This is a genomic window from Streptomyces montanisoli, from assembly GCF_017813245.1.
Lineage (GTDB): Bacteria > Actinomycetota > Actinomycetes > Streptomycetales > Streptomycetaceae > Streptomyces > Streptomyces montanisoli.
This window is the reverse complement of record NZ_JAGIQL010000026.1, coordinates 1-56,089: the sequence shown is the minus strand read 5'-3', so window position 1 is coordinate 56,089 and position 56,089 is coordinate 1. Positions and strand designations below refer to the sequence as shown.

The 56,089-nt window shown below is 71.9% G+C and carries 53 protein-coding genes and 1 pseudogene (1 of these 54 cut by a window edge); 15 read left to right on the top strand and 39 right to left on the bottom strand.

Annotation, left to right across the window (positions count from 1 at the left end; genetic code table 11):
- Both meaB and JFN87_RS09360 read right to left on the bottom strand, forming a co-directional pair.
- Positions 1-100 carry part of the coding region annotated (gene meaB / locus JFN87_RS09365) for a methylmalonyl Co-A mutase-associated GTPase MeaB (protein WP_209339472.1) on the bottom strand (this coding region is incomplete at its 3' end). Its footprint begins 816 nt before the window's first position, so 100 of the 916 annotated nt are shown.
- A 72-nt stretch (positions 101-172) separates the two neighbouring features.
- The gene (locus JFN87_RS09360) at positions 173-1,372 is read right to left on the bottom strand and encodes an acetyl-CoA C-acetyltransferase (protein ID WP_209339471.1); all 1,200 of its coding nucleotides are present in this window, start codon (positions 1,370-1,372) and stop codon (positions 173-175) included.
- 187 nt (positions 1,373-1,559) lie between these two features.
- On the opposite strand from JFN87_RS09360, the gene mce reads away from it, so the two are divergent.
- The 7 genes from mce (at position 1,560) to JFN87_RS09325 (ending at position 10,854) form a co-directional block, all read left to right on the top strand.
- Entirely contained in the window at positions 1,560-1,988 is a 429-nt protein-coding gene (gene mce, locus JFN87_RS09355) for a methylmalonyl-CoA epimerase (protein WP_209339470.1), read from the top strand.
- Between the two features lie 156 nt (positions 1,989-2,144).
- On the top strand, positions 2,145-5,861 hold the full coding sequence (scy, locus tag JFN87_RS09350; RefSeq protein ID WP_209339469.1) for a polarized growth protein Scy: 3,717 nt from the start codon (positions 2,145-2,147) through the stop codon (positions 5,859-5,861).
- Between the two features lie 125 nt (positions 5,862-5,986).
- Complete coding sequence (locus tag JFN87_RS09345; RefSeq protein WP_209339468.1) at positions 5,987-6,925, top strand: coiled-coil domain-containing protein; 939 nt, start codon at positions 5,987-5,989, stop codon at positions 6,923-6,925.
- Between the two features lie 94 nt (positions 6,926-7,019).
- A complete protein-coding gene (locus JFN87_RS09340; RefSeq protein ID WP_209339467.1) occupies positions 7,020-8,063 on the top strand; it encodes an ABC transporter ATP-binding protein in 1,044 nt (347 codons plus the stop codon).
- A 3-nt stretch (positions 8,064-8,066) separates the two neighbouring features.
- A complete protein-coding gene (locus tag JFN87_RS09335) occupies positions 8,067-8,846 on the top strand; it encodes an ABC transporter permease (RefSeq protein ID WP_209339466.1) in 780 nt (259 codons plus the stop codon).
- A 122-nt stretch (positions 8,847-8,968) separates the two neighbouring features.
- Positions 8,969-10,039: an ABC transporter ATP-binding protein gene (locus JFN87_RS09330; protein ID WP_209339476.1), complete on the top strand. Its 1,071-nt coding sequence runs from the start codon at positions 8,969-8,971 to the stop codon at positions 10,037-10,039.
- On the top strand, positions 10,036-10,854 hold the full coding sequence (locus JFN87_RS09325) for an ABC-2 transporter permease (RefSeq protein ID WP_209339465.1): 819 nt from the start codon (positions 10,036-10,038) through the stop codon (positions 10,852-10,854). Before JFN87_RS09330 ends, JFN87_RS09325 begins: the two co-directional genes overlap by 4 nt.
- A 91-nt stretch (positions 10,855-10,945) precedes the next feature.
- Here the strand turns inward: JFN87_RS09325 and JFN87_RS09320 are convergent, their stop codons facing one another.
- Positions 10,946-11,278, bottom strand: a complete 333-nt coding sequence (locus JFN87_RS09320; RefSeq protein WP_209339464.1) for an Rv1322 family protein — start codon at positions 11,276-11,278, stop codon at positions 10,946-10,948.
- A gap of 241 nt (positions 11,279-11,519) precedes the next feature.
- Here JFN87_RS09320 and JFN87_RS09315 point away from each other — a divergent pair, with 241 nt between their 5' ends.
- Positions 11,520-12,563, top strand: a complete 1,044-nt coding sequence (locus JFN87_RS09315) for an LLM class flavin-dependent oxidoreductase (RefSeq protein WP_209339463.1) — start codon at positions 11,520-11,522, stop codon at positions 12,561-12,563.
- 206 nt (positions 12,564-12,769) lie between these two features.
- Here the strand turns inward: JFN87_RS09315 and JFN87_RS09310 are convergent, their stop codons facing one another.
- Entirely contained in the window at positions 12,770-13,162 is a 393-nt protein-coding gene (locus tag JFN87_RS09310; protein ID WP_030899949.1) for an SCO5389 family protein, read from the bottom strand.
- A 213-nt stretch (positions 13,163-13,375) separates the two neighbouring features.
- On the opposite strand from JFN87_RS09310, the gene nucS reads away from it, so the two are divergent.
- Positions 13,376-14,035 carry an endonuclease NucS gene (gene nucS, locus JFN87_RS09305; RefSeq protein WP_209339462.1) on the top strand — a complete coding sequence of 220 codons (660 nt, stop codon included), beginning with the start codon at positions 13,376-13,378 and terminating at the stop codon, positions 14,033-14,035.
- Between the two features lie 43 nt (positions 14,036-14,078).
- Here the strand turns inward: nucS and JFN87_RS09300 are convergent, their stop codons facing one another.
- The 3 genes from JFN87_RS09300 to JFN87_RS09290 all read right to left on the bottom strand — a co-directional run bounded on the left by JFN87_RS09300 (position 14,079) and on the right by JFN87_RS09290 (position 18,291).
- Positions 14,079-16,661 (bottom strand): ATP-binding protein, encoded by a 2,583-nt coding sequence (locus tag JFN87_RS09300; protein ID WP_372449208.1) that lies wholly within the window; start codon positions 16,659-16,661, stop codon positions 14,079-14,081.
- Positions 16,662-16,910: 249 nt separating this feature from the next.
- On the bottom strand, positions 16,911-17,234 hold the full coding sequence (locus JFN87_RS09295; RefSeq protein WP_209339460.1) for an STAS domain-containing protein: 324 nt from the start codon (positions 17,232-17,234) through the stop codon (positions 16,911-16,913).
- Between the two features lie 208 nt (positions 17,235-17,442).
- Positions 17,443-18,291 carry a 3-hydroxyacyl-CoA dehydrogenase family protein gene (locus JFN87_RS09290; protein WP_209339459.1) on the bottom strand — a complete coding sequence of 283 codons (849 nt, stop codon included), beginning with the start codon at positions 18,289-18,291 and terminating at the stop codon, positions 17,443-17,445.
- A gap of 428 nt (positions 18,292-18,719) precedes the next feature.
- Between JFN87_RS09290 and JFN87_RS09285 the strand changes: the two genes are divergently transcribed.
- Entirely contained in the window at positions 18,720-19,292 is a 573-nt protein-coding gene (locus JFN87_RS09285) for a cob(I)yrinic acid a,c-diamide adenosyltransferase (RefSeq protein WP_209339458.1), read from the top strand.
- 68 nt (positions 19,293-19,360) lie between these two features.
- Here JFN87_RS09285 and JFN87_RS09280 read toward each other — a convergent pair whose 3' ends face one another.
- Complete coding sequence (locus JFN87_RS09280; protein ID WP_209339457.1) at positions 19,361-19,921, bottom strand: hypothetical protein; 561 nt, start codon at positions 19,919-19,921, stop codon at positions 19,361-19,363.
- Positions 19,922-20,079: 158 nt separating this feature from the next.
- Here JFN87_RS09280 and JFN87_RS09275 point away from each other — a divergent pair, with 158 nt between their 5' ends.
- Both JFN87_RS09275 and JFN87_RS09270 read left to right on the top strand, forming a co-directional pair.
- Positions 20,080-21,363, top strand: coding sequence for a sensor histidine kinase (locus JFN87_RS09275; protein ID WP_209339456.1), 1,284 nt, complete (start codon positions 20,080-20,082; stop codon positions 21,361-21,363).
- Entirely contained in the window at positions 21,360-22,070 is a 711-nt protein-coding gene (locus tag JFN87_RS09270) for a response regulator (RefSeq protein ID WP_209339455.1), read from the top strand. The genes JFN87_RS09275 and JFN87_RS09270 overlap by 4 nt, the downstream gene beginning before the upstream one ends.
- On the opposite strand, the pseudogene JFN87_RS09265 reads toward JFN87_RS09270, so the two are convergent.
- The 3 genes and pseudogenes from JFN87_RS09265 to JFN87_RS09260 all read right to left on the bottom strand — a co-directional run.
- Positions 22,031-22,684: pseudogene (locus JFN87_RS09265) on the bottom strand (ABC transporter permease); the annotation flags it as partial. The gene JFN87_RS09270 and the pseudogene JFN87_RS09265 sit on opposite strands and share 40 nt — an antisense overlap.
- Before the next feature lie 38 nt (positions 22,685-22,722).
- Positions 22,723-23,007: a zinc ribbon domain-containing protein gene (locus JFN87_RS34665; RefSeq protein ID WP_504739776.1), complete on the bottom strand. Its 285-nt coding sequence runs from the start codon at positions 23,005-23,007 to the stop codon at positions 22,723-22,725.
- Positions 23,008-23,022: 15 nt separating this feature from the next.
- Positions 23,023-24,003: an RNA-guided endonuclease InsQ/TnpB family protein gene (locus tag JFN87_RS09260; protein WP_504739775.1), complete on the bottom strand. Its 981-nt coding sequence runs from the start codon at positions 24,001-24,003 to the stop codon at positions 23,023-23,025.
- A gap of 23 nt (positions 24,004-24,026) precedes the next feature.
- Between JFN87_RS09260 and tnpA the strand changes: the two genes are divergently transcribed.
- The 3 genes from tnpA (at position 24,027) to JFN87_RS09245 (ending at position 26,931) form a co-directional block, all read left to right on the top strand.
- Positions 24,027-24,455: an IS200/IS605 family transposase gene (gene tnpA, locus JFN87_RS09255; protein ID WP_209339475.1), complete on the top strand. Its 429-nt coding sequence runs from the start codon at positions 24,027-24,029 to the stop codon at positions 24,453-24,455.
- A 126-nt stretch (positions 24,456-24,581) separates the two neighbouring features.
- Positions 24,582-24,800: a DUF397 domain-containing protein gene (locus JFN87_RS09250; RefSeq protein ID WP_209339453.1), complete on the top strand. Its 219-nt coding sequence runs from the start codon at positions 24,582-24,584 to the stop codon at positions 24,798-24,800.
- Between the two features lie 256 nt (positions 24,801-25,056).
- Positions 25,057-26,931, top strand: a complete 1,875-nt coding sequence (locus tag JFN87_RS09245) for a glycoside hydrolase family 18 chitinase (protein WP_209339452.1) — start codon at positions 25,057-25,059, stop codon at positions 26,929-26,931.
- 57 nt (positions 26,932-26,988) lie between these two features.
- On the opposite strand, the gene JFN87_RS09240 is transcribed toward JFN87_RS09245, so the two are convergent.
- The 28 genes from JFN87_RS09240 to JFN87_RS09105 form a co-directional block, all read right to left on the bottom strand.
- The gene (locus JFN87_RS09240) at positions 26,989-27,435 is read right to left on the bottom strand and encodes a DUF2550 domain-containing protein (RefSeq protein ID WP_209339451.1); all 447 of its coding nucleotides are present in this window, start codon (positions 27,433-27,435) and stop codon (positions 26,989-26,991) included.
- A gap of 141 nt (positions 27,436-27,576) precedes the next feature.
- Positions 27,577-27,948, bottom strand: a complete 372-nt coding sequence (locus JFN87_RS09235) for a F0F1 ATP synthase subunit epsilon (RefSeq protein WP_209339450.1) — start codon at positions 27,946-27,948, stop codon at positions 27,577-27,579.
- 140 nt (positions 27,949-28,088) lie between these two features.
- Complete coding sequence (gene atpD, locus JFN87_RS09230) at positions 28,089-29,531, bottom strand: F0F1 ATP synthase subunit beta (RefSeq protein ID WP_209339449.1); 1,443 nt, start codon at positions 29,529-29,531, stop codon at positions 28,089-28,091.
- Positions 29,531-30,451, bottom strand: coding sequence for a F0F1 ATP synthase subunit gamma (locus JFN87_RS09225; protein WP_209339448.1), 921 nt, complete (start codon positions 30,449-30,451; stop codon positions 29,531-29,533). The genes atpD and JFN87_RS09225 overlap by 1 nt, the downstream gene beginning before the upstream one ends.
- A gap of 20 nt (positions 30,452-30,471) precedes the next feature.
- Positions 30,472-32,064 carry a F0F1 ATP synthase subunit alpha gene (gene atpA, locus JFN87_RS09220; RefSeq protein ID WP_209339447.1) on the bottom strand — a complete coding sequence of 531 codons (1,593 nt, stop codon included), beginning with the start codon at positions 32,062-32,064 and terminating at the stop codon, positions 30,472-30,474.
- Between the two features lie 148 nt (positions 32,065-32,212).
- A complete protein-coding gene (locus JFN87_RS09215; protein ID WP_209339446.1) occupies positions 32,213-33,031 on the bottom strand; it encodes a F0F1 ATP synthase subunit delta in 819 nt (272 codons plus the stop codon).
- On the bottom strand, positions 33,028-33,573 hold the full coding sequence (locus JFN87_RS09210; RefSeq protein WP_209339474.1) for a F0F1 ATP synthase subunit B: 546 nt from the start codon (positions 33,571-33,573) through the stop codon (positions 33,028-33,030). The genes JFN87_RS09215 and JFN87_RS09210 overlap by 4 nt, the downstream gene beginning before the upstream one ends.
- A 32-nt stretch (positions 33,574-33,605) precedes the next feature.
- A complete protein-coding gene (gene atpE / locus JFN87_RS09205; protein WP_209339445.1) occupies positions 33,606-33,860 on the bottom strand; it encodes an ATP synthase F0 subunit C in 255 nt (84 codons plus the stop codon).
- Positions 33,861-33,942: 82 nt separating this feature from the next.
- Positions 33,943-34,749 (bottom strand): F0F1 ATP synthase subunit A, encoded by an 807-nt coding sequence (atpB, locus tag JFN87_RS09200; RefSeq protein WP_209339444.1) that lies wholly within the window; start codon positions 34,747-34,749, stop codon positions 33,943-33,945.
- Between the two features lie 303 nt (positions 34,750-35,052).
- A complete protein-coding gene (locus JFN87_RS09195; protein ID WP_209339443.1) occupies positions 35,053-35,523 on the bottom strand; it encodes a Cg1360 family ATP-synthase-associated protein in 471 nt (156 codons plus the stop codon).
- 328 nt (positions 35,524-35,851) lie between these two features.
- Positions 35,852-37,204, bottom strand: coding sequence for an MraY family glycosyltransferase (locus JFN87_RS09190; RefSeq protein WP_209339442.1), 1,353 nt, complete (start codon positions 37,202-37,204; stop codon positions 35,852-35,854).
- 144 nt (positions 37,205-37,348) lie between these two features.
- A complete protein-coding gene (glyA, locus tag JFN87_RS09185) occupies positions 37,349-38,620 on the bottom strand; it encodes a serine hydroxymethyltransferase (RefSeq protein WP_209339441.1) in 1,272 nt (423 codons plus the stop codon).
- 85 nt (positions 38,621-38,705) lie between these two features.
- The gene (locus tag JFN87_RS09180) at positions 38,706-39,359 is read right to left on the bottom strand and encodes an arsenate reductase/protein-tyrosine-phosphatase family protein (protein WP_209339440.1); all 654 of its coding nucleotides are present in this window, start codon (positions 39,357-39,359) and stop codon (positions 38,706-38,708) included.
- Positions 39,356-40,003 (bottom strand): L-threonylcarbamoyladenylate synthase, encoded by a 648-nt coding sequence (locus tag JFN87_RS09175; protein ID WP_209339439.1) that lies wholly within the window; start codon positions 40,001-40,003, stop codon positions 39,356-39,358. Before JFN87_RS09175 ends, JFN87_RS09180 begins: the two co-directional genes overlap by 4 nt.
- An 88-nt stretch (positions 40,004-40,091) precedes the next feature.
- Positions 40,092-40,931, bottom strand: a complete 840-nt coding sequence (gene prmC / locus JFN87_RS09170) for a peptide chain release factor N(5)-glutamine methyltransferase (protein WP_209339473.1) — start codon at positions 40,929-40,931, stop codon at positions 40,092-40,094.
- An 89-nt stretch (positions 40,932-41,020) separates the two neighbouring features.
- The gene (gene prfA / locus JFN87_RS09165; RefSeq protein WP_209339438.1) at positions 41,021-42,100 is read right to left on the bottom strand and encodes a peptide chain release factor 1; all 1,080 of its coding nucleotides are present in this window, start codon (positions 42,098-42,100) and stop codon (positions 41,021-41,023) included.
- Between the two features lie 135 nt (positions 42,101-42,235).
- Positions 42,236-42,475 (bottom strand): 50S ribosomal protein L31, encoded by a 240-nt coding sequence (gene rpmE / locus JFN87_RS09160; protein ID WP_209339437.1) that lies wholly within the window; start codon positions 42,473-42,475, stop codon positions 42,236-42,238.
- A 161-nt stretch (positions 42,476-42,636) separates the two neighbouring features.
- Positions 42,637-43,695, bottom strand: a complete 1,059-nt coding sequence (locus JFN87_RS09155; protein ID WP_209339436.1) for an LCP family protein — start codon at positions 43,693-43,695, stop codon at positions 42,637-42,639.
- 190 nt (positions 43,696-43,885) lie between these two features.
- A complete protein-coding gene (gene rho / locus JFN87_RS09150; RefSeq protein ID WP_209339435.1) occupies positions 43,886-46,015 on the bottom strand; it encodes a transcription termination factor Rho in 2,130 nt (709 codons plus the stop codon).
- A 403-nt stretch (positions 46,016-46,418) separates the two neighbouring features.
- Complete coding sequence (gene thrB / locus JFN87_RS09145; RefSeq protein WP_209339434.1) at positions 46,419-47,336, bottom strand: homoserine kinase; 918 nt, start codon at positions 47,334-47,336, stop codon at positions 46,419-46,421.
- Between the two features lie 279 nt (positions 47,337-47,615).
- The gene (gene thrC, locus JFN87_RS09140; protein WP_209339433.1) at positions 47,616-48,707 is read right to left on the bottom strand and encodes a threonine synthase; all 1,092 of its coding nucleotides are present in this window, start codon (positions 48,705-48,707) and stop codon (positions 47,616-47,618) included.
- 6 nt (positions 48,708-48,713) lie between these two features.
- A complete protein-coding gene (locus JFN87_RS09135; protein WP_209339432.1) occupies positions 48,714-50,006 on the bottom strand; it encodes a homoserine dehydrogenase in 1,293 nt (430 codons plus the stop codon).
- 111 nt (positions 50,007-50,117) lie between these two features.
- Entirely contained in the window at positions 50,118-51,488 is a 1,371-nt protein-coding gene (gene lysA / locus JFN87_RS09130; protein WP_209339431.1) for a diaminopimelate decarboxylase, read from the bottom strand.
- Between the two features lie 14 nt (positions 51,489-51,502).
- Entirely contained in the window at positions 51,503-52,534 is a 1,032-nt protein-coding gene (gene nrtL, locus JFN87_RS09125) for an ArgS-related anticodon-binding protein NrtL (protein WP_209339430.1), read from the bottom strand.
- A 151-nt stretch (positions 52,535-52,685) separates the two neighbouring features.
- Positions 52,686-53,117: a response regulator gene (locus JFN87_RS09120; protein ID WP_209339429.1), complete on the bottom strand. Its 432-nt coding sequence runs from the start codon at positions 53,115-53,117 to the stop codon at positions 52,686-52,688.
- Between the two features lie 66 nt (positions 53,118-53,183).
- Entirely contained in the window at positions 53,184-54,509 is a 1,326-nt protein-coding gene (locus JFN87_RS09115; protein WP_209339428.1) for an LLM class flavin-dependent oxidoreductase, read from the bottom strand.
- Positions 54,509-55,309: an ABC transporter ATP-binding protein gene (locus JFN87_RS09110; RefSeq protein ID WP_209339427.1), complete on the bottom strand. Its 801-nt coding sequence runs from the start codon at positions 55,307-55,309 to the stop codon at positions 54,509-54,511. The genes JFN87_RS09115 and JFN87_RS09110 overlap by 1 nt, the downstream gene beginning before the upstream one ends.
- Positions 55,285-56,089 (bottom strand): ABC transporter permease (locus JFN87_RS09105; protein ID WP_209339426.1); only part of this gene is annotated, 805 nt, incomplete at its 5' end. The genes JFN87_RS09105 and JFN87_RS09110, both read right to left, overlap by 25 nt.

The window sequence follows — 56,089 nt, the reverse complement described above, 5'->3', positions numbered from 1 at the left end:
GCAGCTGCGGCGACGCCCCCTCGACCAGGGAGATCAGCCGGGCCACCGCACGGGGCCTGCCCGCCCTGGCCTGCGTCACGAGCTCGGAGACGTCCACCACTGCCCGGGTCCTCCCGTGTTTCGAGTTACTTCGCCGCGCGCGCTACGTCGCCACGCGTTACTTCGCCGCGCGTTACTTGGCCACGCGCACGATCAGCGCGTCGCCCTGGCCGCCGCCGCCGCAGAGCGCGGCCGCGCCGACCCCGCCGCCGCGCCGCTTGAGCTCCAGCGCGAGGTGGAGCACGAGGCGGGCGCCCGACATGCCGATCGGGTGCCCGAGGGCGATCGCGCCGCCGTTGACGTTCACCAGGTCGGGCGACACCCCCAGGTCCTTCACGGACTGTACGGCGACCGCCGCGAACGCCTCGTTGATCTCGATGAGGTCGAGATCGCCCACGCCGATGCCCTCCTTGCCGAGCGCGTGCTCGATCGCGTGGGACGGCTGGGACTGGAGGGAGTTGTCGGGGCCCGCGACATTGCCGTGCGCGCCGATCTCGGCCAGCCAGGAGAGCCCGAGCTCCTCGGCCTTGGCCTTGCTCATGACGACGACGGCCGCGGCGCCGTCCGAGATCTGCGAGGAGCTGCCCGCGGTGATCGTGCCGTCCGCGGAGAACGCGGGGCGCAGCCTGGCCAGGCCCTCGGCCGTGGTGTCGGGGCGGATGCCCTCGTCGGCCGAGACGAGGACCGGCTCGCCCTTGCGCTGCGGGACCTCCACCGGCACGATCTCGGCGTCGAACACGCCGTTCTTGCGCGCGGCCGCCGCGCGCTGGTGGGACCTGGCGGCGAACTCGTCCTGCGGGGCGCGCTCGATGCCGAGGCGGGTGTTGTGCTTCTCCGTCGAGGCGCCCATGGCGATGTCCTCGTACGCGTCCGTCAGGCCGTCGTGCGCCATGGCGTCCAGCACTTCGAGCGAGCCGTACTTGTACCCCTCGCGGGACTTCGGCAGCAGGTGCGGCGCGTTGGTCATGGACTCCTGGCCGCCGGCGACCACGACGTCGAACTCGCCGGCGCGGATCATCTGGTCGGCCATGGCGATCGCGTCGAGCCCGGACAGGCAGACCTTGTTGATCGTCAGCGCGGGCACGGTCATGGGAATGCCGGCCTTGACGGCGGCCTGGCGGGCGGGCAGCTGCCCGGCGCCCGCCTGCAGCACCTGCCCCATGATCACGTAGTCGACCTGCTCGGGCCCGACGCCGGCGCGCTCCAGCGCGGCCTTGATCGCGAAGCCGCCGAGATCCGCCCCGGAGAAGGACTTGAGCGAGCCGAGCAGCCGCCCCATGGGCGTGCGCGCGCCCGCGACGATCACTGACGTGGTGGTGTTCGATCCGGACATGAGCACGATCCCCTTTGCGTGCGGCCCGGCGCCGGCCGGCCCTGACGTGACTTGCGGCTAGGTGGGCGTTCCCGCGTGAACGACGGTTAACTTCCAATGTAGCCGGGGGCACGGACATCGGTCACCGGCCGGTCCGTGTGACGGCGCGCACGTTGCGTCACCGGCCGTACCGCGCTGGACTTGGCGCATGCTGACGCGCATCGACCACATCGGAATCGCCTGCCACGACCTGGACACGACCGTCGAGTTCTACCGCTCGACGTACGGCTTCGAGGTCCTCCACACCGAGGTCAACGAGGAGCAGGGCGTGCGGGAGGCCATGCTCCGCATCAACGGCACCTCGGACGGCGGCTCCTCCTACCTCCAGCTGCTCGAACCCGTGCGGGAGGACTCGGCCGTGGGCAAGTGGCTGGCCCGGCACGGGGAGGGCGTCCATCACATCGCGTTCGGCACCGGGGACGTCGACGGCGACTCCGAGGCCATCAGGGACAAGGGCGTCCGCGTCCTGTACGACGAGCCCAGGACGGGCACGATGGGCTCACGTATCACCTTTCTTCACCCGAAGGACTGCCACGGAGTCCTCACGGAACTGGTCACCTCCGCCACGGAGCACTGACTCCGCGTGTCCCGGGCCCGGTACAGTGGGCCGGGCCGGGGCCGGGCCGGGGCGGCGCTCCCACCGATGATCTGACACCATTCCCCCGGGGGGCCGTTCACCTAGGACGGCGCTCGCTCAGCAGAGTTGCGACCAGGGGACGGATGGGACCGCGCAGTGCGGGGCTACGAACGCCAGGAGAGCCACCGGGCTGACGACCAGCTCTCGCGGATCGAAGCCGAGATGGACCGGCTGCGGACCGCGCGGGAGAAGGCCGTCCAGCACGCCGAGGACCTCGGTTACCAGGTCGAGGTCTTGCGCGCCAAGCTCCACGAGGCGCGCCGCAACCTCGCGATGAGGCCCTCCTCCTACGACGGTGCCGATCTGGGCTACCAGGCGGAACAGATGCTCCGCAACGCCCAGATGCAGGCCGACCAGCTGCGCTCGGACGCCGAGCGCGAGCTGCGGGACGCGCGCGCCCAGACGCAGCGCATCCTCCAGGAGCACGCCGAGCACCAGGCGCGGCTCCAGGCCGAGCTGCACGAGGAGGCCGTGCAGCGGCGCCAGCGCCTCGACCAGGAGCTCGCCGAGCGCAGGCAGACCGTCGAGTCGCACGTCAACGAGAACGTGGCCTGGGCCGAGCAACTGCGCGCCCGTACCGAGTCGCAGGCGCGCAGGCTCATGGAGGAGTCGCGCGCCGAGGCCGAGCAGTCCCTGTCGGCGGCGCGCGCCGAGGCCGCGCGCGTGGCCGACGAGGCCAGGCAGCGCCTCACCGCCGAGGCGGAGACCGCGCGCGGCGAGGCCGAGGCGCTGCTGCTGCGCGCCCGCAGGGACGCGGAGCGGCTGCTGAACGCCGCCTCCACCCAGGCGCAGGAGGCCACGAGCCACGCCGAGCAGCTGCGTACGACGACGGCCGCCGAGTCCGACCAGGCCCGCCGGCAGGCCGCCGATCTTGCCAAGGCGGCGGAGCAACGCGTCCAGTCGGCCGAGGAGCGGCTGCGCGAGGCACGCGCGGAGGCCGACAAGGTCGTCGCAGAGGCCAAGGAGGACGCGGCCAAGCGCCTCGCGGGCGCCGAGTCGCAGAACGAGCAGCGCACCCGCACGGCGAAGGCGGAGATCGCGCGTCTCGTCGGCGAGGCGACCGAGGAGGCCGAGGCCGCCAAGGCTGAGGCGGAGCAGGTACTCGCGGACGCGCGCGCGGAGGCCGACAAGCTCGTCTCCGAGGCCGGGGAGAAGGCGCGCTCGGCGGCCGCCGAGGACACCGCCGCGCAGCTCGCCAAGGCGGCGCGTACCGCGGACGAGGTCCTCACCAAGGCGTCCGACGACGCCAAGGACACCCGGCGCAAGGCGGGCGAGGAGGCCGAGCGGATCCGCCGCGAGGCCGCCGCCGAGGCGGACCGGCTGCGCGCGGAGGCCGCGGAGGCAGCCGACCAGCTCAAGGGCGCCGCCAAGGACGACACCAAGGAGTACCGCGCCAAGACGGTCGAGCTCCAGGAGGAGGCGCGCCGGCTGCGCGGCGAGGCCGAGCAGCTGCGCTCCGAGGCGGTCGCCGAGGGCGAGCAGATCAGGAGCGAGGCCCGCAGGGAGGCCGTCCAGCAGATCGAGGAGGCCGCCGGGTCGGCCGAGGAGCTGCTGACGAAGTCCAGGGCCGACGCCGACGAGCTGCGCTCGGCGGCGAGCACCGAGAGCGAGCGGGTGCGCACGGAGGCCATCGAGCGCGCCACGACGCTGCGCAGGCAGGCCGAGGAGACCCTGGAGCGCACGCGCGCGGAGGCCGACCGGCTGCGCGCCGAGGGCGAGGAGCAGGCCGAGGCGGCGAAGACGGCCGCCGAGGAGGCCGCGGCCCGGCTGCGCGAGGAGACCGAGCGCGGCGTCGAGGCGCGCAAGTCCGAGGCCGCGGGTGAGCTGACGCGGCTCCACTCGGAGGCCGAACAGCGCGTGGAGGCGGCCGAGTCCGCGCTCGCCGAGGCGCGCGAGGAGGGCGAGCGGATCCGCCGCGAGGCCGCCGAGGAGGCGGAGCGCCTGCGGTCCGAGACCGCGGAGCGGTCCAGGTCGCTGAGCGACCAGGCCGAGCAGGAGGCGGAGCGGCTGCGCACGGAGGCCGCGTCCGACGCGTCCGCGTCCCGCGCGGAGGCGGAGAACGTGGCGGTGCGGCTGCGCTCCGACGCGGCGACCGAGGCGGAGCGGCTCAAGACGGAGGCGCAGGAGAGCGCCGACCGGATCAGGAGCGAGGCGGCTGCGGCCGCGGAGCGGGTGGGCACCGAGGCGGCCGAGGCACTGTCGGCCGCGCAGGAGGAGGCGGCGCGGCGCCGCCGCGAGGCCGAGGAGCTGCTGGACTCGGCGCGCACCGAGGCGGGGCGCGAGCGGGAGCACGCACGCGAGCAGAGCGAGGAGCTGCTCGCCGCCGCACGCAAGCGCGTGGAGGAGGCGCAGGCCGAGGCGCGGCGGCTGGCCGAGGAGGCCGACCGCGGCGCGACGGAGACGGTCGCGGCGGCCGAGCAGACGGCGCAGCAGGTGCGGGACTCCGTCGCGGGCCTGCACGACCAGGCCGAGCAGGAGATCGCCGGGCTGCGCTCGGCCGCCGAGCACGCGGCGGAGCGCATGCGCACGGAGGCGCAGGAGGAGGCCGAGCGGCTGCGGGCCGACGCCCACGCGGAGCGCGAGCGCGCCACCGAGGACGCGAACCGGATCCGTACGCGCGCCCAGGAGGAGTCGGACGCGGCGCAGGCCCTCGTCGAACAGACCGTCAACGAGGCCGCGGCCGAGGCGGACCGGCTGCGCACGGAGGCCACGGCGCACGCGCAGCGGCTGCGGACCGAGGCGTCGGACGCGCGCGCGTCGGCGGAGTCGGACGCCTCCCGTACACGCGCCGAGGCGCGCGACGACGCGAACCGCATGCGTTCCGAGGCAGCCGCGCAGGCCGATCGGCTCGTCACGGAGGCGACCGCCGAGACGGAGCGCATGCGCGCGGAGGCGGCCGGTACGGTCGGCTCGGCCAGGCAGGCCGCGGAGCGCATGCGCGCCGAGGCCGAGCAGATCAGGGCCGACGGCGAGGCGGAGGCTGAGCGGCTGCGCGCCGAGGCCCAGGCCGAGGCGGACCGGGTGCTCGACGAGGCGCGCAAGGACGGCGCCAAGCGCCGCTCGGACGCGGCCGAACAGGCCGACCAGCTCATGAAGGCGGCCCAGGAGGAGGCGCTGCGCGTCGCCACCGAGGCGGAGTCCAACGCGGACGCCATGGTCGGCGCGGCGCGCAAGGAGGCCGAGCGCATCACCGCGGAGGCCACCGTCGAGGGCAACACGGCCGTGGAGCGCGCGCGTACGGACGCCGACGAACTGCTGGTGGGCGCGCGGGGGGACGCCGCCGCGCTGCGGGAGCGCGCCGAGGAGGCGCGTGCCCGGGTGGACGCCGAGATCGAGGAGCTGCACGAGCGGGCGAGGAGGGAAACCTCGGAGCAGCTGAAGACGGTCGGCGAGCGGGTGGATACTCTGATGAAGGCGGCGAACGAGCAGCGCGCCGAGGCCGAGCAGAAGGCCAAGGAGGTGCTCGCCGCTGCCGATTCGGAGGCGAGCAAGGTCAGGATCGCCGCGGTGAAGAAGGCCGAGGGCCTGCTCAAGGAGGCCGAGCAGAAGAAGGCCGGACTCGTCAGGGAGGCCGAGCAGTTGCGTGCGGACGCCGGCCGGGACGCCGAACGGATGGTCTCGGAGGGCAAGCACGAGCTCGACATCCTGGCGCGCAGACGCGCGGACATCCAGACCGAGATCTCGCGGGTCCAGGACGTGCTCGAGGCTCTCGAGTCGTTCGAGGGCCCGGGCGGCTCCGGCAAGGACGGCACCGTCAAGGCGGGTGCCTCGGCCGGGTCGACGCGTTCGAATGGTAAGCCTTCGGACGGGTAGTCAGGAGCGAACCACTCAAAAGGCTGGACATTCTGCATACCAAAGCCGCATCGACGCGTTGACACGCCGTACAGGCCCCTAGGATTCCCCCTATCACCTCACCGGTCTCATTCGACAGGAACCCCATGAGCGACACTTCCTCACCATTCGGCTTCGAGCTCGTGCGGCGTGGTTACGACCGCGGTCAGGTGGACGACCGCATTACCAAGCTCGTCGCCGACCGGGACAGCGCGCTGTCCCGTATCACCTCTCTGGAAAAGCGCATCGAGGAGCTCCACCTCGAGACGCAGAACGCCCAGGCCCAGGTCAACGACGCCGAGCCGTCGTACGCCGGGCTCGGCGCCCGCGTCGAGAAGATCCTCCGCCTCGCCGAGGAGGAGGCGAAGGACCTGCGTGAAGAGGCGCGCAGGGCCGCCGAGCAGCACCGTGAGCTCGCCGAGTCGGCGGCCCAGCAGGTGCGCAACGACGCGGAGGCGTTCGCCGCCGAGCGCAAGTCGAAGGCGGAGGACGAGGGCGTCCGCATCGTCGACAAGGCGAAGGGCGACGCGTCCACGCTGCGCTCCGACGCGCAGAAGGACGCGCAGTCCAAGCGCGACGAGGCCGAGGCCCTGTTCGAGGAGACGCGCGCCAAGGCCGCCCAGGCCGCCGCGGACTTCGAGACGAACCTGGCCAAGCGCCGCGAGCAGTCCGAGCGCGACCTGGCGTCGCGTCAGGCGAAGGCGGAGAAGCGCCTGGCGGAGATCGAGCACCGCGCCGAGCAGCTGCGCCTCGAGGCCGAGAAGCTGCGTACGGACGCGGAGCGCAGGGCACGCCAGACGGTGGAGACCGCGCAGCGCCAGTCCGAGGACATCGTCGCGGACGCGAACGCCAAGGCGGACCGCATCCGCAGCGACTCGGAGCGCGAGCTCGCGGCCCTGACCAACCGTCGCGACTCGATCAACGCGCAGCTGACGAACGTCCGCGAGATGCTCGCGTCGCTGACGGGTGCCGCGGTGGCCGCGGCCGGTACGCCCGCCGACGACGAGCCGGTCTCCCGCGGCGTGCCGGCGCAGCAGTCCCGCTGATCCGGGCACGGTACGCGGACCGTTCGGTAACAGTTCTGTCAGCCCCTCGCCACCCCGGTGGCGAGGGGCTTTGCGCGCCTCTAGGTTGGCCAGCATGATCGAGGTCGAGGGGCTCACGAAACGCTACGGCCGCAAACTGGCGGTCGATCACCTGTCTTTCCAAGTGCGACCAGGTGTGGTGACGGGCTTTCTGGGGCCGAACGGCGCCGGGAAGTCCACCACGATGCGCATGATGCTCGACCTGGACAACCCGACGAGCGGCTCTGTCCGCATCAACGGCCAGGGCTACCACGACCTGCCCGACCCGCTGAAGCACATCGGCGCGCTGCTCGAGGCGAAGGCGATGCACGGCGGGCGCACCGCCTACAACAACCTGCTGTGCCTGGCGCAGAGCAACCGCATCCCGCGGCGCCGGGTCGACGAGGTGCTCGACATGGTCGGGCTCACGGCCGTCGCGAAGAAGAAGTCCAAGGGGTTCTCGCTCGGCATGGGGCAGCGCCTCGGCATCGCCTCCGCGCTGCTCGGCAACCCCGAGATCCTGATGTTCGACGAGCCGGTCAACGGCCTCGACCCCGAGGGCATCCACTGGATCCGCAACCTGATGAAGGCCCTTGCCGCCGAGGGGCGCACGATCTTCGTGTCGAGCCACCTGATGAGCGAGATGGCGCTGACGGCCGACCACCTCATCGTCATCGGCCAGGGCCGGCTGCTCGCCAACACGTCGATGGCGGACTTCATCCACCAGAACTCGCGCAGCTACGCGCGCCTGCGCTCGCCGCAGCCCGAGCAGCTGCGCGATGTCCTGCGGGACGCGGGTTACGCGGTGACCGAGGCCGGCGGCGGGGCGCTGGAGATCGACGGTGCCGAGACGGAGCGCCTGGGCGAGCTGGCGGCCGAGCACCGGATCGTCCTGCACGAGCTGAGCGCGCAGCGCGCCTCGCTCGAAGAGGCCTTCATGCAGATGACCGCCGAGTCGGTGGAGTACCACGCGCACACCGGCGGCGAGGAGCCGGGCGGGCAGCTGCCGCCCGGGGGCGGCTGGGGCCCGGAGCAGGCCCCGCAGCAGGCCCAGCAGCCCGCCTGGGGGCAGGGCTGGAACCAGGGCGGGCGCGACGGCCGCCGCGACAAGGAGATCTGAGCGATGGCATCGGCAGCGGCGGTCCTCCAGTCCGAGTGGACCAAGATCCGCACGGTCTCGTCCACGACGTGGACGCTGATCAGCGTGTTCCTGGCGACCGTGGTGATCGGCGGCGTGATCTCCGCCGTCTCCAACTCGACCTTCGGCGATCTCTCCGACGTCTCGCAGACGACCTTCGACCCCACCCTGACCAGCTTCTCCGGCATGGTCCTCGGCCAGCTCGCGATGGTGGTCTTCGGCGTGCTGGTGGTCGGCTCCGAGTACTCCTCCGGCATGATCCGCACCTCGCTGGCCGCCGTGCCGCGGCGGGCGACGTTCCTGTTCAGCAAGATCGGCGTGGCGGGGCTGCTGGCGCTGGTCGTCGGGCTGATCACCGGTTTTGTCGCGTTCTTCATCGGCCAGGCGCTGCTCGGCGACCACAGCACCACGATCGGCGAGCCCGGCGTGCTGCGCGCGGTGATCGGCAGCGGGCTCTACATGTGCCTGATCGCGCTCTTCTCCATGGGCATCACGGTGATGCTGCGCAGCTCCATGCTGTCGCTGGGAATCCTGATGCCGTTCTTCTTCCTGGTGTCCAACATCCTGGCGGCCGTGCCGAAGGCCAAGGACGTCGCGCACTACTTCCCCGACCAGGCCGGGCAGAAGCTCCTGCAGGTCGTGCCGGACGCCGCGAACGGCGGCGGCGGCTCGTACGGCCCCTGGGGCGGCTTCGGGATCATGTGCGCGTGGGTGGTCGCGGCGCTGATCGGGGGCTACCTGGTGCTGCGAAACCGCGACGCGTAGCCGGGGCGCGGGCCGCGCGGGCGGGGGCGTGGACGCAGGCCCGCGCGGTTATGGCTTGGCCCGTCCCGTGCCCGTACGGATATCCTCGCTGGTGCGAGTACCGACCGTCGATGGGGCTGGAGATGATCGAGGCCGCCGGCCTGACCAAGCGCTACGGCGCCAAGACCGCCGTTCACGACCTCACCTTCGAGGTGCGCCCCGGGCATGTGACGGGCTTCCTCGGCCCCAACGGCTCGGGCAAGTCCACGACGATGCGCATGATCGTCGGTCTCGACCGGCCGACGAGCGGCACCGTCACCGTCGGCGGCCGGCCGTTCCGGCAGACGCCGAACGCGCCACGCAAGGTCGGCGCGCTGCTCGACGCGCAGGCCGTGCACGGCGGGCGCAGCGCGCGCAACCACCTGCTCTCGCTCGCCCAGCTGTCCGGCATCCCGGCCTCCAGGGTCGAAGAGGTGCTCGACGTGGTGGGCCTGCGCGACGTGGCGGGCAAGCGCTCCAAGGGGTTCTCCCTGGGGATGGGGCAGCGCCTCGGCATCGCGGCCGCGCTGCTCGGCGACCCGCAGGTGCTGCTGTTCGACGAGCCGGTCAACGGCCTCGACCCCGAGGGCATCTACTGGGTCCGCACGCTGATGAAGCGGCTCGCCGCCGAGGGCCGCACGGTCCTCGTCTCGTCGCACCTGATGAGCGAGATGGCGGTGACGGCCGACCACCTGCTCGTCATCGGCAGGGGCAGGCTGCTAGCCGACATGAGCGTGCGCGAGTTCATCTCGCGCAACTCGGCGGACTTCGCGCGCGTGCGGGTCGCCGACGACGCCGCCGGGCGCACGGGAGAGCTCGCCGCGGCCGTCGCGGAGGCGGGCGGCAGGGCGCTGAAGGAACCGGACGGCGCGCTGCGCGTGACGGGGATCGACCTGCCCCGCATCAGCGACCTCGCGCACAAGGCGGACATCAGGCTGTGGGAGCTCTCGCCGCACCACGCCTCCCTCGAAGAGGCGTACATGCGTCTGACGCAGGACGTGGTCGACTACCGGTCGACCGACGACGAGCTCGCGGGGTTCACGCCCCCCGAGGACGAGGCGCACCCGCTCGACACCGCGCCCGGGCCGCCCGAGGTGCCCGAGGTGCCCGCGCAGGGCTGGTACGCACCCCCGCCGCCGGGCCAGGCACCGCCGCAGACCAGGAGCAGGCCATGAACCCGGACACCGACGTGCGCGGCTACGTGTCGCCCATCGAGGTGCGCAGGGCGCACCTCGGGGACGCGATCCTCGCCGAGTGGACGAAGATGCGGTCCGTGCGCTCGACGATGTGGACGCTCGGCGCGCTGGTCGTCGTGGTGCTCGGCGTGGGCACGGTGATCCCGTGGGCGGTGCGGACCGACGCCCCGGGCCCGCAGGGCGACCCGCCGCTCGCGTACGGCTTCTTCGGGGTGCTGCTCGGCACCGTCTGCGTGATCACGCTCGGGGCGCTGTCGTTCTCGTCCGAGTTCGGCACCGGCCTGATCCGTACGACCCTGACGGCCTGCCCGAGCCGCGCCCGGGTGCTGGCGGCCAAGACGGCGGTGTACTTCTGCCTGGTCTTCGCGCTGACGCTGGTGCTCACCGTGATCGCGGGCATCTTCGAGGTGGTGATCATCAACTCGCCGAACCCGGGCCCGACGGTATGGGCACCCGCGACGGTCGGCGTGAGCGTCTACATGGCGCTGCTCGGTGTCCTGTCGCTGGCCGTGGGCGCGATGGTCAGGCACGCGGCGGGCGCGGTCACGGCGATGCTCGGGATCGTGCTGCTGCCGCTGGTCGTCGCGATGTTCCTGCCCAGGCCGCTGAGCGGTGTCAGGTCGGTGCTGCTGAACTACTCGATCCCGAGCCAGCTCGTGTCCTTCTACGGTGCGTTCGGCGGCTTCGCCAACGGGTCGCAGCCGAGCGGCTGGGTGTCGCTGTGGATCCTGCTCGGCGTCGTCGCCCTGGCGATGGCCGGGGCGTACGTGGCCCTGGACCGGCGGGACGTCTGACGCCGCACGCGGGACGTCCGAGACAGCACGCGGGCCCCACGGAGGCCGCACGCGGGGCGTCGGCGGCCGCACGCGGGGCGTCGGCGGCGCCTCAGTAGCGTGGCGCGTTCCGTGAACGCTGCACGCGGGCGCCGCGCCGGTCCTTCGCGTTCCAGCACGACTGGTGCCAGTGGCGCCTGTCGTCGACGCCGCCGTACTCGGGCCAGGCCACGACGTGCGGCACGTGCGAGGGGATCTCCTGGTCGCAGCCGGGGCACCGGTAGCGCTTGCCGGCCGCGCTGGCCCCGGCCACGTGGCGCACGGCCCACTCCTCGCCCTGCCACGACTCGGTGCGCTGGAAGCCGCCGTAGCGGCTGCCCGCGTCGCCGCCGCCCCGGTCGGTCGGCTTCTCGCCGCCTCGTGGGCGGTTGCGACGTGGGGACATGAGGCACCTCACGGGGCGTGCGGCAGGACTGGCAGGACTGCGTTCCAGCGTAAGGGCTCCGTTACGGCGTGAGGGCGCGCGGCGGCTTGGCGGGCCGGGGCGTGAGGGCTCTCTTTTCGCCACAAACAGGGGGCAATTACCGGACAATCGCAAGATCTTGGTCCTCAGCCGTGCCTTTGGCACGTGTCAGGCGTTACTGCCGGGAGAGGGGAGCCGCTTCGGCCGCGAGGAGGCGAAGGCGATGCGTGTGGGGAACGAGACCCGTACGGGAACGCGCCTGGGGACGTTTGTGCTGGCAGCGCAGTTCCCCGGGCAGGGGCAGGGCGAGGCCCTGCACCGAGCCGTACGTACGGCGCAGGCCGTGGAGGACGCGGGGCTCGACGACGTGTGGCTCGCCGAGCACCACTTCGTCCCGTACGGCGTCTGCCCCTCGGCCGTGACGCTCGCGGGGCTGCTGCTCGGAAGGACGCGGCGCATCCGGGTGGGTACGGCGGTCAGCGTGTTGCCGAACACGCATCCGGTGACGCTCGGCGAGCAGGCGGCGCTGCTGCACGTGCTCTCCGACGGCCGGTTCTCGCTCGGCGTCGGCCGGGGCGGGCCCTGGGTCGACCTGGAGGTGTTCGGAGCCGGTCTCGCCGCCTTCGAGCGGGACTTCCCCGAGGCGCTCGACCTGCTGCTGCGGTGGCTGCGCGAGCCCAGGGTCGACGCGCTCGGCCCGCGCTTCACGTTCCGCGAGGTGCCCGTCGTACCGCGCCCCGACGAACTGCTCGACGTGCCGGGCCCCGAGGTGGTGGTGGCGTGCACGTCGCCGAAGAGCGTACGGCTCGCGGCGGAGCGCGGCCTGCCGATGCTGCTCGGCATGCACGCCGACGACGAGGAGAAGGCCGGCATGGTCGCCCTCTGGCGCAGGCACGCGCGCGAGGCGGGTCACGACCCCGAGGGCGCGCACGTGTCGGTGGGGGTGGCGCAGATCGCGGACAACCGCGCGGAGGCGACGGAGACGCTCCTGAAGGCGCTGCCCGGCTGGCTGCGCCAGGGGCTCGGCGCGCACACCACCGTGGACGGCAGGCGGCGTTCGATGCGCGACCCGCACGACTACACGGAGCTGCTGTGCGCGCTGCATCCGGTCGGGCCGCCCCGGCTGGCCGCCGACCGGCTCGCCGCGACGTCGGAGCGTACGGGCGTCACGCGCTTCGCCCTGATGGTGGAGGGGTCGGGCGACCTGGCCGCCACCGAGGAGAACGTGCGGCGCCTGGGCGCCGAGGTCCTGCCGCAACTGGTGTGACGTGCGGGGCGCGAGGGGCGCGAGGGGCGCGCAAGGCCTGGCCGAATCCGGCGGGTCGCCACCGGGTCACACCGGCGTGCGCGCCCACGCGCGGCGCGTGGCGGGCTCACCGGCCCGCGCGAAGCGGGCGGACGCGGGCCGCCCCGCACCGATCACCCCCTCCGGTGCGAGGCGGCCGCGCGGCCGAGTACGCGGCTGCGTGCCCGTCAGCAGTCCCGCAGTTCGGGCGACTGGTTGAGCAGCTGGGCCCGCACGGACGTGAAGCGGGAGAGCCGCTCGTCGACCGAAGGATCCAGCGGGAAGACCGCCACGCGGTGGCAGTTCTGGAACGCGAGGCGCACTCCGAAGTGGCGCTGGAGCGCACCCCGTATGGAGTCACTCGCGAGCGCGCGCAGCAGCTGACCTCGTGCGTGCTCGTCCGGCGGGGGCGTCTGGTTGTCGGCGAACTCGCCGCCGTCGACCTTCAGCTGGGCCACCAGTGAGCTGATCATCTCCCACGCGTAGGGCAGGGAGGTCCTTACGCAGTCGACGAAGTCGGCTTCGTCGACCTCACCTCGCTCGGCCTGCTCCAAGAGCGCCGGTGAGACGTCGAGCGACATGGGTTCTCCTCTCGCGACCCCGCGATCGGGGTCTTACGGCCAGGGAATGGGGGCCGGGGGCGACGCAGAGTGCACGACCGGCGACCTCCTGCTTACACGTTAGGCGCGCCGCCAGGCCCGCACCAGGCAGAAGGGAGCACAACCGGCCACAGCCGAACGGGGCTTGTGGGGCGAATCGCGTCCTGGGACAGCAGTCGAGTAGCGTTGCGGACCATGCGTCTCGTCATCGCCCGCTGCTCCGTCGACTACGCGGGCCGGCTCACCGCCCACCTTCCGTCCGCTCCCCGCCTCATCCTGGTCAAGGCCGACGGCAGCGTGTCGATCCACGCCGACGACCGTGCGTACAAGCCCCTCAACTGGATGTCGCCACCCTGCACGCTCAAGGAGGCCGACGGCGTCTGGACGGTCGTCAACAAAGCGGGCGAGAAACTGATCATCACCATGGAGGAGGTCGTGCACGACTCCTCGCACGAGCTGGGTGTGGACCCCGGCCTGATCAAGGACGGCGTGGAGGCGCACCTGCAGGAACTCCTCGCGGACCGCATCGAGACCCTGGGCACGGGCTACAGCCTGATCCGCCGCGAGTACCCCACCGCGATCGGCCCCGTGGACATCCTCTGCCGGGACGGTGACGGCGGCACGATCGCGGTGGAGATCAAGCGGCGTGGCGAGATCGACGGTGTGGAGCAGTTGACCCGCTACCTCGATCTGCTGAACCGCGACCCCCATCTGTCGCCGGTGAAGGGCGTGTTCGCGGCGCAGGAGATCAAGCCGCAGGCGCGTGTGCTGGCGACGGACCGTGGCATCGGCTGCGTGGTGCTCGACTACGACGCGCTGCGTGGCATCGAGGACGACAAGCTCCGCCTGTTCTGACCGGCGGGGCAGCCCGGCGGGCGGCAGGCGGCCCCGCCGGGCGTCACTGAGCGGACTGCGAGGCCGTCGCCGACGCGGACTGCGCCGACTGGGACTGCCCGCCGCCGGAGATCGTCTCAGACGTCGTCTCCGAGGGGGACGTGCTGCTCGGCGGCGGCGTCGTCGGCGAGTCGGTGGGCGATGTCGAGTCGCTCGGGGGCGGTGGGGACGTCGACGTGGACGAGCCGTCCGTCGGCGACGACGAGGACGACGACGGGGACGACTCGCCGGGTGACGTCGACGTGCTGCCCCCGGTGCCGGACGGCGAACCGGAATCGCCGTCGCCCGTCGTGCCGGTGGACCCCGTTCGCGAATGCGACGGCCCGCCCGGCGCTCCCCCGGCGTCCGGCGGCGACGCCGCGCCCGACGGCCCCGACGCGGACGGCGACGACGACACCGAACCACCGGCGCCATGCGAGGACGTCGCGTGCGAGTGCGTCGCCTGCGGCGCGTCCGTCGCCGGCTCCTGCGGCGGCAGCCCGTCGCCCTCGGGGTCCGACTGCTCCGTCGCCGTGTGGGTGGACTGCGGGCTGTTGTCCGACGCCATGCCCAGCGTCACGACCGTGCCCATCACCGCGGCGAGCACCGCACCGGCGCCCGCGGCGACCATGTTGCGCTTCGCGCCGCCGATGAGCCTGCGCCCGCCGCGCGGACGCGGCACAGGGCCTGACACCACCGGCTCCCGCAGCGGCGCGGTCTCGGCCGCACCGGCCGGCAGGGCGGCCACGATCGGCGTGGGCCGCGTCTCGTTCGGCTGCGTCTCGTATTCCTGTGCCGGACGCGGCGTCACGGGCACCGGCATCGTGCCGAGTTCCAGGTCGGACACGAGCGCGAGCGCACGGCGGCCGGCCACCGTGCCGCTCTTGTCGGCGACGATGCCGCGCATGCCGATGGACGCCTCGAGCTCGGCACGCGCCCGGTCGAGATTGCCCGCGCACAGCGCGAGCACGCCGAGCTCGTGGTGGAAGTACGCCTCCTCTGCGACCTCTCCCGCCGCGCGCGCCGCGCCCTGCCCGGCACGCAGCGCCTTCTCCCACAGCCCCCAGCGCAGCCCCGCGAGGAGTACGGGAGCGGCGCTGCGCGCCAGCCGCAGGGCCGTGCCGGCGGCGTCGGGCACGAGGGGGCCCATCGCGGCGAGCACCGCGTCGCCCTCCTGTGCGACACGCTCGGCGGTGACGGAGGGGTGCCCCGTCCACCAGGTGTAGTGCTCGGCGGCGGTGCGCGCGTGCCCGGCCGCGTCGTCCCCGTAGCCGTACGCGAGGAGCTGCGCGGCGACGCCGGGCGCGAGGCGGTACCGGCCGCCCACCGGGGTGAGCAGCGCGCAGTGCAGGAGTTCGCCGAGTGCGGCGTCGGCGTGGGTGTCGCCCACCAGCGCGGGCAGGTGTGCCTGGTGCGGCACCTCGCCGCCCAGCGCCACCGCGAACCTGAGCGTCTCGCGCGCGGACTCGCTGAGCCGGGAGGCGAGCAGACCGGCAGGCGCGGCGCCCTCGCCGAGGCTGGGCAGCGGGACGTCCTGGCCGCCGTCCGCGCCCGGCGCGGTGTCGAAGGCGGGGTCGAACGGGGTCTCCGCGGCCGTGTTGGTGCCCGCGCCCGTGCCCGTGCCCGCGCCTTCCGGATGCTCGGCGAACGCCTCGAACTCGTCGAACCGCTGCGGCGCCGCCCTGAGCCGGTCGCGCTGCCGCAGCAGCGCCCCCGCCTGGACGAACCGCAGGGGCAGGCCCTCGGACTCGAACCAGAGGTCGCCGGCCCAGTTCTTCTCGGCCTCCGTCAGCGGCCGCTCCACGGCCCGTTCGAGGATGTCAAGCGAGGCGGCGCGGCCGAGGCCCGCCAGGAGCACCTCCTCCACGCCGGCGCCGGGCGACGGGGCGGGCACGTCGGGCGTCACGGCGAACAGGAAGGCGCACTCGGGGGTGGCGGACAGCAGGTCGTCCAGCGCCTCCCCGCCGATCTCCAGGTCGTCCACGAGGACGATGGCGCCTATCTCCCGCACGGCGGCGAGGAGTTCGACGCGGTGCGGCCGGTGGAGCGCGGCCGAGCCGAAGACCGTCGCATAGAGCTCGTAAAGCAGGTCGGTCGCGGTGCGGCGGTAGCCGTTCAGGCGTATCAGCCCGTCGGGCGCGAGGGTCGCGCAGCGTGCGGCGACGGCGTCGAGCAGCGCGCTGCGGCCCGAACCCGGGACGCCGAGCAGGCGTATGGAGCGCCCGCGGCCCAGCAGGCCGACGAGCTGGTCGTGTTCGGCCTCCCGCTCGAGCAGCGGCTGCGGCGGGGCGGCGGGGCCCGGCGGAACGGAGGGCCGTCCCGCGCGCCGGAGTGCCGCGCGTTCGTGCGCGTCGCGCCGCACCGGCGGCCCGGGGCGCTGCCCCGGCGCGCACGGCTCGATCTCGCTGCCGTCCACGGGGTTGACGGTGACGAGGAAGTCGCCGGATATCAGCTCGACGGTGCGGGCGGGGTGCGCGGCGGACGTGTGGGCGGCCGACGGCTGCCCCAGCGCGGCCGTGGCGGCCTCGCGTCGTGCCGGCCGGCGCTCCGGAAGTGCGGCGGGGCGGCGCTCCTCGCCGGGCCCGTGCTCCTCGGGTCCCGCGCTCATCGGGTCCATGGCAAATCCCCCAGATCGTGGCAGTGCGGGGCCGGACAGAGAACCCCCGCACTGTATCCAGGAACGCCCGTGACAGTAGAGGCAGGTGGGGCAGGAAAGACAAGCCGGCCGGGAGCCGCGGAGGGTGCCCAGCTCAGCGCGGTGCGCTGGGCGCGGCGCGGTGCACGGGGCACGACGCGATACGCGAGGCACGGCGCGGAGCGCTGGACGCGGCGCGGGGTACTGCGCGCGGCCGGCGTCTCAGACGCGCGGCAGCGACTCGGCGGCGAGCCCGCCCTCGATGGCGAGGATGCGGTGCAGGCGCGTGGCCACCAGCAGGCGCTGCATCTGCGGCGGCACGCCGCGCAGTACGAGCCTGCGGCCGCACCGCCCCGCGCGCCGGTGCACGCCCATGATGACGCCGAGCCCCGTGGCGTCCCAGGAGTCGAGGCCGGTCAGGTCGAGCACGAGGTCGCCGGCTCCGTCGTCGACGGCCGCGTGCAGGACCGTTCGGGCGTCCGCCGCGCTGCGGACGTCGAGGCGTCCCCCGACGACCAGCTCGGCGTGGTCGCCCCTGATGTGCATATGCGCTCCCCGAGAGTGCCGTACCGCTGCGTGCTGGCAGCGCCTGCGTCACGCGCGCCGGTACCGGCCGCGCGCCGGTTGCAACAACTGACTGCCCGAGGGGCCGGGAAGTTGCCGCCTGTAAGCGAACCGATATCGAACTCGCCCCCTTCTCACCCGATCGGGTGAGCGGGAGCGGTCCGTCGTCGTGTTCGGTGCTTACGAAAATTCAGTGCTTGTAGAACCCCTGCCCGCTCTTGCGGCCGATGTCACCCGCGTCCACCATCCGGCGCATCAGCTCGGGCGGTGCGAACTTCTCGTCCTGCGACTCGGTGTAGATGTTGCCCGCGGCGTGCAGCAGGATGTCGACGCCGGTGAGGTCGGCCGTGGCGAGCGGGCCCATTGCGTGGCCGAACCCCAGCTTGCAGGCGAGGTCGATGTCCTCCGCCGTGGCGACGCCCGACTCGTAGAGCTTGATCGCCTCTACCACGAGGGCCGAGATCAGCCGGGTCGTGACGAAGCCGGCCACGTCGCGGTTGACGACCACGCAGGTCTTGCCGACGGACTCGGCGAACTCCCGCGCGGTGGCGAGCGTCGCGTCGCTCGTCTTGTAGCCGCGCACCAGCTCGCACAGCTGCATCATCGGCACGGGCGAGAAGAAGTGGGTGCCGACGACGCGTTCCGGGCGGGTGGTGCCGGCCGCGATCTTCGTGATCGGGATGGCGGAGGTGTTGGAGGCGAGCACGGTCTCCTCCCCCACGATGGCGTCGAGCGCGCGGAAGATCTCGTGCTTCACGTCGAGCTGCTCGAAGACGGCCTCCACCACGAGGTCGGCGTCCGCCACCGCGTCGAGGTCGGTGGTCGTGGTGATGCGGCCGAGCGCGGCCTCGGCGTCCGCCGCCGCCATCTTGTCCTTCGCGACGAACCGGTCGTACGAGGCCTTGATGGTGTCCGTGCCCCGGGTGAGGGCCGCGTCCGTGACGTCACGCAACACGACGTCCCAGCCCGCCTGGGCGGAGACCTGCGCGATGCCGGATCCCATCAGCCCTGCCCCGATGACCGCGAGCTTCCTCGCCACGACACACCTCTCGATTCTCCCGGGCGAGCAGCCGGGCCCTGACGGCTGGGCCGCTCTGCGACGCGCGCCGACGAGTGCGGCGCTCTGCGGAGGTTAGCGGTCCCCGGCGGCCGTGGGGCGGTTCAGAGACACGCGTCACGTCTCAGATGACGGACATCACACCGGGGCCGCGGAGCGCGCCGGTTCTGGCTTACGGGACTTGGCCGCCTCGCGTCCGTTTATCCCATCAGCATCGTCCGCAGCCAGGCCAACTGACCACCCACCAGCAGCGGGAGTGGGTCGTCCGCTGTGGCACCGGCCTCTTCGCGCGGAAACGGGCTACGGCGTGCTGGTCGCCGCCGCGCTCGCGACGGTCTCCCTGGCCGCGGGAGCGCGCGCTTTCCGCAGGGTGTGAGCGCGGGCGGCGGCACGGTGCCTACCCTGTGGGCATGGTCAATCTGACGCGCATCTACACCCGCACCGGCGACAAGGGCACCACCGCGCTCGGCGACATGAGCCGGGCGCCCAAGACCGATCCGCGGATCGGCGCGTACGCCGATGCCAACGAGGCCAACGCCGCGATCGGCACGGCGATCGCGCTCGGCGGGCTGCCCGAGGACGTCGTGAAGGTGCTCGTGCGCGTGCAGAACGACCTGTTCGACGTCGGCGCCGACCTGTCCACACCGGTCGTGCCCGACCCCGAGTACCCGCCGCTGCGCGTCGAGCAGCAGTACGTCGACAAGCTGGAGGCGGACTGCGACCACTACCTGGAGGGCCTGGAGAAGCTGCGCAGCTTCATCCTCCCCGGCGGCACGCCGGGCGCGGCACTGCTGCACCAGGCGTGCACCGTGGTGCGCCGGGCCGAGCGTTCGACGTGGGCGGCCTTCGAGACGCACGGCGAGACGATGAACCCGCTGGCGGCGACGTACCTGAACCGCCTGTCCGACCTCCTGTTCATCCTGGCGCGCGTGGCGAACGGGGAGGTCGGCGACGTCCTGTGGGTGCCGGGCGGCGAGCGCTGAGCCGCGGGCCCGGGTCGCGGGAGCGCGGCCCCGGCCCGCGGGAGTGCGGCGGCCCGCGCACGGACCGATCACCGCCGCGCGTTCCCGGCCCCGCCCCGCGGTTGCCGCTTCGGGAAGAGCGTGTACGACAGCGCGATCACGCCGTGGATCCCGGCGAGCGTGAGCGCGGAGGTGCGCCAGTGGGCCAGCGGCACGGTGCGTGCGCTGTCGCCGACGTACCAGATCGCGAGCTGGAGCAGCGCCAGCGCGACGGCCGCCATCAGCAGGGTCCGCAGCCACAGTTTCGCCTCGTGGACCGCGCGCGGTGCGCCGTAGCGCGGTGGTTTGGGCGGGCGCGGGCCGTCCGCGAGGCGGTGGGCCGCGTGGCCGTCCAGCCACCGGAGCGTGTACCGGCCGTAGGCGACGGTGTAGCCGATGTAGAGGGCGGCGAGACCGTGCTGCCAGTCAGGGTGCCCGCCGTCCCGCAGGTCGACCGCGGTGACCACCAGCAGGGCCACCTCAAGTACCGGCTCCACCAGCAGCACCGCGGCGCTCGTCCGCCGCAGGCGCGTTCTGTAGCGCAGTGCGAGCCCTGTCCCGAGCAGCACCCAGAAAGCCACCTCGCAGGTGACGATCATCGCAAGAACCACGGCGGGCCCGCCTCCCCTCTCGTCTCCCTTCCAGGCTCGGGGCAGCCGTGGGCCGATGCGTCGTCGCCGGTGACGAACCGCGCCTGCATCGTTCGATGTAGTGGCGTGTCGGCCGCCGCGCGGAGGCGGCGTGCCGCGTGGCCGTGTTGGATGGAGCGATGAGGACGGTCGCCATCCCGCGCCCGCACCGCGACGACGTGCTGATCGGCGCGGCCGGGCTGTGCGGCGGCCTGCTGCTGTGGGCGGTGGGCGCCCACACGAGGTCGGGGCCCGGCGCGCCGGCGTGGGCCCTGCTCCCGCTCGTCGTGACGGCGATGTGCGAACCGCTGCGCCGGACAGCGCCGCGCACCGCGCTCTCTGTCGGGGTGCCGGCGCTCATAGGCGACGCCTTCACGGTGGGGAGCATCGCGACGGTCCTGATGTTCACGGACCTCGTCTACGCGGCGGCACTCTACGGGCCGTCGTCCGTCGGCCGCCGGCTTCCCCGGGTCACCGCGCTTGCCACGGTCACGGTCGCCATCGGCTCGGTGGCGTGGCTGTCCAGCGTGAACGGGATGCTGCTCGGCGTGGCCGCGGGGCTCGTGCTGTTCGCCCCGGCCGCCACGGGCTCCCTCGTACGCACCCACCGCGACGCGGCGGACGCGGCGGTGCTGCGGGCCGAGCAGACCTCGCTGCTCGCCGAGGCCGACCGGGCCCAGGCGGTGGCCGCGGAACGCATCAGGATGGCGCGCGAGTTGCACGACCTCATCGCGAACCACCTGTCCGCCATCGCGATCCACTCCACCGCCGCGCTGTCGCTCAATGACGCGGTCACCTCACGAGAGGCCCTCGCCGTGATCCGCGAGAACAGTGTGGAGGGGCTCGCGGAGATGCGCAGGCTCATCGAGATCCTGCGCAGTGCTGACGGCAAGGACGCCGAGCCTGCCGCAGCGCCCAGCCTGGACGCGCTGGACGCCCTGCTCGACCATGCCCGCAGGAACGGCACGGGCGCCGAACTCCGCTTCACCCTGGACGACCGCCGCACCGCCAGGAGGGCGCCGTCCGCGCCGGTCGGCCTCGCCGCGTACCGCATCGTCCAGGAGTCGCTGGCCAACGCGCTCAAGTACGCGGCGCCCGGCGAGGTGCGTGTGGTGCTCGCCGACACGGACGCCGCGCTGAGTGTGCGGGTGGACAGCGTGTACGGCGCCGAGCGCGGCGCCCGCGATCGCCTTCCCGGCTCGGGGCAGGGGCTGGTCGGGATGGCGGAACGGGCCGCGCTGCTGGGCGGCACCTTCGAAGCGGGACCGGCGGCGGGCCGCGACCGGCAGAGCGGCCGGGACGGCGACACCGGGCTGTGGCGCGTGCGTGCGGTGCTGCCCGACCATGCTGACGGCTCGGCGCGCCGGCGGGGGCGGGCCCGCCAGGCCGGGGCGGACCGCAGGGACGGGAGCGCGCGACGATGACGATCCGGGTACTGGTGGCCGAGGACCAGTCGGCAGTGCGTGCCGGGCTCGTGCTCATCCTGCGCGGCGCGCCGGGCATCGAGATCGCCGGGGAGGCCGGGGACGGGGAGAGTGCCGTGGAACTGGCGCGTGAGCTGCGCCCCGACCTGGTGCTGATGGATGTCCGCATGCCCCGGCTCGACGGCGTGTCGGCGACCCGGCGCATCGTCGCCGAGCGGCTGGCCGACGTTCTGGTGCTCACCACGTTCGACCTGGACGAGTACGTCTTCGGCGCGCTGCGGGCCGGGGCAGCGGGGTTCTTGCTGAAGAGCACCGAGGCGGCCGATCTGGTGGCGGCCGTCCGCACGGTCGCCGCGGGCGACGGCGTCGTGGCACCGGCCGTGACGCGCCGGCTGATTGCCAAGTTCGCGGCGGTGTCCCCCAGCGCGGCGTCCGCGGACGCACCGGACCCGTCCGTCCTAGACACTCTGACGCGCCGGGAGCGTGACGTGCTGCGCTGCCTCGGGGAGGGGCTGTCGAACAGCGGTATCGCGGACCGGCTCACCATGGCCGAGGCCACCGCGAAGACCCATGTGAGCCGGGTCCTGGCCAAACTGGGCCTGCGCAGCCGCATGCAGGCCGCCGTGCTCGCCAGGGAGCTGGCGCACGAACTGGGGCGCGAGCCCGGCTACTTCGGGCCGCGGTCGAAGACCGACTTCGACCAGTAGTGGCCGAGCGCGCAGAGAGCCAGGCACCAGGCGAGTGCGATCCACCAGTTGTTGCCGATCCCGGTGCCGAGCAGGAGCCCGCGCAGGGTCTCGATGGCCGGTGTGAACGGCTGGTACTCGGCGATCGGCCGGAACCAGCCTGGCATCGTGGAGGCCGGGATGAAGGCGCTCGACACGAGCGGCAGGAGGATCAGCGGCATGGCGCTGTTGGAGGCCGCCTCGGCGTTCGGGCTCGCCAGGCCCATCGCCACGGCGATCCAGGTGAGCGCCAGGGCGAACAGCGCGAGCAGGCCGAACGCCGCCAGCCACTCCAGGGGCGTGGCGTCCGCGGAGCGGAAGCCGATGGCCACGGCGACGGCGCCGACGAGGACCAGGCCGGCGAGGGCCTGGAGCACGCTGCCTGCGACGTGCCCGATGATCACGGAGCCGCGGAGGATCGGCATCGTGCGGAAGCGGGCGATGATGCCCTCGGTCATGTCGGTGGCGACGGACACCGCGGCCCCGATCACCGTGGAGCCGATGGTCATCATGAGGATGCCCGGGACGATGTAGGCGATGTAGGCGGAGCGGTCGGCGCCGCCGCCGATGCCCGCGCTCATCACGTCACCAAAGATTTGAAGTGCTCTTCCGGCTGGAGCCGGGAGATTCCTGCTTACCTTGCGGTAGCGGGCTTGACGCGCTTGGCGCGCCTGACGACTGCCCTCCCGGCAGCCGGGATGAGCGCGAGGCCCATCCGGTACAGGTGCAAGACGTTCCGGGCCGCGTTGTGGTCGGCGTTGCCCGACCAACCGCAGTCCGGGTTCTTGCACACGAACACGGCCTGGGACTCCCGGCTACCGGGCGTGGTGACGCCGCACGCCGAGCAGCGTCGGGAAGTGCCGGGGGCGGGAACCTTGTGCAGGGTGCCGCCGAGCCGGGCGGTCTTGTACGTCAGCATGGTGACCGTCCGGCCTCATGCCTCTCCACTGATGGAGCGGTTCAGCCCAGCCTTCTGGGCAACGTTCTTCCCCGGCTCCTCGATGGTTCCCCTGGCCGACTTGACCATGTTCGTGACGGTGAGTGCTTCGACGACGACGGTGCCGTAGGTGCGGGCGATGGCGGTCGTCGTCTGGTGCTGCCAGTCCAGGGCCCGGCGCTTGGCTTTCGCGCGCAGTCCTGCGATCTGGTCATACGTGCGCTGCAACCGGCGACTCGTGCGCTCGCCGTGTCTACGGTGCTGCCTGCGCTGCGCGGCGCGCTGCTCCAAACGCAGGAGTTTCGCCTGCTCCTTGCCGGTCAGCCATGCGCCGTGCTCGTAGGTCTCGCCGTCCGAGAGGGCGATGGGCACGGTAATACCTACGTCGATGCCGACGTCCGGCCCCCGGTGGGGATTGGGCCTGGCCTCCACGGTCTGCACGCGGAAGGCGATGTGCCAGCCGAGCGCGTCCTTGATCAGCCTGGCCCCAGTGACCCGGCTCTCCATATTGGCGTGCCTGCCCACGGGCAGGTCCTTGGTCCACCGGAAGCGAACCCGCCCCACCTTGGGAACGTTGACCATGCCCCACCTGCGGTGCACACGGGCGATGTTCAAATCCCGGCCCTGCGGGATGTCCACCGACATCCCGGCGCGAAACCGGCCCTTGAAGTTCGGGGCGCCTGCGCGGTGTTCCCAGCAGTTCTTCCACGCCCGGAAGTATGTTTTGAGCACTGCTTGCGCGGCCTGGGCGGGCAGGACAGCCAGGAAATCGATGTCCTCGCGGGCCTGCCGGATCGCCGCGTCCGCATTCGCGAGCGTCCGCTTCTCCTTCGGCATCATCCGCCACCACGCGTGCAGCAGATTCCACATCGTGCGGGCCGCATGCGCCTGAGCGTCCGTCTTGATCACCTCGGCAGGCGACAGTGCGAGCCGGGCACGGTGCCCGAACTGCCGCTTGACCAGGATGGCTTGACTCACAAATAGGAGCCTAGCATTGGTTTATCTCACCGCGCTGGACACCTAATCCCGATGTCAGAACCGGTCGCCATGTTGTCCACACCTTGCACGTTCACTTGGTTTTCGTCACCAAGTACCGACGGAACGCGATCACCGACGCCATGCTGACCCGCATCGAAGAGATCATGCGGGAGGTCTGCGCCGACTTCGAGGCCGAGCTGAAGCAGTACAACGGCGCACACGACCACGTCCACCTACTCGTGCACTACCCGCCCACCGTCCAACTCTCCAAGCTGGTCAACTCCCTCAAAGGCGTCAGCTCCCGCAGACTCCGCCAGGAATACGACAACCACGTCCGCCACCACCTGTGGGGCGGACACTTCTGGTCCGGCTCCTACTACGCAGGATCATGCGACGGCCCACCCCTGACCGACATCAAGCTATACATCGAAAACCAGCAGCGCCCCGTCTGACCGCCACCTCGCAGGCACAGAGAGCTCCAGTGCTGCGCGCCTCCGGGACACATACACACGGCTGCAAGCGGCGGCGCTGCCCGCAGAAGCATCCGCAGCTCGCATCAGAGAGATAAGGAAGAACGCATGAGCCACATCGACGACGCGTCCACCCTGCCCGTGACCTGGTGGAAGTCCTCGCACAGCGACACCGGCGCCCAGTGCGTCGAGTTCGGCATCGTGGACACATCCACCGAGGCCGTGGCCATACGCGACAGCAAGAACCCGACCGGCCCCGCCCTCCTGCTCTCCTATGCGCCCGTCAACGGGCTCGTCGAAGCACTCAGGAGCGGCGAGCTGCGCTGACACGGTCCGTCAAGGCCAGGGGCCCCGTTCTCGACGTTCGAGAACGGGGCCCCTGGCGTCTCAACTGGCGCCTGCGACTTGAGCGATCGCCTCCCGGACGCGGAGTGGCCGCCGAATCCACCGACTTTGGTCTGGACCTATTGACGAGTGGTCCAGACCACTCTAGTGTCCCGGGCACGTCAAGGCTCCGGCCGGCGTCCGGCCGTGCCCGAAGCCACCACGAACTGTCCGGTTCGCATTTTCAGGAGCACCCGTGATGCCTTTCCGTACGCTCCCCCATCCCCGCCTCAGATCGAGAACGGCCGCGGCGCTCAGCGCCCTGCTGCTGCCGCTCGCCGCGCTGGTGGCCCTCACCTCACCCGCCCACGCAGCCGCCGCGTCCACCTCGGCCACGGCGACGTTCGTCAAGACGCAGGACTGGGGCACCGGTTTCGGTGGCCAGTGGACCGTGAAGAACACCGGGACCACCTCCCTGTCCTCATGGACCGTCGAGTGGGACTTCCCCACCGGCACGTCCGTCACCTCCGCGTGGGACGCCGACGTCACCCACTCGGGCAACCACTGGACCGGCAAGAACAAGAGCTACAACGGCACGCTGGCGCCCGGCGCCTCCGTCAGCTTCGGCTTCAACGGCGCGGGACCCGGCGCGCCGAGCTCCTGCACGATCAACGGGGCGTCCTGCGACGGCGGCCCGTCCGCCCCCGGTGACAACCCCCCGTCCGCGCCCGGCACGCCCACCGCGTCCTCCGTCACGGACACGTCGGTGAAGCTCGGCTGGGCCGCCGCCACCGACGACAACGGCGTCAAGAACTACGACGTCCTGCGCGACGGCACGAAGGTCGCGACGGTGACCGGCACGAGCTACACGGACACCGGCCTGACCGCCGGCACCGACTACTCCTACAGCGTGCAGGCGCGTGACACCGCCGACCAGACGGGGCCGGTCAGCGGCTCCACCGCCGTGCACACCACGGGCGGCGGCACGGACCCCGGCGATCCGGGCGATCCCGGCACCACGGGCAAGGTCAAGATGGGGTACCTCACCGACTGGGGCACCTACCAGCGCGACTACCAGGTCAAGAACCTGGTGACCTCCGGCTCCGCGGCAAAGATCAACACCATCAACTACGCGTTCGGGAACGTCACGAACGGGAAGTGCGCCATCGGTGACGCCTACGCCGACTACCAGAAGACGTTCACCGCGGCCACCAGCGTCGACGGCACCGCTGACACCTGGGACCAGCCCGTCGCGGGCAACATCAACCAGCTGCGCGAGCTGAAGAAGAAGTACCCGAACATCCGCATCCTCTGGTCGTTCGGCGGCTGGACCTGGTCCGGCGGGTTCGGCCAGGCCGCGCAGAACCCGGCCGCGTTCGCGCAGTCCTGCTACGACCTGGTCAAGGACCCCCGGTGGGCCGACGTCTTCGACGGCATCGACATCGACTGGGAGTACCCCAACGCGTGCGGCCTGTCCTGCGACACCAGCGGCCCCGACGCGCTCAAGTCTTTGACGCAGGCGCTGCGCGCCAAGTTCGGCAGCGACGCCCTCGTCACCGCGGCCGTCACGGCCGACGCCTCGTCCGCCGGCAAGATCTCCAAGCAGGACTACGCGGGCGCCGCGAAGTCCCTCGACTGGTACAACGTCATGACGTACGACTTCTTCGGCGGCTTCAGCCCGAAGGGGCCCACGGCCCCGCACTCGCCGCTCACGTCGTACGACGGCATCCCCACGCAGGGCTTCGACTCGGCGGACGCCATCGCCGCGTACAAGGCGCAGGGCGTGCCGGCGAGCAAGCTGCTCCTCGGCATCGGCTTCTACGGCCGCGGCTGGACGGGCGTCACGCAGGACGCGCCAGGCGGCACGGCGACGGGACCGGCGCCCGGCACGTACGAGCAGGGCATCGAGGACTACAAGGTCCTCAAGAACACCTGTCCGGTCACCGGGACGGTCGCGGGCACCGCGTACGCGCACTGCGGCAGCAACTGGTGGAGCTACGACACGCCCTCGACCATCGCGGGCAAGATGGCCTGGGCGAAGCAGCAGGGCCTGGGAGGCGCGTTCTTCTGGGAGTTCAGCGGCGACACCGCGAACGGTGAGCTGGTGACGGCGCTGTCCAACGGCCTCGGCTGACCGACGCGCACGGCAAGCTGATGGGGCGGCACCCGTAGGGTGCCGCCCCATCACGCGTCAGGCCACATTTACTCTCTGGCCCGGGGGCGCCGCCTCCAGCCACGCGAGGAAGCCCGTGAGCGCGTCGTCGCTCATCGCCAGTTCGAGGCGCACCGAACCGTGCATGCACGCCAGCACCACCGCGTCCGACAGCAGCGCCAGCTCCTCCTCGCCCTCCGGGGCGCGGCGGGCGACCACCTCGATCGCCGAGCGCTCCAGCGAGCGGCGCGGGCGCGGCGCGTAGGAGAAGACGCGGAACCAGTTGATGCGGTCGCCGTTGTAGCGGGCCACCCCGTACACCCAGCCCTTGCCGGACGGGTCGGGAGTCTCGGGCAGGTTCCAGCGGACGCTGCAGTCGAAGGTGCCGCCGGAACGCTGGATGAGCCGCCGGCGCAGGCCGAAGACGAAGAGACCCAACGCAACCAGGACGACGACCAGCACCGCGACAAGCAGAGCGAGGGTCATCTACACCGACCTCCTCGCCTCATCCGGTCCGTCCACGCACCTGACCTGCTCCGCCCTTCCCACCCGCACCGCCTCAGCCGCGGCCCGGCTGGAGGTGTCCAGCGCGAAGCCGCGGCTGAGGGGTGAAGCAATCGGGCGGCGCTACTTCGCCGCCACCGCACGCATCCGGACGTCGGCGCGCCGCTCGGCGACCGCGTCATCGTCCGACTTCGCACGCGCCAGCGCACGCTCGGCGCGCTGGGGGTCGATCTCGTCCGCCAGCTCGGCGACCTCGGCGAGCAGCGACAGCTTGTCGTCGGCGAACGACAGGAAGCCGCCGTGCACCGCGGCGACGACCGTGCCGCCGTCGCTCGTCCTGATGGTCACGGGGCCGGACTCCAGCACCCCGAGCACCGGCTGGTGACCGGCCATGATGCCGATGTCACCTGAGCTGGTGCGCGCGACGACCAGGTGGGCCTCGCCGGACCACACGTTGCGGTCAGCCGCGACCAGCTCCACGTGCAGATCAGCCAAGGGGGGCTCCTCGGGTCAGCACCCGGCCGTTCGACCGGGTGTCGATGTCAATTCTAGAGGGTGCGCGGGTGAGCGCCGGGAGCGGGGCGGCCGACGGCCGGCTGCCCCGCTCCCACGAGTGGTACGTGCGGCCCTCGGCGTCAGGAGACGCCGAGCTCCTTCGCGTTCTTCTTCAGGTCCTCGATGCCACCGCACATGAAGAAGGCCTGCTCGGGGAAGTGGTCGTACTCGCCGTCGCAGATCGCGTTGAACGCCGCGATCGACTCGTCGAGCGACACGTCGGAACCGTCGACGCCGGTGAACTGCTTGGCGACGTGCGTGTTCTGCGACAGGAACCGCTCGACGCGACGGGCGCGGTAGACGGTGAGCTTGTCGTCCTCGCCGAGCTCGTCCATGCCGAGGATGGCGATGATGTCCTGGAGGTCCTTGTACTTCTGCAGGATCGCCTTGACGCGGCTGGCCGTGTCGTAGTGCTCCTGCGTGATGTAGCGCGGGTCCAGGATCCGGGACGTGGAGTCCAGCGGGTCCACGGCCGGGTAGATGCCCTTCTCCGAGATCGGCCTGGACAGCGTCGTCGTCGCGTCGAGGTGCGCGAACGTCGTGGCCGGGGCCGGGTCGGTGAGGTCGTCCGCGGGCACGTAGATCGCCTGCATCGAGGTGATCGAGTGACCGCGCGTCGAGGTGATGCGCTCCTGGAGGAGGCCCATCTCGTCCGCCAGGTTCGGCTGGTAGCCCACCGCTGAGGGCATGCGGCCGAGCAGCGTGGAGACCTCGGAGCCCGCCTGCGTGAACCGGAAGATGTTGTCGATGAAGAACAGCACGTCCTGGCTCTGCACATCGCGGAAGTACTCCGCCATGGTCAGGCCGGCCAGGGCGACCCGTAGACGGGTGCCCGGGGGCTCGTCCATCTGGCCGAAGACCAGCGCGGTCTTGTCGATGACGCCGGACTCGGTCATCTCCTCGATGAGGTCGTTGCCCTCACGGGTGCGCTCGCCGACGCCCGCGAACACCGACACACCGTCGTGGTTGTTGGCGACGCGGTAGATCATCTCCTGGATGAGCACCGTCTTGCCCACGCCGGCGCCGCCGAACAGGCCGATCTTGCCGCCCTTGACGTACGGGGTCAGCAGGTCGATGACCTTGATGCCGGTCTCGAACATCTCGGTCTTCGACTCGAGCTGGTCGAAGTTGGGGGCCTTGCGGTGGATGGACCAGCGCTCGGTGATCTCCGACTCGGCGCTCGGGTCGTTGAGCACCTCGCCGAGGGTGTTGAAGACGCGGCCCTTGGTGACGTCGCCGACGGGCACGGTGATGCCCGCCCCGGTGTCGGTCACCGGGGCCTGGCGGACCAGGCCGTCGGTGGGCTGCATGGAGATCGCGCGGACCACGCCGTCGCCCAGGTGCTGGGCGACCTCGAGGGTCAGCGTCTTGCGCTTGCCCGCGTCGGCCGGGTCGTCGACCTCGACCTTGAGGGCGTTGTAGATCTCCGGCATCGCGTCGACGGGGAACTCCACGTCGACGACCGGGCCGATGACCCGGGCGACGCGGCCCGTGGTGGTCGGCGCCTCAGCTGTGGTCGTCATTACTTTTCACTCCCCGCGTTCGCGTCGGCCAGGGCACTGGAGCCACCGACGATCTCGCTGATTTCCTGGGTGATTTCGGCCTGGCGGGCCGCGTTGGCGAGCCGGCCGAGCGTCTTGATCAGCTCACCGGCGTTGTCCGTCGCCGCCTTCATCGCGCGGCGCGTGGCCGCGTGCTTGGAAGCCGCGGCCTGCAGGAGCGCGTTGTAGATGCGGCTCTCCACGTAGCGCGGCAGCAGGGCGTCGAGGACGCCCTCGGCCGACGGCTCGAACTCGAACAGCGGCAGCGCCTCGGGCTTGCCGACCGCTTCGGTCGAGGGGTCGTCCTCGAGCCGCAGCGGCAGCAGCCGCGGCGCGACGGGCGTCTGCGTGAGCATGGACTCGAACTCGGTGAACACGATGTGGAGCTCGTCCACGCCGCCCTCGGCCGTGTCCTGCTGCACCGCCGCGATCAGCGGGGCCGCGATCTCCTTGGCGTTCGCGTACACGGGGTTGTCGGTGAAGCCGGTCCACGACTCCGTGACCTTGCGCTCACGGAAGCCGTAGTAGGCGACGCCCTTGCGGCCGACGATGTAGCTGTCGACCTCCTTGCCCTCGCCGCGCAGCTGCTCGGTGAGCCGCTCGGCCGCCTTGATCACGTTGGAGGAGTAGCCGCCGGCCAGACCGCGGTCGCTGGTGATGAGCAGCAGCGCGGCACGGGTCGGCGAGGCCGCCTCCGTCGTCAGCGGGTGCTTGGTGTTCGACCCCGTCGCCACCGCCGTGACGGCGCGCGTCAGCTCCGTCGCGTACGGCGTGGAGGCCGTCACCTGGCGCTGAGCCTTGATGATCCGCGAGGCCGCGATCATCTCCATCGCCTTGGTGATCTTCTTGGTCGCGGTGACGGATTTGATGCGACGCTTGTAGACCCGGAGCTGCGCTCCCATGAGTCAGGTCCCTTCCGTCGTCACTTGGCCGAGTCGGCCGGGGCTTCGTCGCCGAGCAGCTTGCCGTCCGACGTCTCGAACTGGCGCTTGAAGTTGTCGACGGCGTCGCTGATGGCGGTGATGGTGTCGTCGGACATCTTCGCGCCCTCCGCGATGCTGGTGAGCAGCTCCTTGCGCTCGCGGCGCAGGTGCTCGTGCAGCTCCGACTCGAAGCGGCGGATGTCCTCGACCGGGACGTCGTCCATCTTGCCGTTGGTGCCGGACCAGACGGAGACGACCTGCTCCTCGACGGGCATCGGACGGTACTGCGGCTGCTTGAGCAGCTCGACCATCCGCTTGCCGCGCTCCATCTGCTGCTTCGACGCGGCGTCCAGGTCGGAGCCGAAGGACGCGAACGCCTCCAGCTCGCGGTACTGGGCGAGGTCGACGCGGAGCCGTCCCGACACCTGGCGCATGGCCTTGTGCTGGGCGGAGCCGCCGACGCGGGAGACCGAGATGCCGACGTTCAGCGCGGGCCGCTGCCCGGCGTTGAACAGGTCGGACTCCAGGAAGCACTGGCCGTCGGTGATGGAGATGACGTTGGTCGGGATGAACGCCGAGACGTCGTTGGCCTTCGTCTCGACGATCGGCAGGCCGGTCATCGAGCCCGCGCCCATGTCATCGGAGAGCTTCGCGCAGCGCTCCAGCAGGCGGGAGTGCAGGTAGAAGACGTCGCCGGGGTAGGCCTCGCGGCCCGGCGGGCGACGCAGCAGCAGCGACACCGCGCGGTAGGCGTCGGCCTGCTTCGACAGGTCGTCGAAGATGATCAGGACGTGCTTGCCCTGGTACATCCAGTGCTGGCCGATGGCCGAGCCGGTGTACGGGGCGAGGTACTTGAAGCCGGCCGGGTCGGACGCGGGGGCCGCGACGATCGTCGTGTACTCGAGCGCGCCGGACTCCTCCAGGGCACCGCGCACGGACGCGATGGTGGAGCCCTTCTGGCCGATGGCGACGTAGATGCAGCGGACCTGCTTGTTCACGTCGCCCGAGCGCCAGTTGTCGCGCTGGTTGATGATCGTGTCGACGGCGAGCGCCGTCTTGCCGGTGCCGCGGTCGCCGATGATCAGCTGGCGCTGGCCGCGGCCGATCGGGACCATCGAGTCGACGGCCTTGTAGCCGGTCTGCATCGGCTCGTGCACGGACTTGCGGACCATGACGCCGGGAGCCTGGAGCTCCAGGGCGCGGCGGCCCTCCGTCTCGATCTCGCCGAGGCCGTCGATCGGGGTGCCGAGCGGGTCGACCACGCGACCCAGGTAGCCGTCGCCGACCGCCACGGAGAGGACCTCTCCCGTGCGGGTGACGGGCTGGCCTTCCTCGATGCCGTCGAACTCGCCGAGGACGATCGCGCCGATCTCGCGCTCCTCGAGGTTGAGGGCGAGGCCGAGGGTGCCGTCCTCGAACTTCAGCAGCTCGTTCGCCATGGCGGAGGGCAGTCCCTCCACCCGGGCGATGCCGTCGCCGGCCACGCTGACCGTACCGACCTCCTCGCGCGAGGCCGCGTCCGGCTGGTACGACTGGACAAAGTTCTCCAGCGCGTCCCGGATCTCCTCCGGCCGGATCGTGAGCTCCGCCATCTGGGTTCCCTGCTCTCCTTGTTGGGCCCGAAGTCTTCTTGGGGTCTGGGGTCGGCCCCCAGGAATCTTCCGCAATTTCTGCACGGCCCAACCGGGCCGCTCCCTGCTCATTACCGTTGTGTCGCCACGCTGGCCGGCGGTGAAGCCGTCAGCGGCCGCCGAGCTGCCGGTTCGCCTCTTCGAGGCGCTCCTGGATGGTGCCGTTGATGACCTCGTCGCCGATGCGCACCGAGATCCCGCCGAGGACCTCGGGGTCCACGTCGAGGTTCAGGTGCATCTGCTTGCCGTACAGCTTCGCCAGCACGGCTCCGAGCCTGCGCTGCTGTCCGTCGGTGAGCGGGACCGCCGAGGTGACCACGGCGACCATCCGATCCCGGCGGGCGGCTGCGAGCCCGGACAAGGACCTGAGTCCGTCCTCCAGGCTACGGCCACGCGGCCGTGTGACGAGACGCTCGACGAGCCGGACGGTGACCGCGTCGGCGCGACCGCCGAGAAGCCTGGTCAGGAGGGTGGCCTTGGCGGAGGCCGGTGCCGTCCTGTCCGTGAGCGCCGCCCGCAGGCCGGCGTCCGACTCGACGATGCGGCCGAACCGGAACAGCTCGTCCTCGACGTCGTCGAGACGGCCCGCGCCCTGCGCCGCCGTGAGGTCGGCGGTGGCGGCGAGCTCCTCGACGGCGTCGACCAGGTCGCGCGACTGCGACCAGCGGGACCTGACCATGCCGGACACGAGGTCGGCGGCGGCCGACCCGACCTGCCCGTCGAGCAGCCGCCTGGCGAGCGCGGCCTTGGCGTCCTCGCCCTGGACCGGGTCGGTCAGGACGCGGCGCAGCGCCGTCTCGCGGTCGAGCAGCGACGTGACGGCGGCCAGGTCGTCGGCGAGCACCGCCGCGTCGGCCGACGGCGCGTCGGTCAACGCGTCGAGGCGCTCGCGCGCCGCGGTGAGCGCCTCGCGGCTCGCTCCGTTCATCGCGTCGCCTCTACGTTCGCGGCACTGCCCTCGAGCTGGTCGAGGAACCGGTCGATGGTGCGGCTCTGCCTGGCGTGGTCCTCGAGGGACTCGCCGACGAGCTTGCCGGCCAGTTCGGTGGCGAGCTTGCCCACGTCCTGGCGCAGCGCGACCGCGGCGGCCTTGCGGTCGACCTCGATCTGGGTGTGGCCGGCGGCGACGATCTCCTCGCGCTGCCGCTGCCCCTCTTCCCGCATCTGCTGGATGATCGTGGCACCCTGCTCGGTCGCCTCCTGGCGGAGCCGCGCGGCCTCGTGCCTGGCCTCGGCCAGCTGTGCCTTGTACTGCTCAAGGGTCTGATTGGCCTCGGCCTGCGCCTCGGCCGCACGCTCAAGGCCACCCTCGATCGCGTCGTGCCGCTCCTCCAGCGTCTTCTGGATATTCGGCAGGAGCTTCTTACCGAGGAAACCGAAGACGATCAGGAAGCAGAGGATGCCGACGACGAGTTCCGTCATGTCCGGGATGAGCGGGTTCTGCGCCCCCTCAGCGGCCAGGAAGGTCATCATGTCTGAACCTTTCGTCAGGCTGGTCTGGCTTACTTGGCCTGGAAGATGAAGGGCACGACCAGACCCAGCAGGGCGAGAACCTCACAGAGGGCGAAGCCGAGGAACATGTTGGTGCGGATGACCGGCATGGCCTCGGGCTGGCGGGCCATGGCCTCGATCGAGTGGCCGAAGACGACACCGATACCGACGCCGGGGCCGATGGCGGCGAGGCCGTAGGCGATGGCGCCCAGGTTGCCCTGGATCGAGAGGTTGGTGGTGGCGAGGTTGACAAGCTCGGCAGACATCTTCCTGTCTTCCTTATGTGTGCGGGTCCGCTGGGGGGCTTCCCAGCGGAAGTCGGATGGTGAGGCGTGGCAGACCTGGGGGTCAGTGACCCTCCTGGATCGCTCCCTGGATGTAGATCGAGGTGAGGAGCGTGAAGATATAGGCCTGGAGGAACTGGATCAGCACCTCGAAAGCGGTCATGACGATGGCCAGGATGAAGGATCCGGCCGCGACCGCCGACATGATCGACGGGGTGAGCAGGTACCAGCTGGCCGCGCTGAACATCACGATCAGCATGTGGCCGGCGAACATGTTGGCCCACAGCCGCACCGCGAGGGTGAACGGGCGAGTGATCACGTTCTGGATGAACTCGAGCAGGATCACGAGCGGCCGGATGAAGACCGGCAGGCCCTCGATGTAGACGAGGTTCTTGACGCCGCCCTTGAAGCCGTTCTTCTTGAACGTCAGGTACAGGTAGGTCACCCACACGCAGAACGCGAGCACGACCGGGTAGGCGAACCGCGACGTGGAGGGGAACTGCGCGAACGGGATCACCGACATGATGTTCATGATCCACACGAAGAAGAAGATCGACGTCAGGAAGGGCACGTACTTCGAGCCCTCCTTGCCGATCACATCCCTCGCGATGCTGCGCGCGATGAAGTTGTAGCCGATCTCGCCGATCAGCTGCATCTTGCCCGGCACGAGCTTCGGCTTCCTGAACGCGAGCCAGAAGAGGCCGACGACGATCACCATGCAGATGACCGCCAGGAGCATCGACTTGGTGAACTCGATGCCGCCGATGGTCAGGAAGGGCTTGAAGTCGAACGAATTGAGGCCCGGCGCAGGGAAGCCACAGCCCGTGAAGAGGTGGCATCCGCTCTCAGCGAGCAGCGTGTGGGCACTCACCCGTGACTCCTTCGTCGTGATGCATGGGAAACGGCAACCTTGTGTGTCAGCGCGGCGGATGGAGCCGCGGTTCGGCACGGGAGACGTGGTGTGGCGGTGCCGCCGCGATCCACGGGAAGTGTCGGCCGAGGACCGGGCAGTCCGGCTGTCTCGCTGTCGCCACAGCAGTCGGTCCGGTCGACTCGGAAACGCCGCGAGCCGTCAGAGATGGTTTCCGCCCTGCTCGTGAGCAGCGGTCGAACCCCGCGGCCGCAAGCGCTTCCGGACGATAGCAGATCGCCATCCGCCCTCTTCACGCCGCCCTCAAGCCGCATCGTAGGACTTCGCCTTCGACGCGCGTCCGGCCCCCTTGCCGGTGGCCGGCTTGCCGGGGAACGTCGCCTCGGTGTCGACGTAGAGCATCTTGGCGGTGAGGCTCTGCTTGATCTGCCCGCCCACCCAGGACAGCGCCGTCACCAGCAGCGTCACCGCGAAGGCGCGCGAGTTGAACAGCGTTGTGTTCTGGAAGACGACGATGAAGACGCCGATGAGCAGGATCTGCACCGCGTAGACCAGGAGTCCCGCCGTCATGGCCACCTGGGGGGTGTCCCGCGTCAGGCGCATCAGCGCGGCCGTGCCCGCGCCGAAGAAGAAGATCACGACGGCAAGCGCGACAAGTCCGCCGATCAGGCCCTTCTCACCGGCGACGATGGCGCTGACAACAGTGGCTACGACTCCCACGGGACCGGCGATGATCGCCGAACCCCGGAGAATCCGGGCGTCGTTGGACTGCATGAGGACAGCTCCAGCGGGACTTGGGGGTGGGTGTGCAGACGGTGGAGGACGGTGACGCGTCGACTCTCCGACGTCGAACAGAGGTTAGCTCCCCGGCCTGACAGCGCCTCGGGTGCACCCCACCCGAAGGGCCGTTCCTGCCAAGGCCTTTCGGTGTCCCTCACCTGGTAGTGAACGGTATCACAAACTATTTGATGAGGTCTTTACCTCTTTGGTGTGCTGACTGTCACACGTGAGGGTCGTTCCGCTCGCGTGTGCAGGACACCACAGCCCTCAACGTGCTAATGGGACTGATTGTCCGCAATGGTCCGTTCTCTGCTTGTAGAGGTCAACGAGTTGACTCGGCTTTCCCGCGATCGGTGAGACGCGAACGAGCGCCGAGCGCCGTCGCGCCGTTGACGCCCGCGGGCACCGGCGCGGGTTGCCCGGCCTCTCCGGCGCTTCCCTCCGTGTTCAGGTCGTCACCGTCCGACGAGCCGCCGTGTCTACGTGAGCGGCGGCGGTAGCGGGGCGGCACGAAGGACTGGGCCCAGCGCGGCGCGCGCGGCCTGAACCGCGGCAGCAGCAGGAGCACGAGGCCCACCGCGCTCAGGCCGACCAGCAGGGGCAGCACCCATGTCGAGCCGTCCGCCGAGTACATGACCGAGTAGAGGACCACACCGAAGGCGATCAGCGCCGACCAGAAGTACATGATCAGCACGGCACGGGTCTTGGAGTGCCCGATGTCCAGCAGCCGGTGGTGCAGGTGGCCGCGGTCGGCCGCGAACGGCGACTTGCCGTTCCAGGTGCGGCGCACCACGGCGAGCAGCAGGTCGGCCAGCGGGATGGCGATGATCGTCAGCGGCAGCAGCAGCGGGATGAACACCGGCAGTGCCGCGTGGGTCGCACCGCGCGTGCCGCCCTCGAACAGCTTGAGGATGTCCGGGTCCACCTGGCCCGTCACCGAGATCGGGCCCGCGGCGAGCACCAGGCCGATCAGCATGGAGCCCGAGTCGCCCATGAAGATGCGGGCGGGGCTCATGTTGTGCGGCAGGAAGCCGAGGCACATGCCCATGAGGATCGACGCGAACAGGGTCGCGGGCGCGGCGGCCTCGATGCCGTACCCGTACCAGAGGTGGTAGGCGTGCAGGAAGAACGCGGCGGCCGCGATGCACACGACGCCGGCTGCGAGGCCGTCGAGGCCGTCCACGAAGTTCACCGCGTTGATGGTGATCACGACGACGGCGACGGTCAGCAGCGTCGACTGCCACTGGGTGAGCGAGACGGTGCCGACGCCCGGGACCGGCAGCCAGAGGATGGTGAGACCCTGCATGACCATGACGCCCGCGGCGATCATCTGCGCGCCCAGCTTGATCAGCGCGTCGATCTCGAACTTGTCGTCCAGCACGCCGATCAGCCAGATCAGCGCCGCGCCGGAGAGCAGCGCGCGCGGCTCGTTGGACTGCGCGAAGACCCCGTTGAGGTTGTGCAGGTTGTCCGCGACCAGCAGACCCGCGCACAGCCCGAGGAACATGGCCACACCGCCGAGGCGCGGTGTGGGCTCGCGGTGCACGTCGCGGGAGCGGATCGCGGTCATCGCGCCGACCGCGACGGCGAACTTCCGCACCGGGCCGGTCAGCAGATAGGTCACCGCAGCCGTCACACAGAGCGTCAGCAGGTAATCACGCACGGGCTGCCCCACAAGTATCGCTGGCCATCAGCCCCACACCCTAGCCCTCGCCGCGTACGGACCGCCTCAAAGGCGAGGACACCGCGGAGGACCGCGGCGGTTGCGCGTCAGGCAGCCGCACGCGAGCTCGGGGGGCCGCCGCAGAGCCGCGGCAGTCTACGAAGTATAGGGCGGGAACACTCCCGCAAGATCACGCACTTCCCCGCGCACCGCACGTACCCGCCGCTCGTCGCCGGTCAGCGCCGCCCCGAGCAGGGACGCGATCGCGCGCATCTCGTCCTCGCGCATGCCCTGCGTGGTCACGGCGGCGGTGCCGAGGCGCAGGCCGCGCCGCGCGCCGCGCGGCAGCACGCAGGTGTCCAGGACCATGCCGGCGGCGGCCAGGCGGGCGCGCGCGGCCCTGCCGTCCATGCCGAGCGGCGCGGGGTCGGCGCCGATCAGGTGGGTGTCGGTGCCGCCCGTCGTGATGTCGAGGCCCTCGGCGGCCAGCGCCCCCGCGAGGACGCGCGCGTTGGCGACCACGCGGCGCGCGTACGAGGCGAAGGCGGGCGTCGCCGCCTCGCCGAACGCGACGGCCTTGCCGGCGATCACGTGCATCTGCGCGCCGCCCTGGCTGAACGGGAAGACGGCGCGGTCCACCCGCCCGGCCAGCTCGTCGCCGCACAGCACCATGCCGCCGCGCGGGCCGCGCAGCACTTTGTGCGTGGTCGCGCAGACGATGTCCGCGTACGGCACGGGGCTGGGCGCCGCGCCTCCCGCGACCAGGCCCATGGGGTGGGCCTCGTCCGCGATCAGGTACGCGCCGACCTCGTCGGCGATCTCGCGGAACGCGGCGTGGTCGATGTGGCGCGGGTAGGCGATGGAGCCGCACACGACGGCCTTGGGGTGGTGTGTGCGGGCGAGTGTGCGCACCTGGTCGTGGTCGATGAGGCCGGTGGCGGGGTCGACGCCGTAGCCGACGAAGTCGAACCAGCGGCCGGAGAAGTTGACGGGCGCGCCGTGCGTGAGGTGCCCGCCGTGCGGCAGCCCGAGCGCCAGCACGGTGTCGCCGGGCCTGAGCAGCGCGGCGTACGCGGCGAGCACGGCGGAGGATCCGGAGTGCGGCTGGACGTTGGCGTGCGCGGCGCCGAACAGGGCGCTCGCGCGGGAGACGGCGACCCGCTCGGCGGCGTCGGCCATCTCGCAGCCGCCGTGGTGGCGTGCGCCCGGGTAGCCCTCGGCGTACTTGTTGGCGAGCGGTGAGGCGAGCGCGGCGAGCACGGCCGCCGAGGTGAAGTTCTCGGCGGCGCTGAGCTGGAGGCTGTCCGCCTGGCGGCGGGCCTCGCCGAGCAGGACGTCGGCGATCTCCGGGTCCTGGCGGCGCAGGGCGCCCAAGGCGTCGGCGAAGGCGCCGGACGGCGACGTGTACGCGGAGGCTGTGACCGACATGGGGCGCTCCGGTCGGCTGTGGGCGGGTACGTCCAGAGTAGAGCGAGGGGCCGCATGCCGCGCGGGGGCCGGGGCGCGGCCGGGCTCAGAGCGCGGCGGGGACGCCCGTCAGGGCCGTCACGACCGGGTCGAGTGCCTGGTGGATCTCGTCGCCGATGGAGCGGAACAGGGTGATCGGGGCGCCGTACGGGTCGTAGACCTCGTCGGCCTCGGGGCTCGGCGCGAGCAGCCAGCCGCGCAGCGCGGCCGCCGCCCTGACGAGGGCACGCGCGCGCTCCACGACGCCGTCGTCCAGCGGGTCGGGCAGGGTGGCGGGGTCTATCGCCCGCACCAGCCGGGTGAACTCCTTGAGAGTGAAGGTGCGCAGGCCCGCCGAGTGGCCCATCGAGATGACCTGGGCGCGGTGGTCGCGCGTGGCCGTCAGGACGAGGTCGGCCCTGATGACGTGCTCGTCGAGCAGCTCGCGCCCGACGAAGCCCGCCGTGTCCGCGCCGAAGTCGGCGAGCACGGCCTCGGCGTTGGCCTCCATGGGGGCGCCCTCGTGGCCCCAGGTGCCCGCGCTCTCCACGACCAGTCCGCCGGCCAGCCGCTCGCCGAGGCGGGCGGAGAGGGCATGCCGGTTGAGCCGCTCGGTGATGGGCGAGCGGCAGACGTTGCCGGTACTGACGTGGAGGATGCGGAACGTGCTGCCGCCCTCGCGCGAGGTGTCCGCTATGCCACGCCCCTCAGGGACGGTCAACTGGCCACCTCTAGGTCGGGTGCCACCTTGCGCAGCTCGTCGGCGTCGAGGGCGCCCGCGCGCAGCAGGACCGGCACCTTCCCGGTGACGTCGACGATGGACGACGGCACGTTGCCGGGCGTGGGGCCGCCGTCCAGGTACACGGAGACGGAGTCGCCGAGCATGTTCTGCGCCGCGTCGCAGTCCTCGGGCGCCGGGTGGCCGGTGAGGTTGGCACTGGAGACGGCCATCGGGCCGACCTCCGTCAGCAGCTCGATCGCGACGGGGTGCAGCGGCATCCGCACGGCGACGGTGCCGCGGGTGTCCCCGAGGTCCCACTGCAGCGACGGCTGGTGCTTGGCGACGAGGGTGAGGGCGCCGGGCCAGAACGCGTCGACCAGCTCCCACGCCTGCTCGGAGAAGTCCGTGACGAGGCCGTGCAGCGTGTTGGGCGAGCCGATGAGCACGGGGCTCGGCATGGCGCGGCCCCGGCCCTTCGCGTCGAGCAGGTCGGCGACGGCCTCCGCCGCGAACGCGTCGGCGCCGATGCCGTACACCGTGTCGGTGGGCAGCACGACGAGCTCCCCGCGCCGCACGGCGGACGCTGCCTCTCGCAGACCGGTGGTGCGGTCGGTCGCGTCGTTGGTGTCGTAACGCCGTGCCATCTTCACAGGCTCCTTCTGTTTCCTTGACCCGGTTCGCGGCCACATTCTGCACCTCGCCGGTCACGGCATCGCCCTGCGGGCACGCCGGTCACGGCATCGCCCTGCGGGCGGTCGCGAACCGTGGGCGGTTGTTGAGATCCGGGTGGTCGGCCGCGTCGGCCCAGCCGGCTTCCTCGCTGAAGATCCACGGCACCTGGCCGCCCTGGGTGTCGGCGTGCTCGATGACGACGAGCCCGCCGGGACGCAGCAGCCGGTGCGCGGTGCGTTCGATGCCGCGGATGGTGTCGAGGCCGTCCTCACCGGAGAACAGCGCCATCCTGGGGTCGTGGTCGCGCGCCTCGGGCGCCACGTACTCCCATTCGGTGAGCGGGATGTACGGCGGGTTGGAGATCACCAGGTCGACCTGGCCGTCCAGTTCGGGCAGCGCGCCGAGCGCGTCGCCCGCGTGCACGGTGACCCGCGACCCGTCGGCGTTCTTGCGCGTCCACACGAGGGCGTCGTCGGACAGCTCCACCGCGTGCACCGTCGAGCGCGGCACCTCCTGGGCGATGGCCAGCGCGATCGCGCCCGAGCCCGAGCACAGGTCGACGACGACGGGCTCGACGACGTCCATCGCACGCACCGCGTCTATCGCCCAGCCCACCACGGACTCGGTCTCGGGGCGCGGCACGAAGACGCCCGGGCCCACCTGGAGTTCCAGGTAGCGGAAGAAGGCGCGGCCGGTGATGTGCTGGAGCGGCTCGCGCGCCTCGCGGCGTGCGATCGCCTCCCAGTAGCGCGCGTCGAAGTCGGCGTCGCCCACGGTGTGCAGCGCGCCGCGCTTCACACCGTGCACGTACGCGGCGAGCTCCTCCGCGTCGAACCGCGGCGACGGCACGCCGGCGTCCGCGAGCCGCCGGGTCGCCTGGGCGACCTCGGCGAGCAGCAGGCTGCGCGGTGCGGCTGCGCGGCGTGCCTCCCGTGGCGCGCCGTCGCCCCCGGGGGGCCCGCCGTGTGGTGGCTGCACGCTGGTTCCTCCTACTGGGCGGCGGCGAGCTTCGCGGCGGAGTCCGCGTCGACGCACGCCTGGATCACGGCGTCGAGTTCGCCGTCGAGCACCTGGTCCAAGTTGTACGCCTTGAAGCCGACGCGATGGTCCGAAATGCGGTTCTCGGGGAAGTTGTACGTCCGGATCTTCTCGGAGCGGTCGACGGTGCGCACCTGGCTGCGCCGTGCGTCGGCGGCCTTCGACTCGGCCTCCTCCTGCGCGGCCGCCAGCAGGCGGGAGCGCAGGATGCGCAGGGCCTGCTCCTTGTTCTGGAGCTGGCTCTTCTCGTTCTGGCAGGAGGCCACGACCCCGGTCGGCAGGTGGGTGATGCGGACGGCGGAGTCCGTCGTGTTGACGGACTGGCCGCCGGGGCCCGAGGAGCGGTACACGTCGATGCGGAGGTCGTTCGGGTTGATCTCGACGTCGATCTCCTCGGCCTCGGGCGTCACGAGCACGCCGGCGGCGGAGGTGTGGATGCGGCCCTGCGACTCGGTCGCGGGCACGCGCTGCACGCGGTGCACGCCGCCCTCGTACTTCATCCGCGCCCACACGCCGTTGCCGGGCTCCGTGGCGCCGCCACCGCCCTTGGTCTTCACCGCGACCTGGACGTCCTTGTAGCCGCCGAGCTCGGACTCGGTGGAGTCGAGGATCTCGGTCTTCCAGCCGGTGCGCTCGGCGTACCGCAGGTACATGCGCAGCAGGTCACCCGCGAACAGGGCGGACTCGTCGCCGCCCGCGCCCGCCTTGATCTCCAGGATGACGTCCTTGTCGTCGCTGGGGTCGCGCGGCACGAGCAGCAGGCGCAGCCGCTCGGTCAGCTCGTCGCGGCGCTGTTCGAGCTCCTTGACCTCGGCGGCGAAGTCGGGGTCCTCGGCGGCGAGCTCGCGCGCGGTGGCGATGTCGTCGCCGGTCCTCTTCCAGGAGTGGTACGCGCCGATGATGGGCGTCAGCTCCGCGTACCGCTTGCCGAGCCTGCGCGCGTTGGCCTGGTCGGCGTGGACCGACGGGTCGGCGAGCTTCTTCTCCAGGTCGGCGTGCTCGCCGACGAGGTCCTCGACCGCCTCGAACATCGGGGTCTCCTGAAGGGGGTGAAGTGGAGCGGGAGCCGGGTGGGTGGGGTGCCGGGCCGCCGGCCTGCCCGGGACGGCAAAGCGCCGGCCCCGGCGCCCCTTGGCGGGGCACCGAGCGCCGGCGCGTGGTGCTCGCTACTTCTTGGCGGAACCGGCCTTGCCGGACGTGGCGCCCTTGCCGAAGCGGGCCTCGAAGCGGGCCACGCGGCCACCGGTGTCGAGGATCTTCTGCTTGCCCGTGTAGAACGGGTGGCACTCGGAGCACAGGTCGGCGCGGATCGTGCCGGACTCGATGGTGCTGCGGGTGGTGAACGACGCGCCACAGGTGCAGCTGACCTGGGTCTCGACGTACGCGGGGTGGATGTCGCGCTTCAAGGGTCTCTCCTAGTTCTGGGGAGGGCGCCGGGTCGCACGCGCGGACTGCGCGTACGTGAACCGGGACCGGCGGTCCAGTCTGCCAGCACTGTCCGCATCTCCCAAAACCGGAGTCCCGCCGTCCTTGTTCCCGGCCGCGCGGGGACGTGCCCGGGGAGGGCTCAGGGCGCGGCCTTGACAATGCCGCTCGCGTCGCCCGTGTCGCCCGCGGAGTGCTTGGTGGCCGAGGGCGGGATGGGCCGGTCCGCGCGCAGCGCCTTCCACACGGTGTCCGCGCCGGGCTGGAGCGGCACCACGCGGTTGGGGTCGGCCGGGTCGTACTTCACCGGCAGCGTGATCATTGTCACGTCCTTCGCGGACAGGTTCTGGAGTCCTCCGGCGAAGCCGATCAGCTCGTTGACGGAGTCGAGCTGCGAGTCGGGCGTGATGGACTTCGTCGCGGTGTCCGCCAGGTCGAACAGCTTCTTCGGGTCGCTGAACAGCCCGACCCCCTTGACCTGGTGGATGAGCGCCTTCATGAACGCCTGCTGCAGCTCGATGCGGCCGAGGTCGCTGCCGTTGCCGACCGCATGCCTGGTCCGCACGAGGCCGAGGGCCTGCTCCCCGTCGAGGGTGTGCGTGCCGGGCCCCAGGTCGAGGTGGCTGTCCTTGTCGTGGATGGCCTTCGTCGTCGTGACCTTGACTCCGCCGAGCTGGTTGATCAGCTTCTTGAAGCCGGTGAAGTCGACCTCGATGTAGTGGTCCATCCGGATGCCCGTCATTTGCTCGACGGTCTTGACGGCGCACGCGGGCCCTCCGACCTCGTAGGCGCTGTTGAACATGGCGGACGGCTCGGCCGGCGCCGTGCCGCCCTTCTTCGCCGCGCACGCGGGCCGGTGGACGAGGGTGTCGCGCGGTATGGACACGACTGCGGCCTTCTTGTGGCCGTGGTAGACGTGCACGACCATCGCGGTGTCGGAGCGGGCGCCCGAGGCCTTGCCGTACTTCGCGTTCGCGCCGGCCCGCGAGTCGGAGCCGAGGACGAGGATGTCCTCGGAGCCGTTGTCGACGTTGCGCGGCCGGTGGTCGCCGAGCTGGGCGTTGATGTTGATGCCGCTGAGGTTGCCGTTCAGGCGGGCGTACAGGTATCCGAGGCCGCCCAGGATGACGGCGACCAGCACGACGAGAGTCCAGATGACGCCCTTGAGCGTGCGGCGTCGGCTGCTCCGGTCGGCGGTCATGGTCTCCCTCGGCTGTCGGCCCGGTCGTGCCGCCCCTGCCGTGGCCCGGGGCCCGGCACGCGTCCTTTTGCCGCGTGGTCCTCCTGTGCCGTTGTCACGAGATCCAGCTCACCAAAGGGTCGCACAAAGGTGCCCCCTCGCGCCTGTGGAAGCGCGAGGGGGCACCCGTGTGTGCCGTGCGACCTGCCCGTCAGTCGTTGCCGTTGCCCGGCATCGGGGTGGTCTTCTGGATCTGCAGCAGGAACTCCGCGTTCGACTTCGTCTGCTTCATCTTGTCCAGCAGGAGCTCGATGGCCTGCTGCTGGTCGAGCGCGTGCAGCACCCTGCGGAGCTTCCAGACGATGGACAGCTCGTCCGAGCTGAGCAGGATCTCCTCCTTGCGGGTGCTGGACGCGTCGACGTCCACCGCGGGGAAGATGCGCTTGTCGGAGAGCTTGCGGTCGAGCCTGAGCTCCATGTTGCCGGTGCCCTTGAACTCCTCGAAGATGACCTCGTCCATCCGGGAGCCCGTCTCCACCAGCGCGGTCGCGAGGATCGTCAGCGAGCCGCCGTCCTCGATGTTGCGCGCGGCGCCGAAGAAGCGCTTCGGCGGGTAGAGCGCGGTCGAGTCGACACCACCGGACAGGATGCGGCCCGAGGCGGGCGCCGCCAGGTTGTAGGCGCGGCCCAGGCGCGTGATGGAGTCCAGCAGCACGACCACGTCGTGGCCGAGCTCCACGAGGCGCTTGGCGCGCTCGATGGCGAGCTCCGCGACCGTGGTGTGGTCCTCGGCGGGGCGGTCGAAGGTCGAGGAGATGACCTCGCCCTTCACCGACCGCTGCATGTCGGTGACCTCTTCGGGACGCTCGTCGACGAGGACGACCATCAGGTGGCACTCGGGGCTGTTGACCGTGATGGCGTTGGCGATGGCCTGGAGGATCATCGTCTTGCCGGTCTTCGGCGGGGCGACGATCAGGCCTCGCTGGCCCTTGCCGATCGGGGCGACGAGGTCGATGATCCGCGTCGTCAGCACGCCGGGGTCGGTCTCCAGGCGGAGCCTGTCCTGCGGGTAGAGCGGCGTCAGCTTCTGGAACTCGGAGCGGCCGCGGCCCGACTCGGGCGCCATGCCGTTTACGGAGTCGAGGCGGACCAGCGCGTTGAACTTCTCGCGGCGCTCGCCCTCCTTCGGCTGCCGCACGGCGCCGGTGACGTGGTCGCCCTTGCGCAGGCCGTTCTTGCGGACCTGAGCGAGCGAGACGTAGACGTCGTTCGGGCCCGGCAGGTAGCCGGAGGTCCGGATGAACGCGTAGTTGTCGAGGATGTCGAGGATGCCCGCGACGGGGATCAGGACGTCGTCATCGGCGACCTGCGGCTCGCTCGCGAAGTCGTCGCGGCCCCTGCGCCCGCGGCGGTCGCGGTAGCGCCCGCGCCTGCCGCGGCGGCCGCCGCCGTCCTCGTCGAAGTCGTCCTGCGGGCCGCCGCCCTGGCGGTCCCTGCGGCCCTGCTGGCCGCCGCCGCCCTGGTCGTCGCCGCCCTTGCCCCTGCGGCCCTGGCGGCCGTCCCTGCGGTCGCCGCGGTCCTGCCGGTTGTCCTGCTGACCGCCGTCGCGGCCGCCCTGACGGTTGTCCTGCTGGCCGTCACGGCCGTCACGGCCGCCCTGACCTGCCTGGCCGCGCTCCTGGCGCTCGCCGCGGCCCTGCCGGTCCTGGCGTCCGTCGCCGCCGCCCTGGCCGCCCTGGCGGTCCTGCTGGCCGTCGCGGCCGCCCTGGCCTGCCTGGCCGCGCTCCTGGCGCTCGCCGCGGCCCTGCCGGCCGTCCGTCTCGGGCGCCGACACGGCGGCCTCGGCCCTGGCGTCGCCCTGCGGCTCCGCCTTGCCGTCCTGGCCCTGCTCGGGGGCGCCGGCCGGGGCCGTGGCCCTGCGCCTGCGGCGCTCGCCGCCCGCGGGCTGCTCGTCGCTCGCCGGCTGGCCGGGGATGTCGATCTGCTGCTGCGCCGCGTCGGCCGCCGCGGCGCCGTCGGACTCGCCCGTACGGGTACGGGACGTGGCGCGGCGCTTGGGCTTCGTCTCGGCGCCCGCGTCCGCGGCCTTGGCCGCGGGAGCGCCGCCGCCGGCCTGCGCCTCCTTGATGACCTCGATCAGCTGGCTCTTGCGCATCCGCGCGGTGCCCCTGATCCCGAGGCCGGACGCGACCTGCTGCAACTCGGCCAGGACCATGCCGTCGAGGCCGGTGCCGGAGCGGCGGCGCCGTGCGGTGGTGCCAGAGGCAGCACCTGCGGCGGGCGCGGTCGTGTCGACGTTGTCGTCGGCAGACACGCCCATCAGATCGGTGGTGTCGCTCACGAAGGGTCCTTCCCTGGAGCGGACGTCGGCCTTCTGGCTCGGCGACCGGTTGTGCTGTCCGACAACGGTCCTGGCTTGTTGACCGTGTCGGGACGGTGGTCCCGCCGGGTACGGCGGGGAAACTTGCGTGCGTGCCATGGGTTCCGGCCCGAGGCTCCCTGCTCGCCCCACTGCGGGGGAAAGCGTGGAAGGTCGTACCGGCTCCGGTGCGTGCTCAAAACTGCTCAGGCAGGCTGCGCGGGCAGTTGAGGAGGCTCCCGGATGAACGGGTGGTCCCGACTGGGGACGCAAAGCACCGAGCCGTATCCGGCTCCGGGTGCTGTATTGAGGTTAACACTACCGGCACCAACAAACATTCCCCCTCTCACTCACCGGCAATCGCGATCCCGGAATACCGGGCCCGCTAGGACCCGAGCGGCAGGACGCTCGCGCCCGCCGCGTCGAGGGAGAGCCGGTTCGCGGCCCATCCCTCGCCCGCCAGCCGTGCGACCTTGTCGGCCGCATCGTCCTCGACCAGCGCGATGACCGTGGGCCCCGCGCCGGAGATCATGGCGGGGACGCCGTCCCCGCGCAGCCTGTCGACGAGTACCAGGCTCTGCTCCATCGCGGGCTGCCTGTACTCCTGGTGGATGCGGTCCTCCGTGGCGGGCAGCAGCAGCTCCGGACGGCGCGTCAGCGCCTCGACCAGCAGGGCCGCGCGGCCCGCGTTGGCCGCCGCGTCCACATGGGGGACCGTGCGCGGCAGCAGGCCGCGCGCGGTCCTGGTGAGCACCGGCGCGTCGGGCACGAACACCACGGGGACGACGGAGGGCGCGGCATCCATCCTGATGGCGCGCGCGGCCCCGTTCTCCGTCCAGGCGAGTGTGAACCCCCCGAGCAGGCAGGCCGCGACATTGTCCGGGTGGCCCTCGATCTCGGTGGCGAGTTCGAGCAGGGCCGTGTCGTCGAGCCTGGCGTCGCCGCCTATCGTCACGGCGCGGGCCGCGACGATCCCCGCGCAGATGGCGGCCGAGGACGAGCCGAGGCCGCGGCCGTGCGGGATGCGGTTGGCGCAGACGACCTCAAGTCCCCTGGGCTGCCCGCCCAGCAGGTCGAAGGCGGTGCGCAGCGCGCGTACCAGCAGGTGGCTCTCGTCGCGTGGCAGTGACGAGGCGCCCTCCCCCGCGATGTCGACGTGCAGTCCCGTGTCGGCGACGCGCACGACGACGTCGTCGTAGAGCCCCAGCGAGAGGCCGAAGGCGTCGAAGCCCGGGCCGAGGTTGGCGCTGGTTGCGGGGGTGCGCACCCGTACGGCGGCGGCGCGGAAGGCGGGACCGGCCATCGGTTGGACGACTCTCCTTGTACCTGCGGGGGATCGGTTGTACCTGCGGGGATCGGTTGCGTGCTTCCTCGTGTGGCGCGTGGAAGCACACCCGCTCGGAACGGCCGCCGCGCGCGCGGCAACACCGCGGCGTGTGCGGCGGGGTGGGTCCCCCCACCCTACCCAAGGAAGGATGCGTCGCGACACAGGGCGCACGGGAGGCGCACGGTGCGTGTCGCACGCGGCACCGTGCGCCCGGGCCGTGGCGGCGGCCGTCGGACCGCGCCGTGGCGCCGGCCGTCAGGCCAGGCCGAGTTGGTGCGCGGCGGCCGCGGCGTCGACGGGTACGGTGACGGGCTGCGGCGCCCCCTGGACGGCCCAGTCGGGGTCCTTGAGGCCGTTGCCCGTGACGGTGCAGACGATCCGCTGGCCGCGGTCGACCCGTCCTTCCTCGGCGGCCTTCAGCAGGCCGGCGACGGACGCGGCCGACGCGGGCTCCACGAAGACGCCCTCCTGGGCGGCCAGCAGCCGGTAGGCGCGCAGGATCTGGCGGTCGGTCACCTCGTCGATGTCACCGCCCGACTCGTCGCGCGCGTCCAGCGCGAACTGCCAGGACGCGGGGTTGCCGATGCGGATCGCGGTGGCGACGGTGTGCGGCTCCTTGACGACCTCGCCGCGCACGATCGGCGCGGACCCGGATGCCTGGAAGCCCCACATGCGCGGAGTGCGGGTGGCGGGTCCTTCGGCGGCGTACTCCTTGTACCCCTTCCAGTACGCGGTGATGTTGCCGGCGTTCCCCACGGGCAGGACGTGCAGGTCGGGGGCGTCGCCGAGCGCGTCGACGATCTCGAAGGCCGCCGTTTTCTGCCCCTCGATCCTGGCCGGATTGACCGAATTGACCAGGGAGACCGGGTAGTTGTCGGCGAGCGAGCGAGCCAGCGTCAGGCAGTCGTCGAAGTTGCCGTCGACCTGGAGGATGCGCGCGCCGTGCACGAGCGCCTGGCCCATCTTGCCGAGCGCGATCTTGCCCTGCGGCACGAGGACGGCGCAGACCATGCCGGCCCGTACGGCGTAGGCGGCGGCCGACGCGGACGTGTTGCCGGTGGAGGCGCAGATGACGGCCTGCGCGCCCTCGCCCTTGGCGCGGGTGATGGCCATGGTCATCCCGCGGTCCTTGAAGGAGCCGGTGGGGTTGGCGCCCTCGACCTTGAGGTGCACCTCGCAGCCGGTCAGTTTGGACACGACCTGCGCGGGGACGAGCGGCGTGCCGCCCTCCCTGAGGGTGACGACCTCGGCGCCCGCCTCCACGGGAAGCCGGTCGCGGTACTCCTCGATGATGCCGCGCCACTGGTGGGTGCCCTGTGCGGGGCCTCGGTCGACTGCGATGGTCATGGGTCCCTACTCCCCTTCAACACGCATGATGCTGGCGACACCGCGCACGGTGTCGAGTCCGCGCAGCGCCTCGACGGTGCCCGAGAGGGCGGCGTCGTGCGCGCGGTGTGTGACCACGACGAGGGATGCCTCGCCGTCCTTGCCCTTCTGGCGGACGGTGTCGATGGAGACACCGTGCTCGGCGAAGACCGTGGCGACCTGGGCGAGCACGCCCGGTTTGTCGGCGACGTCGAGGCTGATGTGGTACCGCGTGACCACGTCGCCCATGGGGCTGACCGGGAGCCTCGTGTACGCGGACTCGCCGGGACCCGTCGCCCCGGCGAGCCGGTTGCGGCACACGGCGACGAGGTCGCCGAGCACGGCGGACGCGGTGGGCGCGCCGCCGGCGCCCGGGCCGTAGAACATCAGCTGCCCCGCGGCCTCGGCCTCGACGAAGACGGCGTTGTACGCCTCGCGCACGGAGGCGAGCGGGTGGCTGAGCGGGATCATCGCCGGGTGGACGCGCGCGGTGACGGACCTGCCGTCGGCGGCGCGCTCGCAGATGGCGAGGAGCTTGACGGTGCAGCCCATGCGTTTCGCGGAGGCGAGGTCGGCCGAGGTGACCTCGGTGATGCCCTCGCGGTGCACGTCGTCGAGGCGGACGCGGGTGTGGAAGGCGATGCCGGCGAGGATGGCCGCCTTCGCGGCCGCGTCGAACCCTTCGACGTCGGCGGTCGGGTCGGCCTCCGCGTAGCCGAGCGCGGTGGCCTCGTCGAGCGCCTCGGAGTAGCCGGAGCCCGCGGTGTCCATCCGGTCGAGGATGAAGTTGGTGGTGCCGTTGACGATGCCGAGCACCCGGTCGACGCGGTCGCCCGCGAGGGACTCGCGCAGCGGGCGCACCAGCGGGATGGCGCCGGCGACGGCGGCCTCGAAGTAGAGGTCGCGGCCGCCGCGCCCGGCCGCGTCGTACAGCGTGGTGCCGTCCTCGGCGAGCAGCGCCTTGTTGGCGGACACGACGGACGCGCCGTGCTCGAAGGCGGTGGTGATGAGCGTCCTCGCGGGCTCGATGCCCCCGATGACCTCGATCACCACGTCGATGTCGCCGCGCTTGACCAGGGCCGTCGCGTCGGTCGTGACGAGACCGGGGTCGATGCCGTCGCGCACCTTGCCGGGGCGGCGCACGGCGATGCCGGCGAGTTCGAGCGGCGCGCCGATCCTGGCCGCGAGGTCGTCGGCGTGCGTCGTCATGATGCGGGCCACCTCTGTGCCGACCACGCCACAGCCAAGCAGCGCCACCTTCAGCGGACGCGTACGCATCATCCGACCTACGCCTTTCGTCGTGCCCCGCGGTCAGGGGCGGGGATGTCCACCAGTCTCACGCACCGGACGGAAGTTTCCGGCCGCTGTCCAGAATCCGAGATGTTTGTCTCGTCAACCGACGTCCAGACGGAAAAGATCTTCTTCCGTCTCGCGCCGGACGATCACCCGCGCCTCGCCGTCGCGCACGGCGAGCACCGGCGGCTTGAGCGCGTGGTTGTAGTTGCTGGCGAGCGAGCGGCAGTACGCGCCGGTGGCCGGTACGGCGATCAGGTCGCCCGCGGCGAGGTCACCGGGCAGGTACGCGTCGCGCACGACGATGTCGCCGCTCTCGCAGTGCTTGCCGACGACCCGTACGAGCATCGGCTCGGCGTCGGAGCGGCGCGAGACGAGGGAGACGCTGTACTCGGCGTCGTAGAGGGCGGTGCGGATGTTGTCGGACATGCCGCCGTCGACGCTCACGTACGTGCGCAGCCCTTCGAGCGGCTTGACCGTGCCCACCTCGTACAGCGTGAACGTGGTGGGCCCGACGATGGCGCGGCCGGGCTCCACCGAGATGCGCGGGGTGGCGAGCGCCGCGTTCTCGCACTCGTGGGTGACGATCTCGGCCAGGCGCTTGGCGACCTCCTGCGGCTCGCGGGGGTCGTCGGCCGGGGTGTAGGCGATGCCGAGGCCGCCGCCGAGGTCGATCTCGGGCAGCTCGACGCCGTGCTCGTCGCGGATGCCGGCGAGCAGTTCCACCACGCGTCGCGCGGAGACCTCGAAGCCGGCCATGTCGAAGATCTGCGAGCCGATGTGGGAGTGGACCCCGGTGAGTTCGAGGCTGTCGAGGCCGAGGATCCGCCGGGCCGCCTCGGCGGCCTGCCCGCCGGCCAGCGAGAAGCCGAACTTCTGGTCCTCGTGGGCGGTGGCGATGAACTCGTGGGTGTGCGCCTCCACCCCGACGGTGACTCTGATCTGCACCTTCTGCCGGACGCCGCGGCGGTGTGCGGCGTGCGCGACGCGGGCGATCTCCTGGAAGGAGTCCACGACGATCCTGCCGACCCCGGCGTGGACGGCGCGGTCGATCTCGTCGGACGTCTTGTTGTTTCCGTGGTAGCCGATGCGCTCGGGCGGCATGCCGCCGGACAGCGCGGTCGCGAGCTCGCCCGCGGAGCACACGTCGAGGTGCAGCCCCTCCTCGGTGAGCCAGCGCACCAGGGCGCGGGAGAGGAACGCCTTCCCGGCGTAGTAGACGTCGGCGCCGGGGCCGAAGGCGTCCTTCCAGGCGCGGCAGCGTGCGCGGAAGTCGGCCTCGTCCATGACGTACGCGGGCGTGCCGTACTCCTCGGCGATGCGGGTGACGGGGATGCCGTCCGCGGAGACGACGCCGTCATCGCCCCTGCGGACGCCGCGCGACCACACCTTGTCGTCGAGTGCGTTGAGGTCGGCGGGCGCGGCGGCCTCGGACGGCTGGGTGCCTGGGTGCTGAGCGGGAGGGGTCATTGCTGGTGGCTCTCTCAGAGGTGTTCGGGTGCGTCGATGCCGAGCAGGGACAGGCCGCCGGCCAGCACCGTCCCGGCGGCTTCGGCGAGGGCGAGCCGGGTGCGGTGGGCGGCCGAGGGTTTCTCGTCACCGACGGGCAGCGGAGGGCGGTCCGCGAGGCAGCGCAGGACGGTGTCCGCCGTCGTTTCGAGATGGCGCGCGAGCCGGTCGGGCGCGCGGTGGTGGCCGGAGGCCGCGAGCACGCGGGGGTGGTCCGCGAGAACGTCAAGCAGCGTACGGGCCGCGTCGCCGGCGGGCCCTTCCGGGGTGGCGGCCTGTCCGTCCGGTGTGGCGGCCGGCGTCTCCGGGCCCGTGGCCGGGGTGAGGCCGAGGGCGCGCCCGCCGCGCAGCGCGGCCCGGGTGCGGGCGTGCGCGTAGCGGACGGTGAACAGCGGATTGGTCTCGCGCTGGACGAGCAGGTGCGGTCCCGGCCGCGGGCGGTCGTGCGCCGCGGGGCGCAGGTGGGCCCACTGCTCGGCGTCGCGGCCGAGCGTGACGTGTCCGCCCGCCGGGGCCGGGACGACCCGCACGGTCTCGGTGCCGCCGGGCGCGACGCCGGCGTCGGCGCCCTGGGCGCGCTGCAGGCCGTCGATGGCGTCCGTCCTCCCCGCGGCGCGCGCCTCGGTCGCCGGGGCGAACAGGTAGCGGCGGCCGGCCAGGGCGTCCCCGTGCCCGTAGCGTGCGCCTTCGGCGCGTATGCGCGCGAGCACGTGCGCGCCGGCGGGGGCGGCGAGGGTGACGTTCAGGAAGCCGGGGCCCGTGATGTCCACGCGGGCGATGCCGTGCGCGCCGGCGATGCGCTGCCCCAGCACCTCGGCGACCTCCCGCGGGGCACGCCGCGCCTCTGCGGCGAGGCGCAGGGCCGCGTTCGTCGTCCAGTCGCCGCAGCCGCCGGGGCGCGGGCGCTCGACGCGTACGCGGTCGGGGACCGTCACGCTGAGCTCGCCGTCGCGCACCGCGCGGCACACGGCGTGCCGGACGGTGAGGGAGAGCTCGGCGGGGGTCACGGGACAAGCGTATGGGAGGACGGGGTGGGGCCCGCCAGCCGGTTTCTCATCCCCGCGTCCGCCATCCCCGCGTCCGCCATCCCCGCGTTTCTCACCCCCGCGTTTCTCACCCCCGCGTTTCTCACCCGCGCGTTTCTCACCCGCGCGTTTCTCACCCGCGGGCGCGCGGGGCGGGTGTCGCGCCGTGGCACACGGGCCGCGCGCGTTCGCCCGCGCCCGCCAGCCGTCTCACGAGGCGGACCAGCTGGGCCGGCTCGAAGGGCTTCGCCAGGAAGGCGTCGACGGACGCGCCGCGCGCGGATTCCGCTTCGTGCTGGGTGCCGGCGCTGATGAGCGCGAGCGGCAGGTGGCTGGTGCGCGGGTCGGCGCGCAGGACGGCCGCCGTCCGCAGCCCGTCGAGACGTGGCATGACGACGTCGAGCGTGACGACGTCCGGGGCGGCCCGGTGCACGACCTCCAGGCATTCGACGCCGTCGGCGGCGGTCACCACCTCGAAACCTTCCAGTTCGAGGTTGACCCTGATCAGCTGCCGGATGACTCGGTTGTCGTCGACAACGAGCACCCTTCCGAACTCGCCTGACACAACTAGAGAGTAGGACGTGCCCGCGCGCCGCGTCTGGTTTTTGCCGGTTTCGGTTCCGCGACCGGCTCAGAACCGGTCGGCGGGACGCGCGAGGCCGTAGTGGTCCCGCAGCGTCGTGCCCTCGTACTCGGTGCGGAACAGGCCGCGCTCCTGGAGGATCGGGACGACGCGGTCCACGAAGGCTTCGAGGCCCGAGGGCAGCACCGCCGGCATGACGTTGAAGCCGTCGGCCGCACCGCGCGCGAACCAGTCCTCAATGGTGTCCGCGATCTGGACGGGTGTCCCGGCGAAGGTGCGGTGGCCGCGGCCCCCGCCGAGCCTGCCGATGAGCTGCCTGACGGTGAGCCGCTCGCGTCTCGCCAGGTCGACGACGAGCGTGTAGCGGCTCTTGGCGCCCTCGATCTCGTCCTCTTCCGGCAGCCCGTCCGGCAGCTCGCCGTCCAGGTCGAGCGCCGCCGGGTCGAGCCTGAGGGTCCTGGCGAGCTGCCGCTTGGCGTACTCGGGGACGATCAGCCGGTCGAGCTCGGCGTCGAGTTCCAGCGCCTCGGCCTCGGTGTCGCCGAGGACGGGGACGATGCCCGGCAGGATCTTGACGGCCTGGGGGTCGCGGCCGAGCGCGAGGGCGCGGCGCTTGACGTCCTGGTAGAAGGCGATCGCCTCGTCGAGCGACTGCTGCGCGGTGAAGACGGCCTCCGCGTACCGGGCCGCGAAGTCCCTGCCGTCCTCGCTCGATCCCGCCTGGACGAGGAGCGGGTGGCCCTGCGGCGAGCGGGGGACGTTGAGCGCCCCCTCGACGCGGAAGTAGGGGCCCGCGTGGTCGACGCCGCGCACGCGCGCGGGGTCCGCGTGCACGCCGCGCTCCTTGTCGGCGACGATGGCGTCGTCGGCCCAGCTGTCCCAGAGCTTCTTCGAGACGTCGACGAAGTCGGCGGCGCGCTCGTAGCGCTCGCGGTGCGGCGGGGAGTCGTCGAGGCCGAAGTTGCGTGCGGCGTCGCCGCCGGCCGTCGTGACGATGTTCCAGCCGGCGCGGCCGCCGGAGACGTGGTCGAGCGAGGCGAAGCGGCGGGCGAGGTTGTAGGGCTCGTTGTAGCTCGACGACGCGGTGGCGATCAGGCCGATGCGGCGGGTGGCGCCCGCCAGCGCGGTGAGCAGCACCGTGGGTTCGAGCTTGCCCGCCGGGCGGCGCCCCGGGTCGCCCATCAGGACGGGGCTGTCGGCGAGGAAGACCGAGTCGAGGCGGCCGCGTTCCGCGATGCGGGCGAGGTTCTTGTAGTGCTCGATGTCGGTGCTCGCGTACGGGTCGGACTCGGGCAGGCGCCACGACGCCTCGTGGTGCCCGGTGGACATGAGGAACGCGTTGAGATGGAGACGGGATCGCTCGGCCTCGGGCATCAGCGGGTCTCCTTCGGGAGGTCGGGGCCGTCGGACGCGGGCGCCTGGCCGGCGACACCGAGGGCGGCGAGGAGGGTGTCGCGGTGGTTCTGGAAGCGGGGGTCGCGGCGCGAGCGCGGGGCGCGCAGCTCGACGGCGAGGTCGACCGCGATGCGGCCCTCGTCCAGGACGAGGACGCGGTCGGCGAGTTCGACGGCCTCGTCCACGTCGTGGGTGACGAGCAGGACCGCGGGCCTGTGCCGCTCGTACAGCTCGCGCAGCAGCGCGTGCATCTTGATCCTGGTGAGCGCGTCGAGTGCGCCGAACGGCTCGTCGGCCAGGAGCAGTTCGGGCTCGCGCACAAGGGCCCTCGCGAGGGCGGCGCGCTGCTGCTCGCCGCCGGACAGCTCGTGCGGCCAGGCCCGTGTCCGTCCCGCGAGGCCGACCTCGGCGAGCGCCGTCAGGGAGCGCGAGCGGGGGTCGGGCCCGGTGAGCCCGAGTGCCACGTTGTCGGCTACGCGCGCCCACGGCAGCAGGCGCGAGTCCTGGAAGGAGAGGGACACGCGCTCGGTCACGTCCAGCACGCCGGAGCCGGCGACGCCGTCGTCGAGGCCGGCGACCGCGCGCAGGAACGTGGACTTGCCCGAGCCGCTGCGGCCGAGGAGCGCGACGAACTCGCCTGGCTCCAGCGTCAGGTCGATGCCGTGCAGCACCACGCGGTCGCCGTAGCGCCGCACCACCTGCTCGGCTCGCAGGGCGAAGGACGCGGGCGCGGGCGCGGGCCGCTGCGGGGCGGTCAGCCCGCCAGGGTGCGTCGCCATGACAGCGCCCTCCTCTCGGCGGCGCGTACGGCGGCGTCGGTGACGTACCCGAAGACGCCGTAGACGACGAGGCCGACGATGATCACGTCGGACTGGGCGTACTGCTGGGCCTGGAACATCATGTAGCCGATCCCGCTGGTGGCGTTGATCTGCTCGACCACGACGAGGCCGAGCCAGGACGAGGTGACACCGAGCCGCAGCCCGGTGAAGAACCCGGGCAGCGCGCCGGGCATGACGACCTTCCGCACGAACTGCCACCTGCTGAGCCGCAGCACGCGGGCGAGTTCGACGTAGCGGCCGTCGATCGAGGTGAGGGAGGTGTGGACGTTGACGTAGACGGAGACCGCGACGCCCAGCGCGACGACGACGACCTTCATCGACTCGCCGATGCCGAGCCAGAGGATCATCAGCGGCAGCAGCGCGAGCGACGGGATGGCGCGCTTGATCTGCAGCGGCCCGTCCACGAGGTACTCGCCGGTGCGGCTGAGCCCCGCGACGAGGGCGAGCAGCACGCCGGCGGCGACCCCGAACAGCAGCCCGAGCCCGGCGCGCTCCAGCGAGACGAGCACGTTGCTCTGCAGCCGCCCCTGGGCGATCAGGTCGCCCGCGGTGGACAGGACGTCGCCCGGCCCGGACAGGATGCGCGGGTCGAGCTGCCCGAGCGCGGAGGCGGCCCACCAGACGGCGACGACGAGCACGGGCCCGATGAGCCGCCCGAACGGAAGGCCCTTCCCGGGCGCGAGCCGCCGCCTGCGGGTGGCGGGCGCGCCGTGCCCGGCC

What these genes read in the sequence shown, in the direction of transcription:
- JFN87_RS09360 (WP_209339471.1), bottom strand. Translation starts at nt 1,372, where the DNA reads ATGTCCGGATCGAACACCACCACGTCAGTGATCGTCGCGGGCGCGCGC.
- mce (WP_209339470.1), top strand. Translation starts at nt 1,560, where the DNA reads ATGCTGACGCGCATCGACCACATCGGAATCGCCTGCCACGACCTGGAC.
- JFN87_RS09345 (WP_209339468.1), top strand. Translation starts at nt 5,987, where the DNA reads ATGAGCGACACTTCCTCACCATTCGGCTTCGAGCTCGTGCGGCGTGGT.
- JFN87_RS09340 (WP_209339467.1), top strand. Translation starts at nt 7,020, where the DNA reads ATGATCGAGGTCGAGGGGCTCACGAAACGCTACGGCCGCAAACTGGCG.
- JFN87_RS09335 (WP_209339466.1), top strand. Translation starts at nt 8,067, where the DNA reads ATGGCATCGGCAGCGGCGGTCCTCCAGTCCGAGTGGACCAAGATCCGC.
- JFN87_RS09330 (WP_209339476.1), top strand. Translation starts at nt 8,969, where the DNA reads ATGATCGAGGCCGCCGGCCTGACCAAGCGCTACGGCGCCAAGACCGCC.
- JFN87_RS09325 (WP_209339465.1), top strand. Translation starts at nt 10,036, where the DNA reads ATGAACCCGGACACCGACGTGCGCGGCTACGTGTCGCCCATCGAGGTG.
- JFN87_RS09320 (WP_209339464.1), bottom strand. Translation starts at nt 11,278, where the DNA reads ATGTCCCCACGTCGCAACCGCCCACGAGGCGGCGAGAAGCCGACCGAC.
- JFN87_RS09315 (WP_209339463.1), top strand. Translation starts at nt 11,520, where the DNA reads ATGCGTGTGGGGAACGAGACCCGTACGGGAACGCGCCTGGGGACGTTT.
- JFN87_RS09310 (WP_030899949.1), bottom strand. Translation starts at nt 13,162, where the DNA reads ATGTCGCTCGACGTCTCACCGGCGCTCTTGGAGCAGGCCGAGCGAGGT.
- nucS (WP_209339462.1), top strand. Translation starts at nt 13,376, where the DNA reads ATGCGTCTCGTCATCGCCCGCTGCTCCGTCGACTACGCGGGCCGGCTC.
- JFN87_RS09300 (WP_372449208.1), bottom strand. Translation starts at nt 16,661, where the DNA reads ATGAGCGCGGGACCCGAGGAGCACGGGCCCGGCGAGGAGCGCCGCCCC.
- JFN87_RS09295 (WP_209339460.1), bottom strand. Translation starts at nt 17,234, where the DNA reads ATGCACATCAGGGGCGACCACGCCGAGCTGGTCGTCGGGGGACGCCTC.
- JFN87_RS09285 (WP_209339458.1), top strand. Translation starts at nt 18,720, where the DNA reads ATGGTCAATCTGACGCGCATCTACACCCGCACCGGCGACAAGGGCACC.
- JFN87_RS09275 (WP_209339456.1), top strand. Translation starts at nt 20,080, where the DNA reads ATGAGGACGGTCGCCATCCCGCGCCCGCACCGCGACGACGTGCTGATC.
- JFN87_RS09270 (WP_209339455.1), top strand. Translation starts at nt 21,360, where the DNA reads ATGACGATCCGGGTACTGGTGGCCGAGGACCAGTCGGCAGTGCGTGCC.
- JFN87_RS34665 (WP_504739776.1), bottom strand. Translation starts at nt 23,007, where the DNA reads ATGCTGACGTACAAGACCGCCCGGCTCGGCGGCACCCTGCACAAGGTT.
- JFN87_RS09250 (WP_209339453.1), top strand. Translation starts at nt 24,582, where the DNA reads ATGAGCCACATCGACGACGCGTCCACCCTGCCCGTGACCTGGTGGAAG.
- JFN87_RS09245 (WP_209339452.1), top strand. Translation starts at nt 25,057, where the DNA reads ATGCCTTTCCGTACGCTCCCCCATCCCCGCCTCAGATCGAGAACGGCC.
- JFN87_RS09240 (WP_209339451.1), bottom strand. Translation starts at nt 27,435, where the DNA reads ATGACCCTCGCTCTGCTTGTCGCGGTGCTGGTCGTCGTCCTGGTTGCG.
- atpD (WP_209339449.1), bottom strand. Translation starts at nt 29,531, where the DNA reads ATGACGACCACAGCTGAGGCGCCGACCACCACGGGCCGCGTCGCCCGG.
- JFN87_RS09225 (WP_209339448.1), bottom strand. Translation starts at nt 30,451, where the DNA reads ATGGGAGCGCAGCTCCGGGTCTACAAGCGTCGCATCAAATCCGTCACC.
- atpA (WP_209339447.1), bottom strand. Translation starts at nt 32,064, where the DNA reads ATGGCGGAGCTCACGATCCGGCCGGAGGAGATCCGGGACGCGCTGGAG.
- JFN87_RS09215 (WP_209339446.1), bottom strand. Translation starts at nt 33,031, where the DNA reads ATGAACGGAGCGAGCCGCGAGGCGCTCACCGCGGCGCGCGAGCGCCTC.
- JFN87_RS09210 (WP_209339474.1), bottom strand. Translation starts at nt 33,573, where the DNA reads ATGACCTTCCTGGCCGCTGAGGGGGCGCAGAACCCGCTCATCCCGGAC.
- atpE (WP_209339445.1), bottom strand. Translation starts at nt 33,860, where the DNA reads ATGTCTGCCGAGCTTGTCAACCTCGCCACCACCAACCTCTCGATCCAG.
- JFN87_RS09195 (WP_209339443.1), bottom strand. Translation starts at nt 35,523, where the DNA reads ATGCAGTCCAACGACGCCCGGATTCTCCGGGGTTCGGCGATCATCGCC.
- glyA (WP_209339441.1), bottom strand. Translation starts at nt 38,620, where the DNA reads ATGTCGGTCACAGCCTCCGCGTACACGTCGCCGTCCGGCGCCTTCGCC.
- JFN87_RS09175 (WP_209339439.1), bottom strand. Translation starts at nt 40,003, where the DNA reads ATGGCACGGCGTTACGACACCAACGACGCGACCGACCGCACCACCGGT.
- prfA (WP_209339438.1), bottom strand. Translation starts at nt 42,100, where the DNA reads ATGTTCGAGGCGGTCGAGGACCTCGTCGGCGAGCACGCCGACCTGGAG.
- JFN87_RS09155 (WP_209339436.1), bottom strand. Translation starts at nt 43,695, where the DNA reads ATGACCGCCGACCGGAGCAGCCGACGCCGCACGCTCAAGGGCGTCATC.
- thrB (WP_209339434.1), bottom strand. Translation starts at nt 47,336, where the DNA reads ATGGCCGGTCCCGCCTTCCGCGCCGCCGCCGTACGGGTGCGCACCCCC.
- thrC (WP_209339433.1), bottom strand. Translation starts at nt 48,707, where the DNA reads ATGACCATCGCAGTCGACCGAGGCCCCGCACAGGGCACCCACCAGTGG.
- JFN87_RS09135 (WP_209339432.1), bottom strand. Translation starts at nt 50,006, where the DNA reads ATGATGCGTACGCGTCCGCTGAAGGTGGCGCTGCTTGGCTGTGGCGTG.
- lysA (WP_209339431.1), bottom strand. Translation starts at nt 51,488, where the DNA reads ATGACCCCTCCCGCTCAGCACCCAGGCACCCAGCCGTCCGAGGCCGCC.
- JFN87_RS09115 (WP_209339428.1), bottom strand. Translation starts at nt 54,509, where the DNA reads ATGCCCGAGGCCGAGCGATCCCGTCTCCATCTCAACGCGTTCCTCATG.
- JFN87_RS09110 (WP_209339427.1), bottom strand. Translation starts at nt 55,309, where the DNA reads ATGGCGACGCACCCTGGCGGGCTGACCGCCCCGCAGCGGCCCGCGCCC.